This is a genomic window from Methylibium sp., assembly GCF_035762065.1.
GTDB lineage: Bacteria > Pseudomonadota > Gammaproteobacteria > Burkholderiales > Burkholderiaceae_C > Methylibium.
In genome coordinates this window covers 1-54,334 of record NZ_DASTPW010000027.1, presented here as the reverse complement: position 1 = coordinate 54,334, position 54,334 = coordinate 1, and the positions used below count along the sequence as shown (strand labels likewise).

56 protein-coding genes and 1 pseudogene (1 of these 57 cut by a window edge) are annotated in these 54,334 nt (G+C 71.5%); 44 read left to right on the top strand and 13 right to left on the bottom strand.

The window, feature by feature from the left end; all coding sequences use genetic code 11:
* Positions 1–652, top strand: the 3' end of a protein-coding gene (locus tag VFR90_RS07800; protein WP_326405543.1) for an indolepyruvate ferredoxin oxidoreductase family protein. Its footprint begins 2,915 nt before the window's first position; the window shows 652 of its 3,567 coding nt (coding positions 2,916–3,567); its start codon lies beyond the left edge, outside the window; it ends in the stop codon at positions 650–652.
* Between the two features lie 22 nt (positions 653–674).
* Here VFR90_RS07800 and VFR90_RS07795 read toward each other — a convergent pair whose 3' ends face one another.
* Entirely contained in the window at positions 675–1,763 is a 1,089-nt protein-coding gene (locus tag VFR90_RS07795) for a phospholipase A (RefSeq protein WP_326405542.1), read from the bottom strand.
* 192 nt (positions 1,764–1,955) lie between these two features.
* On the opposite strand from VFR90_RS07795, the gene VFR90_RS07790 reads away from it, so the two are divergent.
* From VFR90_RS07790 to VFR90_RS07775, 4 genes are all read left to right on the top strand, one after another.
* Positions 1,956–2,519 carry a cytochrome b gene (locus tag VFR90_RS07790; RefSeq protein ID WP_326405541.1) on the top strand — a complete coding sequence of 188 codons (564 nt, stop codon included), beginning with the start codon at positions 1,956–1,958 and terminating at the stop codon, positions 2,517–2,519.
* 46 nt (positions 2,520–2,565) lie between these two features.
* The gene (locus tag VFR90_RS07785) at positions 2,566–3,153 is read left to right on the top strand and encodes a YceI family protein (protein WP_326405553.1); all 588 of its coding nucleotides are present in this window, start codon (positions 2,566–2,568) and stop codon (positions 3,151–3,153) included.
* A 73-nt stretch (positions 3,154–3,226) separates the two neighbouring features.
* Complete coding sequence (locus VFR90_RS07780; RefSeq protein ID WP_326405540.1) at positions 3,227–3,793, top strand: YceI family protein; 567 nt, start codon at positions 3,227–3,229, stop codon at positions 3,791–3,793.
* Complete coding sequence (locus VFR90_RS07775; RefSeq protein ID WP_326405539.1) at positions 3,790–4,380, top strand: YceI family protein; 591 nt, start codon at positions 3,790–3,792, stop codon at positions 4,378–4,380. The genes VFR90_RS07780 and VFR90_RS07775 overlap by 4 nt, the downstream gene beginning before the upstream one ends.
* On the opposite strand, the gene VFR90_RS07770 is transcribed toward VFR90_RS07775, so the two are convergent.
* Positions 4,371–5,354 carry a 2-dehydropantoate 2-reductase gene (locus tag VFR90_RS07770; RefSeq protein ID WP_326405538.1) on the bottom strand — a complete coding sequence of 328 codons (984 nt, stop codon included), beginning with the start codon at positions 5,352–5,354 and terminating at the stop codon, positions 4,371–4,373. The genes VFR90_RS07775 and VFR90_RS07770 overlap by 10 nt on opposite strands.
* A gap of 197 nt (positions 5,355–5,551) precedes the next feature.
* Between VFR90_RS07770 and VFR90_RS07765 the strand changes: the two genes are divergently transcribed.
* From VFR90_RS07765 to VFR90_RS07725, 9 genes are all read left to right on the top strand, one after another.
* Positions 5,552–6,217 (top strand): TetR/AcrR family transcriptional regulator, encoded by a 666-nt coding sequence (locus VFR90_RS07765; protein WP_326405537.1) that lies wholly within the window; start codon positions 5,552–5,554, stop codon positions 6,215–6,217.
* Between the two features lie 36 nt (positions 6,218–6,253).
* Positions 6,254–8,044 carry an acyl-CoA dehydrogenase C-terminal domain-containing protein gene (locus VFR90_RS07760; protein ID WP_326405536.1) on the top strand — a complete coding sequence of 597 codons (1,791 nt, stop codon included), beginning with the start codon at positions 6,254–6,256 and terminating at the stop codon, positions 8,042–8,044.
* A 12-nt stretch (positions 8,045–8,056) separates the two neighbouring features.
* Complete coding sequence (locus VFR90_RS07755) at positions 8,057–8,497, top strand: DUF2147 domain-containing protein (RefSeq protein WP_326405535.1); 441 nt, start codon at positions 8,057–8,059, stop codon at positions 8,495–8,497.
* Positions 8,498–8,525: 28 nt separating this feature from the next.
* On the top strand, positions 8,526–10,910 hold the full coding sequence (locus VFR90_RS07750; RefSeq protein WP_326405534.1) for a 3-hydroxyacyl-CoA dehydrogenase/enoyl-CoA hydratase family protein: 2,385 nt from the start codon (positions 8,526–8,528) through the stop codon (positions 10,908–10,910).
* Between the two features lie 13 nt (positions 10,911–10,923).
* On the top strand, positions 10,924–12,123 hold the full coding sequence (locus tag VFR90_RS07745; RefSeq protein WP_326405533.1) for an acetyl-CoA C-acyltransferase: 1,200 nt from the start codon (positions 10,924–10,926) through the stop codon (positions 12,121–12,123).
* A gap of 29 nt (positions 12,124–12,152) precedes the next feature.
* Positions 12,153–13,055, top strand: a complete 903-nt coding sequence (locus VFR90_RS07740; protein ID WP_326405532.1) for an alpha/beta hydrolase family protein — start codon at positions 12,153–12,155, stop codon at positions 13,053–13,055.
* Positions 13,052–13,618 carry a DUF1569 domain-containing protein gene (locus tag VFR90_RS07735; protein ID WP_326405531.1) on the top strand — a complete coding sequence of 189 codons (567 nt, stop codon included), beginning with the start codon at positions 13,052–13,054 and terminating at the stop codon, positions 13,616–13,618. The genes VFR90_RS07740 and VFR90_RS07735 overlap by 4 nt, the downstream gene beginning before the upstream one ends.
* A gap of 16 nt (positions 13,619–13,634) precedes the next feature.
* Positions 13,635–14,396: an enoyl-CoA hydratase gene (locus tag VFR90_RS07730; RefSeq protein WP_326405530.1), complete on the top strand. Its 762-nt coding sequence runs from the start codon at positions 13,635–13,637 to the stop codon at positions 14,394–14,396.
* A 69-nt stretch (positions 14,397–14,465) separates the two neighbouring features.
* Positions 14,466–16,337 carry an ATP-binding cassette domain-containing protein gene (locus VFR90_RS07725; protein WP_326405529.1) on the top strand — a complete coding sequence of 624 codons (1,872 nt, stop codon included), beginning with the start codon at positions 14,466–14,468 and terminating at the stop codon, positions 16,335–16,337.
* Between the two features lie 237 nt (positions 16,338–16,574).
* Here the strand turns inward: VFR90_RS07725 and VFR90_RS07720 are convergent, their stop codons facing one another.
* Both VFR90_RS07720 and VFR90_RS07715 read right to left on the bottom strand, forming a co-directional pair.
* The gene (locus VFR90_RS07720) at positions 16,575–17,318 is read right to left on the bottom strand and encodes a hypothetical protein (RefSeq protein ID WP_326405528.1); all 744 of its coding nucleotides are present in this window, start codon (positions 17,316–17,318) and stop codon (positions 16,575–16,577) included.
* Between the two features lie 39 nt (positions 17,319–17,357).
* Positions 17,358–18,830, bottom strand: a complete 1,473-nt coding sequence (locus VFR90_RS07715) for an aminotransferase-like domain-containing protein (protein WP_326405527.1) — start codon at positions 18,828–18,830, stop codon at positions 17,358–17,360.
* Between the two features lie 105 nt (positions 18,831–18,935).
* Here VFR90_RS07715 and VFR90_RS07710 point away from each other — a divergent pair, with 105 nt between their 5' ends.
* From VFR90_RS07710 to VFR90_RS07695, 4 genes are read left to right on the top strand one after another with little or no spacing between them, the layout of a single operon-like run.
* Positions 18,936–19,883: a DMT family transporter gene (locus VFR90_RS07710; protein WP_326405526.1), complete on the top strand. Its 948-nt coding sequence runs from the start codon at positions 18,936–18,938 to the stop codon at positions 19,881–19,883.
* The gene (locus VFR90_RS07705; protein WP_326405525.1) at positions 19,880–20,626 is read left to right on the top strand and encodes an aspartate/glutamate racemase family protein; all 747 of its coding nucleotides are present in this window, start codon (positions 19,880–19,882) and stop codon (positions 20,624–20,626) included. Before VFR90_RS07710 ends, VFR90_RS07705 begins: the two co-directional genes overlap by 4 nt.
* Positions 20,623–21,828: an aminotransferase-like domain-containing protein gene (locus VFR90_RS07700; protein ID WP_326405524.1), complete on the top strand. Its 1,206-nt coding sequence runs from the start codon at positions 20,623–20,625 to the stop codon at positions 21,826–21,828. The genes VFR90_RS07705 and VFR90_RS07700 overlap by 4 nt, the downstream gene beginning before the upstream one ends.
* Complete coding sequence (locus VFR90_RS07695; protein ID WP_326405523.1) at positions 21,828–22,679, top strand: PhzF family protein; 852 nt, start codon at positions 21,828–21,830, stop codon at positions 22,677–22,679. Before VFR90_RS07700 ends, VFR90_RS07695 begins: the two co-directional genes overlap by 1 nt.
* Positions 22,680–22,762: 83 nt before the next feature.
* Here VFR90_RS07695 and VFR90_RS07690 read toward each other — a convergent pair whose 3' ends face one another.
* Complete coding sequence (locus VFR90_RS07690) at positions 22,763–23,839, bottom strand: serine endopeptidase (protein ID WP_326405522.1); 1,077 nt, start codon at positions 23,837–23,839, stop codon at positions 22,763–22,765.
* Between VFR90_RS07690 and VFR90_RS07685 the strand changes: the two are divergent.
* A pseudogene (locus VFR90_RS07685) lies at positions 23,838–24,614 on the top strand (GDSL-type esterase/lipase family protein); the annotation flags it as partial. The gene VFR90_RS07690 and the pseudogene VFR90_RS07685 overlap by 2 nt on opposite strands.
* Positions 24,615–24,681: 67 nt before the next feature.
* Here VFR90_RS07685 and opgC read toward each other — a convergent pair.
* The 3 genes from opgC to VFR90_RS07670 all read right to left on the bottom strand — a co-directional run bounded on the left by opgC (position 24,682) and on the right by VFR90_RS07670 (position 28,604).
* On the bottom strand, positions 24,682–25,986 hold the full coding sequence (gene opgC, locus VFR90_RS07680) for an OpgC domain-containing protein (protein ID WP_414676510.1): 1,305 nt from the start codon (positions 25,984–25,986) through the stop codon (positions 24,682–24,684).
* 99 nt (positions 25,987–26,085) lie between these two features.
* Complete coding sequence (locus tag VFR90_RS07675) at positions 26,086–27,789, bottom strand: long-chain-fatty-acid--CoA ligase (protein ID WP_326405520.1); 1,704 nt, start codon at positions 27,787–27,789, stop codon at positions 26,086–26,088.
* Between the two features lie 65 nt (positions 27,790–27,854).
* Entirely contained in the window at positions 27,855–28,604 is a 750-nt protein-coding gene (locus VFR90_RS07670) for a DUF8198 family protein (protein ID WP_326405519.1), read from the bottom strand.
* A 96-nt stretch (positions 28,605–28,700) separates the two neighbouring features.
* Here VFR90_RS07670 and VFR90_RS07665 point away from each other — a divergent pair, with 96 nt between their 5' ends.
* The 3 genes from VFR90_RS07665 to VFR90_RS07655 all read left to right on the top strand — a co-directional run bounded on the left by VFR90_RS07665 (position 28,701) and on the right by VFR90_RS07655 (position 31,871).
* A complete protein-coding gene (locus VFR90_RS07665) occupies positions 28,701–29,246 on the top strand; it encodes a hypothetical protein (RefSeq protein WP_326405518.1) in 546 nt (181 codons plus the stop codon).
* Positions 29,247–29,251: 5 nt separating this feature from the next.
* Complete coding sequence (locus VFR90_RS07660) at positions 29,252–30,868, top strand: GMC family oxidoreductase N-terminal domain-containing protein (protein ID WP_326405517.1); 1,617 nt, start codon at positions 29,252–29,254, stop codon at positions 30,866–30,868.
* Positions 30,869–30,953: 85 nt separating this feature from the next.
* Positions 30,954–31,871: an esterase/lipase family protein gene (locus VFR90_RS07655; RefSeq protein WP_326405516.1), complete on the top strand. Its 918-nt coding sequence runs from the start codon at positions 30,954–30,956 to the stop codon at positions 31,869–31,871.
* On the opposite strand, the gene VFR90_RS07650 is transcribed toward VFR90_RS07655, so the two are convergent.
* The 5 genes from VFR90_RS07650 to hemB form a co-directional block, all read right to left on the bottom strand.
* Positions 31,802–32,599 (bottom strand): hypothetical protein, encoded by a 798-nt coding sequence (locus VFR90_RS07650; RefSeq protein ID WP_326405515.1) that lies wholly within the window; start codon positions 32,597–32,599, stop codon positions 31,802–31,804. The genes VFR90_RS07655 and VFR90_RS07650 overlap by 70 nt on opposite strands.
* Positions 32,600–32,740: 141 nt before the next feature.
* Entirely contained in the window at positions 32,741–33,643 is a 903-nt protein-coding gene (gene phhA / locus VFR90_RS07645; RefSeq protein ID WP_326405514.1) for a phenylalanine 4-monooxygenase, read from the bottom strand.
* Positions 33,640–34,737, bottom strand: a complete 1,098-nt coding sequence (gene hppD / locus VFR90_RS07640) for a 4-hydroxyphenylpyruvate dioxygenase (protein ID WP_326405513.1) — start codon at positions 34,735–34,737, stop codon at positions 33,640–33,642. Before hppD ends, phhA begins: the two co-directional genes overlap by 4 nt.
* 46 nt (positions 34,738–34,783) lie before the next feature.
* On the bottom strand, positions 34,784–35,884 hold the full coding sequence (locus tag VFR90_RS07635; protein ID WP_326405512.1) for a magnesium transporter CorA family protein: 1,101 nt from the start codon (positions 35,882–35,884) through the stop codon (positions 34,784–34,786).
* On the bottom strand, positions 35,881–36,900 hold the full coding sequence (gene hemB / locus VFR90_RS07630) for a porphobilinogen synthase (protein ID WP_326405511.1): 1,020 nt from the start codon (positions 36,898–36,900) through the stop codon (positions 35,881–35,883). The genes VFR90_RS07635 and hemB overlap by 4 nt, the downstream gene beginning before the upstream one ends.
* A gap of 366 nt (positions 36,901–37,266) precedes the next feature.
* Here hemB and VFR90_RS07625 point away from each other — a divergent pair, with 366 nt between their 5' ends.
* From VFR90_RS07625 to VFR90_RS07520, 22 genes are all read left to right on the top strand, one after another.
* Positions 37,267–37,689: a CopD family protein gene (locus VFR90_RS07625; protein ID WP_326405510.1), complete on the top strand. Its 423-nt coding sequence runs from the start codon at positions 37,267–37,269 to the stop codon at positions 37,687–37,689.
* Positions 37,690–37,695: 6 nt separating this feature from the next.
* Positions 37,696–38,808 (top strand): VanZ family protein, encoded by a 1,113-nt coding sequence (locus VFR90_RS07620; protein ID WP_326405509.1) that lies wholly within the window; start codon positions 37,696–37,698, stop codon positions 38,806–38,808.
* A 13-nt stretch (positions 38,809–38,821) separates the two neighbouring features.
* Entirely contained in the window at positions 38,822–39,145 is a 324-nt protein-coding gene (locus tag VFR90_RS07615) for a (2Fe-2S) ferredoxin domain-containing protein (protein ID WP_326405508.1), read from the top strand.
* A 4-nt stretch (positions 39,146–39,149) separates the two neighbouring features.
* Positions 39,150–39,788, top strand: a complete 639-nt coding sequence (locus VFR90_RS07610; protein ID WP_326405507.1) for an alpha/beta hydrolase — start codon at positions 39,150–39,152, stop codon at positions 39,786–39,788.
* 79 nt (positions 39,789–39,867) lie between these two features.
* Entirely contained in the window at positions 39,868–41,022 is a 1,155-nt protein-coding gene (locus tag VFR90_RS07605; RefSeq protein ID WP_326405506.1) for a D-alanyl-D-alanine carboxypeptidase family protein, read from the top strand.
* An 8-nt stretch (positions 41,023–41,030) separates the two neighbouring features.
* Complete coding sequence (locus VFR90_RS07600; RefSeq protein ID WP_326405505.1) at positions 41,031–41,945, top strand: D-amino acid aminotransferase; 915 nt, start codon at positions 41,031–41,033, stop codon at positions 41,943–41,945.
* Between the two features lie 2 nt (positions 41,946–41,947).
* Positions 41,948–42,247 carry a YbeD family protein gene (locus tag VFR90_RS07595; RefSeq protein WP_326405504.1) on the top strand — a complete coding sequence of 100 codons (300 nt, stop codon included), beginning with the start codon at positions 41,948–41,950 and terminating at the stop codon, positions 42,245–42,247.
* A 19-nt stretch (positions 42,248–42,266) separates the two neighbouring features.
* Positions 42,267–42,971 (top strand): lipoyl(octanoyl) transferase LipB, encoded by a 705-nt coding sequence (gene lipB, locus VFR90_RS07590; protein WP_326405503.1) that lies wholly within the window; start codon positions 42,267–42,269, stop codon positions 42,969–42,971.
* Positions 42,961–43,941, top strand: a complete 981-nt coding sequence (gene lipA / locus VFR90_RS07585) for a lipoyl synthase (RefSeq protein WP_326405502.1) — start codon at positions 42,961–42,963, stop codon at positions 43,939–43,941. The genes lipB and lipA overlap by 11 nt, the downstream gene beginning before the upstream one ends.
* Before the next feature lie 32 nt (positions 43,942–43,973).
* Complete coding sequence (locus tag VFR90_RS07580) at positions 43,974–44,546, top strand: poly-gamma-glutamate hydrolase family protein (RefSeq protein ID WP_326405501.1); 573 nt, start codon at positions 43,974–43,976, stop codon at positions 44,544–44,546.
* 38 nt (positions 44,547–44,584) lie between these two features.
* A complete protein-coding gene (locus VFR90_RS07575; RefSeq protein WP_326405500.1) occupies positions 44,585–45,301 on the top strand; it encodes a hypothetical protein in 717 nt (238 codons plus the stop codon).
* A 194-nt stretch (positions 45,302–45,495) separates the two neighbouring features.
* Positions 45,496–46,845, top strand: a complete 1,350-nt coding sequence (locus VFR90_RS07570) for a PAS domain-containing sensor histidine kinase (RefSeq protein WP_326405499.1) — start codon at positions 45,496–45,498, stop codon at positions 46,843–46,845.
* Entirely contained in the window at positions 46,842–47,537 is a 696-nt protein-coding gene (locus VFR90_RS07565; protein WP_326405498.1) for a response regulator, read from the top strand. The genes VFR90_RS07570 and VFR90_RS07565 overlap by 4 nt, the downstream gene beginning before the upstream one ends.
* Before the next feature lie 164 nt (positions 47,538–47,701).
* The gene (locus tag VFR90_RS07560; RefSeq protein WP_326405497.1) at positions 47,702–48,226 is read left to right on the top strand and encodes a DUF4142 domain-containing protein; all 525 of its coding nucleotides are present in this window, start codon (positions 47,702–47,704) and stop codon (positions 48,224–48,226) included.
* Between the two features lie 187 nt (positions 48,227–48,413).
* Positions 48,414–49,763, top strand: coding sequence for a CmpA/NrtA family ABC transporter substrate-binding protein (locus tag VFR90_RS07555; protein ID WP_326405496.1), 1,350 nt, complete (start codon positions 48,414–48,416; stop codon positions 49,761–49,763).
* A gap of 7 nt (positions 49,764–49,770) precedes the next feature.
* Entirely contained in the window at positions 49,771–50,661 is an 891-nt protein-coding gene (gene ntrB, locus VFR90_RS07550; RefSeq protein WP_326405495.1) for a nitrate ABC transporter permease, read from the top strand.
* Positions 50,651–51,550, top strand: a complete 900-nt coding sequence (locus VFR90_RS07545; protein WP_326405494.1) for an ABC transporter ATP-binding protein — start codon at positions 50,651–50,653, stop codon at positions 51,548–51,550. The genes ntrB and VFR90_RS07545 overlap by 11 nt, the downstream gene beginning before the upstream one ends.
* A 28-nt stretch (positions 51,551–51,578) precedes the next feature.
* Positions 51,579–52,022: a cyanase gene (cynS, locus tag VFR90_RS07540; protein ID WP_326405493.1), complete on the top strand. Its 444-nt coding sequence runs from the start codon at positions 51,579–51,581 to the stop codon at positions 52,020–52,022.
* Between the two features lie 92 nt (positions 52,023–52,114).
* Entirely contained in the window at positions 52,115–52,609 is a 495-nt protein-coding gene (locus tag VFR90_RS07535) for a nuclear transport factor 2 family protein (RefSeq protein WP_326405492.1), read from the top strand.
* Between the two features lie 55 nt (positions 52,610–52,664).
* The gene (locus VFR90_RS07530) at positions 52,665–53,153 is read left to right on the top strand and encodes a hypothetical protein (protein WP_326405491.1); all 489 of its coding nucleotides are present in this window, start codon (positions 52,665–52,667) and stop codon (positions 53,151–53,153) included.
* A gap of 183 nt (positions 53,154–53,336) precedes the next feature.
* Positions 53,337–53,786, top strand: a complete 450-nt coding sequence (locus VFR90_RS07525; protein WP_326405490.1) for an Hsp20/alpha crystallin family protein — start codon at positions 53,337–53,339, stop codon at positions 53,784–53,786.
* Positions 53,787–53,840: 54 nt separating this feature from the next.
* On the top strand, positions 53,841–54,251 hold the full coding sequence (locus VFR90_RS07520) for an Hsp20/alpha crystallin family protein (RefSeq protein WP_414676509.1): 411 nt from the start codon (positions 53,841–53,843) through the stop codon (positions 54,249–54,251).
* The last annotated feature ends 83 nt before the right edge of the window (positions 54,252–54,334 follow it).

Below are 54,334 nucleotides of genomic sequence, written 5' to 3'. Positions count from 1 at the left end.
GAAGAAGCCCGCGCTCGCGGAGCTGGTCGCCAGGCGCGTCGAGTTCCTGAGCGCCTACCAGAACGCCGCCTACGCGCAGCGCTACGAGAGCTTCGTCGCGAAGGTGCGCGAGGCTGAAGCGCCGCTCGGCACGACGCGGCTCGCCGAGGCCGTCGCACGCTACCTGTTCAAGCTGATGGCCTACAAGGACGAGTACGAGGTCGCGCGCCTGCATGCCGACACCGGCTTCGCCGAGCGGCTGTGCGAGCAGTTCGACGGCGACGTGAAGCTGCACTACCACCTCGCGCCGCCGGGACTCGCGAGGAAGAACGAGCGCGGCGAGCCGGTCAAGCGCGAGTTCGGGCCGTGGATGCTCGGCGCCTTCGGCCTCCTCGCGAAGCTGCGCGGCCTGCGCGGCACGGCCTTCGATCCCTTCGGCCGCAGCGCCGAGCGCCGCGAGGAGCGCGCGCTGATCGACGAATACCGCGCGGCGATCGACGAGCTGCTGCCCAAGCTTGACGCGAGCCGGCTGGGGCTGGCGGTCGAGATCGCGAGCCTGCCGGAGGAGATCCGCGGCTACGGCCACGTGAAGGCCCGTCACTTGGCGGCGGCCCGGCCGAAGTGGGCGGCGCTGCGTGCGCGCTGGCGCGAACCGGCGGGCGCCGTGGCTTGAAGGCGGGGCCGCGCCGGCTCGCTCAGAACTCGAACAGCGACAGGCCCACGCCCAGGCTCGTCTGGCGGAAGTTGTAGTCGAGCAGCGTCTCGCCGTAGCCGCTGAACAGCTGCAGGTACCAGCGCAGCGCGCGCGGGTCGTCGGCGTTCACCGGGTAGCTCCAGTCGAGCTGCCACGAGCCGCGCTTGAAGTCCTTGAAGTTCGTGCGCCACTGCAGCGCCGCGGTGCCGTGGCCGCGGGTCCAGCCGAGCTGGAGCTCATGGCGGCCGCGGAAGCCGACGAGGTCGGGGTTGTCGTCGCTCGTCGGGTCTTCGCGAAAGCGCCGGTTGACGCGCCACTGCACCGACCAGTCGCCGCGCTCGAAGCCGGTGGCGAGGTAGAGCCGGTTCCAGCTGCGCGACAGCGGATCGGGCTGGCCGTTCGACTGGTGCGCGAGGCCGAGCGTGGCCATGCGCCAGCGCCAGTCGAAGGGCAGCAGCGTGCCGATCGATACCGGCACTGGCACGACATACATCGCCTCGGGCTCGTAGTCGGTCGAGCGGAAGGGCTTCGAGCCCTCGGAGTTGTAGAACTGCCAGAGCGACTGCTGGGTGTAGCCGAACCAGAGGTCGGCACCGGGCAGCCCGACGTCCTCGGCGACCTTGGTGCGCAACGAGAGCTGGAACTTGGCCTCGGTGTTCTGGTAGTCCTCGCCGAGCACGGTGACGCCGCGCGTGGGGCTCGACGGCGCCTGGTTCAGCCGCGACGTCCTGTGCACCGGCAGCACGAAGTTGGGCCGGTAGCCGGTGAAGTTGAAGATGCCGCGCTTGTCGGCCGCATCGAGCTCCCAGAACTTCGACAGGAAGCTGGGCCTCGCCGTGGCCGGCGCGGCGAGGCCGGTGCCGCTGGGTCCGTCGGCCGCCGGCAGCGCGACCACGTCGGGCGTGCGACCGGCAGCCGTCGGCGCGGCGGCGGGCGCGGGCCGGCCGGCGAGACGGTCGTAGCAGGCCAGGCGCAAGCCGTCGTCGCTGGTGGCGGCGCAGCTGGCGAGCGTGTCCGGCGGCGCGGAGATTGCGTCGGCCGGCGGCGCAGCGAGCGTCGCGGCGCTCGCGACCCACGGGGCGAGCAGCACACCGCACAGCAGTGGCGCGGCCGAGGAGCGAGCGTCGAAGCGACGTCGCGGGCGGGCGCGGCGGCGGCCAGGGAGTCGGGCGAGGTGCTGCAATTTCATCGCCCGATTTTGAAGAGTCGCGACAAACGCCGTGAATGCGAGGCCGCGCCGAACTCTTTAGAGTCCGGGCCTTCCAAGGCCCGACCTCCCCCGATGAACGCCTCGACCCCGTCCCGCTACAGCGGCACCGCGATCGCGCTGCACTGGCTGCTCGCGCTGATGATCCTGGGCAGCCTCGGCCTCGGCTACTACATGACCGGCCTGCCGTTCTCGCCCGAGCGGCTCAAGTTCTACAACTGGCACAAGTGGGCCGGCATCACGATCCTGGTGCTGTCGCTCGCGCGGCTCGCATGGCGGCTCACGCACCGCCCGCCGGCGCTGCCGGCCGCGGTCGAACGCTCGATGCCGGGCTGGCAGACGCGCGCCTACCACGCGACGCACTGGGCGATGTACGCGCTGTTTTTCGCGGTGCCGCTGGCCGGCTGGGCCTACAGCTCGATGGCGGGCTTCCCGATCGTGTGGTTCGGCGTGCTGCCGCTGCCCGACTTCGTGCCGGTGGACAAGGAGTTCGCGAAGGTCTTCAAGCCGGTGCATGCGGTCCTCGCGTACACCTTGCTCGCGCTGATCGTGCTGCACGTGGCGGCCGCGTTGAAGCATCACCTCGTCGATCGCGATGGCCTGCTCGTGCGCATGCGCCCGGGCCGGGTCTCGGCCTGAAGCTCGGCCGGCACCGCGCCGCCACCCTGGAGAACTGCGCATGAAGATGAATCGGGCCGGGTCGTTCGTCGCCGCCTTCTGCCTCGCGGCATCGCTCGCTCAGGCGCAGACGCCGGCTGCTCGCTCGACCCCCGCCGCGAAGCTGGTGCCCGAGCAAAGCGAGATCGGCTTCGTCAGCAGGCAGATGGGCGTGCCGGTCGAGGGCAGGTTCCGCAAGTTCGCGGCGAACGTCGTGTTCGACCCGAAGAAGCCCGAGGCCAGCTCCATCACCATCAACATCGACACCTCCAGCGCGACCATCGGCGACAAGGACACCGACGCCGAGATGCCGAAGGCGCCCTGGTTCGCGGTCGCGAAGTTCCCGACCGCGACCTTCGAGTCCAGCGCGATCAAGCCGGCCGGCGCCGGCAAGTTCGAGGTCGCCGGCAAGCTGTCGATCAAGGGCGTGTCGCAGAACATCGTCGTGCCGGTGGCACTGGCGCAGACGGGCACCACCAGCACGGCGACCGGCAGCTTCGCAATCAAGCGCAACGATTTCAAGATCGGCGAAGGCGAATGGGCCGACACCTCGATGGTCGCCAACGAGGTGCAGGTCAAGTTCAAGCTGACGCTGACGGGCATCGCCCCGCTGTGATGGCGCCTGCGTGGCGCCCGCGTTTTTTAACCCGCTCGGTCGCCGAGCTTCTTCCACGACAAGGTAACCCTCGATGAAATCAGCTTCGCTCGTCCTTGCCGCGCTTCTCGCCAGCGGCGCCGCCTCGGCGCAGACCGCCACCTACGCGATCGATCCCTCGCACACCTTCGTGACCTGGGAAGCGCTGCACTTCGGCACCTCGACCGCGCGCGGGCGCTTCGACAAGAAGGAAGGCACGGTGCAGTTCGACCGCGCCGGCAAGACCGGCAAGGTGGAGCTGACCATCGACACCGCCTCCGTCAGCACCGGCGTCGCGCCGTTCGACGCGCACTTGAAGAGCAAGGACTTCTTCAACGTGGCCGAGGCGCCGAGCGCCAAGTTCGTCAGCGACAAGTTCAGCTTCAGCGGCGACAAGGTCGCCGAGGTCAGCGGCACGCTGACCCTGCTCGGCAAGACCGGCCCGGTCACGCTGAAGGCGAGCAATTTCAATTGCTACAACAACCCGCGCCTGCAGCGCGAAGTCTGCGGCGGCGACTTCGAAACCACCATCCAGCGCAGCCAATGGGGCATGAGCTACGGCCTGCCGGGCATCCCCGACAACATCAAGCTGCTGGTTCAGGTCGAAGCGATCAAGCAATGACGCAACGGCGAGGCCGGCTCGCGCGGGCGACGCTCGCGGCGCTGCTCGGCCTCGCGGCCTTCGGCGCGCGGGCCGAGCCCGCGCGCTACACGCTGGATCCGGCGCACAGCTGGGTGCAGTTCGAGATCGTACATTTCGCGACTTCGACGATGCGCGGGCGCATCGGTCCGGTCGAGGGCACGGCGAGCCTGGACCGCGAGGCCCGGCGCGGCGAGCTCGGCGTGACGATCCCGGTGGGGAGCGTCAGCACCGGCTTCCCGCTGTTCGACACCCACCTGCGCGGCGCCGACCTGCTCGACGTCGCGACCCACCCGACCGCCTGGTTCGTCGCGCGCCAGTTCGCCTTCGAAGGCGACGCGCTGCGCTCGGTGCGCGGCGAGTTCACCTTCCGCGGCGTCAGCAGCGGCCTGACGCTCACGGCGCGGCGCTTCGGCTGCTACCTGCACCCGCGCCTGCAGCGCGAAGTCTGCGGCGGGGACTTCGAAGGCGAGCTCCAGCGCAGCGACTTCGGCCTGAGCTACGGGCTGCCGTTCGTCGCCGACAGGGTCGTGCTGAAGCTGCAGGTCGAAGCGATCCGTCAGGACTGAGCCGCCTCGGCGCGCGAGCGGTCGAGCAGGCTCGCGAGCCCGAGCAGCGCGTCCGTCCACGGCGTCGGCACGCCGACCCGCGCGCCGATCTCGCTGACCGCGCCAACCAGCGCGTCGAGCTCCAGCCGCCGGCCGGCCTGCAGGTCCTGCAGCATCGAGGTGCGGAAGGCGCCGAGCTGCTTCGTCACCTCGAGCCGCGCCTCGCCGCTCTGCGCGATCGGGCAGCCGATGCGCTCGCCGATCGCTGCGGCCTCGGCCATCGCGGCCAGGCTCAGGCGGCGCAGGCGAGGGTCGGCGACGATGCGGTCGGCGCTCGCCTGCGTCAGCGCCGAGATCGGATTGGTCGTCATGTTTCCCCACAGCTTGAACCAGATGGCGGTGCGCACGTCGTCGCTCGCCTCGGCTTCGAGCCCGGCCGCGCGCAGCAAGGTCACCACCTGCTCGACACGCTGGCTCGCACCGCCGCGCGGCTCGCCGACGATCAGGCGCCGGCCGAAGCCGTGCCGCACCCGGCCCGGCGCGTCGAGGCTGGCGCTCAGGTGCACGACCGCGCCGAGCACACGGTCGAGCGGCAGCGCGCGCGCGATGCGACCGCCGGGATCGACGCTCGCCAGCGGCGCTTCGTCGGGCGCGCCGGCCCGCGCGCTCAGCAGCCACCACGGCACGCCGTTCATCGCCGTCAGCACCACGGTGCGCACACCGAGCAGCGGCTGCAGGTCGAGCGCGGCTGCGGCCAACGCCTGCGCCTTCACTGCGACGATCACCAGCTCCTGTTCGCCGAGCGCGCGCGCGTCGTCGCTCGCCTCGAGCGCGACCTGCCGCTGCACGCCGGCTTCGTCGAGCCGCAGCCCGTCGCGGCGCAGCGCCGCGAGGGTCGCGCCGCGGCACAGCGCGACCACCGGTTGCCCGGCCGAACTCAGTTTCGCGGCCAGATAGCCGCCGACGGCTCCGAGCCCGACGATGCCGATGCGCATGGCTGCACTCCTCGCGCCGCGACGGCGGCACGGCTGGCGATGCTAGAAGCCGGCCGCCGCGGGTTAACCCGCGCAGGGCCTAGGCTCGTTTCCCTACAAAGCTCACGTTGCACAGGGGTCTTCCCGCCCGCGCCTTCTGCAAAAATAGAACGGTCGTTCGCTTCCGCGGACCGCGTTCCCTGCAAAGGACCTCTGCCGTGTCAGCCCGTGCCTCCACCGTCACCGCCGTCCCGTTCGACGCCACCGCGCCGGCGCGCCGGGGCGGCCAGGCCAAGGGCCAGCAGACCCGCGCCGCGATCCTCGAAGCCGCGCTCGGGCTGGCCTCGCAGATCGGCCTCGAAGGGCTTTCGATCGGCGCGCTGGCCGAGGTCACGCGCATGAGCAAGTCCGGCGTCTTCGCGCACTTCGGCTCGCGCGAGGAGCTGCAGATCTCGGTGATCCGCGAATACCACGCGCGCTTCGAGGACGAGGTTTTCTTCCCCGCGATGCGCGAGGCACGCGGCCTGCCGCGGCTGGCCGACATGTTCGAGCGCTGGCTCAAGCGGGTGTCGGTCGAGATCGACGCCGGCTGCATCTACATCAGCGGCGCGGTCGAGTTCGACGACCGGCCCGGACCGGTGCGCGATGCGCTCGTCGAGATGGTGCAGACCTGGCGCAACGCGCTTGAGCGCGCGATCGGCCTGGCGATCGAAGCCGGCCACCTGCGCGCCGAGACCGACCGCACGCAGATGCTGTTCGAGATCCACGGCCTCATCCTGGCGTTGCACCATGACGCGCGCTTCCTGCGCCATGCCGGCGCGATCGACTGCGCGCGGCGCGGTTTCGAGCGCGTGGTCGAGCAGCACCGGGCGCCGCGTGCCTGAGCCTTCCTTCTTTTCGTCTCACCCCACGGAGTCCGCATGCCGACCTACACCCCGCCGATCCGCGACATGCAGTTCGTGCTGCACGAGCTGCTGAACGCCACCGACGAGCTCAAGCAGATGCCCGCGCATGCCGAGGTCGATGCCGACACGATCAACGCGGTGCTCGAAGAGGGCGGCAAGTTCAACGCCGAGGTGCTGTTCCCGCTGAACCTTTCCGGCGATGCCGAGGGCTGCACGCTCGACAAGGCGACCCACAGCGTCACCACGCCCAGGGGCTTCAAGGAGGCGTATGCGAAGTACGTCGAAGGCGGCTGGCCGGCGCTGAGCTGCGACCCGGCCTACGGCGGCCAGGGCCTGCCGGTGGTGATCAACCAGTGCATGTTCGAGATGCTCAACAGCGCGAACCAGGCCTGGACCATGTACACCGGCCTGTCGCACGGCGCCTACGAATGCCTGAAGGCGCACGGCACGCCCGAGCAGCAGCAGATGTACCTGCCGAAGATCGTCAGCGGCACATGGACCGGCACCATGTGCCTGACCGAGCCGCACTGCGGCACCGACCTCGGCCTCCTGCGCACCAAGGCCGAGCCGCAGGCCGACGGCAGCTACAGGCTCACCGGCCAGAAGATCTTCATCAGCGCCGGCGAGCACGACTTCACCGAGAACATCGTCCACCTCGTGCTCGCGCGGCTGCCCGATGCGCCGGCGGGGTCGAAGGGCATCTCGCTGTTCGTCGTGCCGAAGTTCGTCGTCAAGGCCGACGGCACGCTGGGCAAGCGCAACCCGATCGTCTGCACCGGCCTCGAGCACAAGATGGGCATCCACGGGAACGCGACCGCGCAGCTGAGCCTCGACGGCGCGGTGGGCACCCTCGTCGGCCAGCCGCACAAGGGTCTGGCGGCGATGTTCGTGATGATGAACGCGGCGCGGCTGGGCGTCGGCAACCAGTCGCTTGGGCTGACCGAGGTGGCCTACCAGAACGCGGTCGCCTATGCGAAGGACCGCATCCAGATGCGCGCGCTCTCGGGCCCGAAGGCGCCCGACAAGCCGGCCGATCCGATCATCGTCCACCCCGACGTGCGCAAGATGCTGCTCACCGCGCGCGCCTACGCCGAAGGCGGCCGCGCGCTGGCGATCTACACCGCGCTGCTGATCGACCGCGAGCTGAGCCACGCCGACGAGGACGTGCGCAAGGCCGCGGCCGACGAGGTGGCGCTGCTCACGCCGATCATCAAGGCCTTCCTCACCGACAACGGCTGGCTCGCGACCAGCGCCTGCATGCAGGTCTACGGCGGCCACGGCTACATCCACGAGTGGGGCATGGAGCAGTACGTGCGCGACGCGCGCATCAACATGATCTACGAGGGCACGAACACCATCCAGAGCCTGGACCTGCTCGGCCGCAAGGTGCTGGGCGACAACGGCGCGAAGCTGAAGAAGTTCGGCAAGCGCATCGCCGAATTCGTCGAGGAGGAAGGCACGAACGAGGCGATGCAGGAGTTCGTCAACCCGCTCGCCGAGCTCGGCGACAAGGTGACCAAGCTGACCACCGAGCTCGGCATGAAGGCCTTCGGCAATGCCGACGAGGTGGGTGCCGCGGCGGTCGACTACCTGCGCATCGTCGGCCACCTGTGCTTCGCCTACCTCTTCGCGCGCATGGCGAAGATCGCGCTCGAAAAGCAGGACAGCGGCGATCCGTTCTACAAGGCCAAGCTCGCGACCGCCCGCTTCTACTTCGCGAAGCTGCTGCCCGAGACGGCCGGCCTGATCCGCAGCTGCCGCGCCGGCCTTGCGCCGCTGATGGCGATGGACGAAGCACTGTTCTGAAGGAGCCGCCGCATGAAGACCTTCACCGCCGCCGCGCTGCTCGCGCTGGCCTCGTTCGCCGCGCAGGCGCAATCCACGCCGGTCGGCCTGTGGAAGACGATCGACGACGAGACCAAGGCCGAGAAGTCGCTGGTGCGCATCAGCGAGTCGGGCGGCATCTTCAGCGGCCGCATCGAGAAGCTGCTCGATCCGGCCCGGGCCGGCGCGAAGTGCGACCAGTGCGAAGGCGAGCGCAAGGACATGCCGATCGCCGGGCTGCTGATCATCAAGAACGTCAAGAAGACCGAAGGCAAGGACAACCAGTGGGACGGCGGCGAGATCCTCGACCCGAACAACGGCAAGACCTACAAGCTGCGCCTGACCACCGCGGACGACGGCAGGAAGCTCGAGGTGCGCGGCTACGTCGGCGCGCCGCTGCTCGGCCGCACGCAGACCTGGATCCGCGTCGAGTGACGCGGATCGACGAACAAGGAGTGCATCGATGAGTCGTTTTCAAGTTCGCAAGGTGGCCGTGCTGGGCGCCGGCGTGATGGGCGCGCAGATCGCGGCCCACCTCGTCAACGTTCGCGTGCCGGTCGTGCTGTTCGACCTCGCTGCGAAGGAGGGCCCGAAGAGCGGCATCGCGCTGAAGGCCATCGACAACCTCAAGAAGCTCAAGCCCGCCCCGCTGGGCGTGGCCGAGGACGCAGCGCTGATCGTGCCTGCGAACTACGAAGAGCACCTCGACCTGCTGAAGGACTGCGACCTGGTGATCGAGGCGATCGCCGAGCGCATGGACTGGAAGCTGGATCTGTACAAGAAGATCGCGCCTTTCGTTTCGCCGAGCGCGATCGTCGCGAGCAACACCTCGGGGCTGTCGATCACGAAGTTGAGCGAGGCGCTGCCGCCGTCGATCCAGCCGCGCTTCTGCGGCATCCACTTCTTCAATCCGCCGCGCTACATGGTGCTGGTCGAGCTGATCGACACGCCCACCACCGAGGCGGCGGTGCTCGATCAACTGGAGAGCTTCGTCACCACCTTCCTCGGCAAGAGCGTGGTGCGCGCGAAGGACACGCCGAACTTCATCGCCAACCGCGTCGGCATCGCCGGCATGCTGGCGACGATGAAGGAGGCCGAGACCTTCGGCCTCGGCTACGACGTCGTCGACGACCTCACCGGCAAGAAGCTCGGCCGCGCCAGCAGCGGCACCTTCCGCACCGCGGACGTGGTCGGCCTCGACACGATGGCGCACGTCATCAAGACGCTGCAGGACAACCTCGCCGACGACCCGTTCTTCCCGAGCTACGCGACGCCGCCGGTGCTCGAGGGGCTGATCCAGGCCGGCGCGCTCGGCCAGAAGACGGGCGCCGGCTTCTTCAAGAAGGTCGGCAAGGACATCCTTCGGCTCGACCCGGCCAAGAAGGACTACGTACCCGCCGGCGCCAAGGCCGACGAGATCGTCGCCCGCATCCTCAAGAAGCCGCCGGCCGAGCGGCTCAAGCTGCTACGCGAATCGAGCAATCCGCAGGCGCAGTTCCTCTGGGCGATCCTGCGCGACGGCTTCCACTACGCCGCGGTGCACCTGGAAGCGATCGCCGAGACCGCTCGCGACGTCGACTTCGCGATGCGCTGGGGCTTCGGCGTGCAGCAAGGGCCCTTCGAGCTGTGGCAGGCCGCCGGCTGGCAGCAGGTGGCCGAGTGGGTCAAGGCCGACATCGACGCCGGCAAGGCGCTTTCGAAGGCGCCGCTGCCCGAGTGGGTGTTCGACGGCCGCACCGGCGTCCACACGGCCGAAGGCTCGTGGTCGCCGGCCAAGAAGAGCTACGTGCCGCGCAGCGGACTCGAGGTCTACAGACGGCAGCTCTTCCCCGAGACGGTGTTCGGCGCCGCGCAGCTCGAGCCGCTGAAGGCCGGCACCGAGCTGTTCAAGAACGAAGAGGTCCGCGTCTGGACGCTCGACGGCGAGGTCGTGATCGCGTCGATCACCGCGAAGCTGCACCTGATCAGCCCGACGGTGACCGAAGGCCTGCTCAAGGCCGTCGAGATCGCCGAGGACAAGTACAAGGGCCTGGTGATCTGGTCGCCCGACGACGTCTTCTCGGCCGGCGCGAACCTCGAAGCGCTGATGCCGGTGTTCATGACAAGCGGCGCCAAGGGCATCGCGCCGGAAGAGAAGAAGCTGCAGGACGCGATGCTGCGCATCCGCTATGCAGGCGTGCCGGTGGTCAGCGCGATCCGCGGCATGGCGCTCGGCGGCGGCTGCGAGCTCGCGATCTACAGCGCGCGCCGCGTCGCCGCGATGGAGAGCTACATCGGCCTCGTCGAGGTGGGCGTCGGGCTGATCCCCGGTGCGGGCGGCCTGACCTACATCGCGCGTCGTGCGGCCGAGATGGCCGGCGCCGGCAACGCGAATGCCGACATCCTGAAGTTCGCGACCGAGGGCTTCACCAGCGCGGCGATGGCGAAGGTGGGCACCAGCGCGATCGAAAGCCGCAAGCTCGGCTACCTGATCGACGGCGACGTGATCGTGGCGCACAAGGACGAGCTGCTGCACGTCGCCACCCAGCAGGCCAGGGCGATGTTCGAGTCGGGCTGGCGGCCGCCGCTCAAGCGCCCTTTCCCGGTGGCCGGCCGCAGCGGCATCGCAACCATCAAGGGCCAGCTCGCGAACATGCGCGACGGCGGCTTCATCAGCGCGCACGACTTCCACATCTCCGCGCTGATCGCCGAAGTGATCTGCGGCGGCGAAGTCGATGCCGGCTCGCTGGTCAGCGAGGAGTACCTGATGGCGATCGAGCGCAAGCACTTCTGCGCGCTGCTCGAACACCCGAAGTCGCAGGAGCGAATCATGGGGATGCTGCAGACCGGCAAGCCCGTGCGGAACTGATCGGAGCGATGACATGAGCAAGCAAGTTCAAGACGCCTACATCGTCGCCGCCACCCGCACGCCCATCGGCAAGAGCGGCCGCGGCTATTTCAAGAACACCCGCCCCGACGACCTGCTGGTCGCCGCGATCCAGAGCGCGCTGAGGCAGACGCCCGGGCTCGATCCGAAGTCGATCGAGGACGCGATCGTCGGCTGCTCCTTCCCCGAGGGCGAGCAGGGCATGAACATGGCGCGCGCCGCGGTCGTGCTCGCGGGCCTGCCGCATTCGGTCGGCGGGGTCACGGTGAATCGCTTCTGCGCGTCGGGCCTCTCCGCGGTGCAGATGGCCGCGGACCGCATCCGCGTCGGCGAGGCCGACGTGATGATCGCGGCCGGCGCGGAGTCGATGAGCATGGTGCCGATGGGCGGCAACAAGCCCTCGTTCAACCCGGCCGTGTTCGCGCGCGACGAGAACGTCGGCATCGCCTACGGCATGGGCCTGACGGCCGAGAAGGTCGCCGCGCAATGGAAGGTGAGCCGCGAGGCGCAGGACGCCTTCGCGCTCGAGTCGCATCGGCGCGCGATCGCGGCGATCGACTCGGGCGAGTTCGACCAGGAGATCACGCCGATCGAGGTGATCGACCGCTTCCCCGATCTCGCGACCGGCGAAGTCGGCACGCGCACCCGCACCGTCAGCGTCGACGAAGGCCCGCGGCGCGACACCTCGCTCGAAGGGCTCGCGAAGCTCAAGCCGGTGTTCGCGGCCAAGGGTTCGGTCACCGCGGGCAACAGCTCGCAGACGAGCGACGGCGCCGGCGCGCTGATCCTCGTCTCCGAGCGCGCGCTCAAGCAGTTCGACCTGAAGCCGCTGGCGCGCTTCGTCAGCTTCGCGATTAAGGGCGTGCCGCCGGAGATCATGGGCATCGGCCCGATCGAGGCGATCCCGGCCGCGCTGAAGCTCGCCGGCCTGACGCTCGACCAGATGGACTGGATCGAACTCAACGAGGCCTTCGCCGCGCAGGCGCTCGCGGTGATCGACACCGTCGGCCTCGACCGCAGCAAGGTCAACCCCCTCGGCGGCGCGATCGCACGCGGCCACCCGCTCGGCGCGACCGGCGCGATCCGCTCGGCCACCGTGATCCATGCGCTGCAACGCAAGCAGCTGAAGTACGGCATGGTGACGATGTGTGTCGGCATGGGCCAGGGCGCGGCGGGGATCTTCGAGCGGGTCTGAGCCGGCCGCCTGCCTTCGCGAAGCGTCGCATGCAGCCCATCCGCATCGACATCGAGGGCGCGGCGGCCGTGTCGGCCACCTGGTTCGAGGCGCAGGTCCCGGCCGAGGGCTCGCGCATCGGGCGGGAGCGGGCGGTGGTCGTCGTCGCGCCGGCGCTCTCGACGCCGCAGGCCTTCTACGCCGGCTTCTGCCGCTGGCTCGCCGCGCAGGGGCACGACGTGCTGAGCTTCGACTACCGCGGCATCGAGTCCGGCAGTGCCGCGCAGGCGCGCGCCAGCGGCATCGACATGGAAACCTGGCTGCGCGTGGACGTCTCCGTCGCGATCGACGAGGCGCGCCGGCGCGCCGGCGGAAGGCCGCTGCTGTACGTCGGCCACAGCCTGGGCGGCATGGCGCTGGGGGCGACGCCCGGCGCCGCGCGCGTCGATCGCGCGATCACGATCGCCAGCGGCAGCGGCTATCCCGGCCTGAACCCGCGCAGCGGCCGGCAGCTGTGGCTGCTCGGGCGCGTCGCGATGCCCCTCTACACGCGGCTGTTCGGCTACTTCCCGGGCGCGCCGATCCGCAAGGTGGGCAACCTGCCGCGCGGCGTGGCGCTGCAGTGGTCGGGCTGGCTGCGGCGGCGCGGCTACTGGTTCGACGATCCGGCCTACGACATGCGCGAGCGCTTCGCCTCGGTGCGCTGCCCGCTGCTGGCGCTGAGCTTCTCCGACGACAAGGCGATCCAGCAGCCGGCGGTCGATGACCTGCATGCGCGCTACGTCGCCACCACGGTGCGGCGCGTGCATCTCGCGCCGGCCCAGGCCGGCCTCGCGAGGATCGGCCACATGGGCTTCTTCCGGCGTGACGCGGCGGCACTGTGGCCGGCCGCGCTGCGCTGGCTCGAGGCGGGTGAATGGCGGCTCGAAACGCCGGCCGCCGCCACGCCATGAGCACGCCGTCCGCCAAGCCTGCGCTGCCGGCGCGCCGGCACGTCCTGCGCGCGACGCTCGCGCTCGCCGGCCCGCTGGCGCTCGCCGCCTGCGCCCCGGCCCGCGTCGAAGGCTTCGGCACCTGGGCGGAGGCGCGCAACGCGGTCGCAGCGCTCGCCCGGCCGGGCGCGCGCTGGCAAAGCGGCGGCGCGTGGAACCTGAGCGCCTCGCTGCAGCATCTGGCGCAGAGCATCGAGGGCTCGCTGGCCGGTTATCCGCGGATGAAGCCGGCGTGGTTCGTCGCGACGCTCGGCGCCGCGGCGCATGCGCTGTTCGATGCGCGCGGCGCGATGGCGCATCCGCTCGACGAGCCGATCCCCGGCGCGCCCGCGCTCGACGCCTCGCTGCCCGCCGACGCCGCCGTGCTGCGGCTGCTGCGCGCGATGGACGCCTTCGAGGCCCACACCGGCACGCTCGCGCCGCACTTCGCCTACGGCGCGCTCGACAAGCCCGCCTACCAGCGCGCGCACCAGATGCACCTCGCCGCGCACTGGACGCAGTTCGCCGAGACCCGCCACGCTTGATCACCAGGAGCACCGCATGAGCATCAGGACCGCCACGCTGAACGGCATCGCGACGATCGAGATCGCGCGGCCCGAGAAGAAGAACGCGATCACGGTCGCGATGTACCAGGCGATGTGCGACGCGCTGCTCGACGCGCAGCTCGACCCGAAGGTGCGCGCGGTGCTGATCACCGGGCAGCCGGGCATCTTCACCTCGGGCAACGACCTCGAGGACTTCATGCAGCGCCCGGCGCAGAACACCGAGTCGCCGGTGTTCAAGTTCATGCAGGCGCTGCTGCAATGCGACCGGCCGGTCGTCGCCGCGGTCACCGGCGCGGCCATCGGCATCGGCACCACGATGCTGCTGCACTGCGACCTCGTCTACGTCGCCGACGACGCGCGGCTCGCGATGCCCTTCACCAGCCTGGGGCTGGTCGCCGAGTTCGCCTCCAGCCTGGTCGTGCCGCAACTGATGGGCCGGCACAAGGCCGCCGAGAAGCTGCTGCTCGGCGACCCGATGAGCGGCGCCGAGGCGGTCGAGCTCGGCCTCGCGAACGCGGTGCTGCCGGCCAGCGAGGTGGTGGCGCACGCGCGCCGCATGGCCGAGCGCTTCAACACGCTGCCGCCGGCCGCGGTGCGCGAGACCAAGCGCCTGATGAGCCGGCCGGCACGCGAGGCCCTGACCGCGCAGATCGCCGCCGAGGCCGAGGTCTTCGGCAAGGCGCTGCGCGGCGACGAAGCGCGCGAGGCCTTCGCCGCGTTCTTCGAAAAGCGCAAGCCGGACTTCACCAAGTTCTGAGGCGCCGCACGGCCGGGCGCGCGTTCGGCAGGCGGCAAGGCATCGAGCACCGGCCGCGACAATCGGTCGATGTCCCTGCTCACGCTGCAAAACGCCCACCTCGCCTTCGGCCACGTCGCGCTGCTCGACGGCGCGGAGTTCTCCCTCGAAGCCGGCGAGCGCGTCGGCCTGATCGGCCGCAACGGCACGGGCAAGTCCTCGCTGCTGCGCATCGTCGCCGGGCGCGAGAAGCCCGACGACGGCGAGCTGCGCGTGCAGAAGGGCGCGCGCATCGCGCTGGTCGAGCAGGAGCCGCAGCTCGATGCCGACGCCACCGTGTTCGACGCGGTGAGCGTCGGCGTTGCCGAGGTCAAGGAACTCCGCGAACGCTTCGAACGCCACGACACCGCCGACGACCTCGACGCGATCCAGACGCGCATCGAAGCGCTCGACGGCTGGACCTGGGAGCAGCGCGTCACCGAGACGCTCGAACGGCTCGCCCTGGACGGTGCCGCGCGGGTCGGCGCGCTTTCGGGCGGCACGAAGAAGCGGATCGCGCTGGCGCAGGCGCTGGTCGCCGCGCCCGAGGTGCTGCTGCTCGACGAGCCGACCAACCACCTCGACCTCGACGCGATCCGCTGGCTCGAGGGCCTGCTGCGCGACTTCAAGGGCAGCGTGCTGCTGATCACCCACGACCGCGCCTTCCTCGATGCCGTCGCGACGCGCATCGTCGAGCTCGACCGCGGCGTGCTGCGCAGCTACCCCGGCAACTTCGCCGCCTACGAGACGACGAAGGCGCGCGAACTGGCCGACGAGGCGCTCGCCTTCGCGCGCCAGGACAAGCTGCTCGCGCAGGAGGAGGTGTGGATCCGCCAGGGCGTCGAGGCACGGCGCACGCGGGCGGTCGCGCGCATCAAGCGGCTCGACGTGCTGCGCGCCGAGCGGGCCGCGCGGCGCGATCGGGTCGGGCGCGTGGCGCTGGAGGTGGATGCCGGCGCGCGCAGCGGCAAGATCGTCGCGGAGCTCGAGGGCGTCTCGAAGTCCTTCGGCAGCACGTGCGTCGTGCGCGACTTCTCCGCGACCGTCCTGCGCGGCGACAAGCTCGGCCTGATCGGCCCGAACGGTGCCGGCAAGACGACGCTGCTGAAGCTGATCCTCGGCGAGCTGGCACCCGACGCCGGCACCGCGCGCGTCGGCAGCAAGCTCAGCGTCGCCTACTTCGACCAGATGCGCGAGGCGCTCGACCTCGAGGCGACGCTGGCCGACACCATCAGCCCCGGCAGCGAATGGGTCGAGGTGGCCGGCGCTCGGAAGCACGTGATGAGCTACCTCGGCGACTTCCTGTTCGCACCGGCGCGCGCGAACTCGCCGGTCAAGAGCCTCTCCGGCGGCGAACGCAACCGGCTGCTGCTGGCGCGGCTGTTCGCGAAGCCGGCCAACGTGCTGGTGCTCGACGAGCCGACCAACGACCTCGACATCGACACGCTGGAGCTGCTGGAGGAACTGCTCGCGAACTACCCGGGCACCGTCTTCCTCGTCAGCCACGACCGGCGCTTCCTCGACGCGGTCGTGACCAGCACCCTGGTGTTCGAAGGCGACGGCCGCTGGCGCGAGTACGAAGGCGGGGTCGAGGACTGGCTGATCCAGTCGGCACGCGCGCGCGCGGCACGCGCCGAAGCGCCGGCCGCGGCGAAGAAGCCGGCCGCCCCCGGCGCCACGCCGGCTGGGGCCGCGGGCAAGCCCGGCAAGCTCAGCTTCAAGGAACAGCGCGAGCTCGACGAGCTGCCGGCGCGCATCGAGGCGCTCGAAGCCGAGCAAGCGCGGCTGACGACGGCATTGGCCGATCCGGCGCTCTACGCCGACGGCGGTGCCGGCGCTGCGGACTTGCAGCGGCGCTGGACGCATATCGACGCCGAGGTGCGTGCGGCGATGGAGCGCTGGGAAGCGCTCGCCGCCCGGTGAGAAGCCGCTCCGCCCCATGGCCGGTCGGCCAGACGGCGATCCTGGCCGCCCGGCGCGACGTTCAGCCGAAGGGACTCACCACCTGCCTTCTTCCTGCGCGTTGTAGGCGCCCATGAACGGGTTGTAGTCCAGGTTGTTCTGATCGATGCGGTACTGCTCGCGCCAGCCGGCACGACCGGCCGGGTGGACGACCGCACTCGCGCAGCGGGTCGAGCGGTTCGTCGAGCCGAGGCGGGCTCAGCGGCGGCCGAGCGCTGCGAACCACGAATCGCGCTTGGCCGACGGATGCGTGCGGCTGACGATCAGCCCGGCCTGCAGGTACAGCCCGTTGAGCAGCCGCGCGCCCCGCTCCCTGCTCATGCCCGGCCAGTGCGCGAGCGTGCGCAGCGAGACCTTCTCCTGCCGCAGGCGCATCACCGAGGCCGCGAGCGCGCCGCTGAGCTCGGTCGGCACGTCGAGGTCGGAGGCGACGCGGTAGACCGCGGCGCCGGCGAGCTCGGGCAGCAGCTCGCGGCGCGGGCCATGCAGCGCCATGTGCCACAGCAGCGGGCCAAGCGGATGGCAGTGCTCGGGCGCGGCGCTCATCTCGCGCTCGCGCGCGCCGGGCGCGTGCAGCAGCGCGCGCTCGACCTGCAGCAGCTGGACGCTGTCGAAGCGGGTGGCGTAGAGCGTCTCGATCGGCAGCGGCGTGTGGAACAGCCGCTCGCGCGGGAAGACGGTGATCGGCAGCACGTGGCCGTCGCGGTCGAGGTGCAGCGCCATGTCGTGCGCATGGCGCAGGCAGGCGGCCAGCACCTCCAGCACTTCGCAGCCGGCGCCCGCGTGCTCGAAGCGCTGCAGGTCGGCCATCAGCGAAGGGCTCAGCGCGCTGAAGCGCGAGTTGTTCTCGCCGGTGGCGATGGCGCTGTCGTTCATCGCCCGGCGGAAGGCGCTGACGCGCCACAGCTCGGGCATTCCCATCGGGACGGTGGGCTCGTTCATGTCGAAAACCAATATATCGGTGCGTCGTGACGAGGCGTATCAAGCCGACCCCGGGATCGCGGGGGCCTCCGGCTCGGGCGCGACACGCAGGTTGGGCCGTTGCGACAGCTCGGCCCGCCGGGTAGCGAGCGCTCGCCAGAAAGCCGGATCGAGCGAGGTCGCGACATTCACGCGCATCAGCCCGCTGGGCCGGTGCGACGCGTGGAAGAGCGAGCCGGGCGCGGTGAGCCAGCCGTCGTCGAGCAACAGCTGGGCCAGGCGGTCGGTGTCGGTGTGGGTTTCGATCCAGGCAAACAGGCCGTGCGCCGGCGTCGCGGGCGTGCAGCCGTGCTCGGTGGCGAGCGCGAGGCAACGCGAACTCGCGGTGGCCAGCCGCGCGCGCACGCGCTCGGCATGGCGGCGCAGCGCGCCCTGTTCCAGGCAGGCGGCGACGGCCTGCTCGGTGATCGCCGGGGTGGTGAGCGAGGTCAGCAGCTTCACGTCGACGATGCGCGCGACCAGCGCCTTCGGCGCCGCAACGTAGCCGACGCGCCAGGCCGGCGCCAGGATCTTCGAGAAGCCGGAGATGTAGATCGTGCGCTGCAGGCCGTCGAGCGCGGCCATCCGCGGCGCATGCGGCACCGCGAGCCAGGCGTAGGTGTCGTCCTCGACGATGTGGAAGTCCTGCGCCTGCGCGAGCGTCAGCAGCCGGTGCGCCTGGCCGAGCGTCAGCGAATGCCCGGTCGGGTTGTGCAGCACCGAGGTGGTGACGTACAGCCGCGGCCGGTGCTCGGCGACGAGCTGCTGCATCGCCGTGAAGTCGACGCCGCCGGCTCCGCGCGGCACCGGCAGGATCCGCATGCCCAGCCGCGCGAGCCGCGCGAATTCGACCGCCCAGCCCGGGTCGTCCACGAGCACCGCGTCGCCGGGTGCGAGCAGCGCGCGCGAGACGATGTCGAGCGCCTGCGTCGCGCCCAGCGTGGTGACGATCTGCTGCGGCTCGGCCTGCACGCCGACGTCGGCGAGGCGCGGCACCAGCGCGTGGCGCAGACGCTCGTCGCCGGCCGGGTCGCCGTAGTGGAGCGCGTGCGAGGCGAGCCGGTCGGCCTGCGCGACGCGGCGCAGCGCGCCGGCGAGCAGCGGCAGGTCGAGCCAGTCGGCCGGCAAGGTGCCCGAGCCCGGCGCGGCGCGGCTGCCCGGCGCCTGGAACATGCTGCGGATCAGCGCGGTCGCGTCGACCGGCGCGGCCAGCCGCGGCCCGCCCTCGCCCGCCTCGCCGAGCGGGCTGCGCGCAAGCGGCGCCGGCTGCGCGCGCACGAAGAAGCCGCGCTGGCGGCGCGCCTCGATCAGGCCTTGCGCGAGCAGCTGGTCGTAGGCGGCGACCACCGTGTGCGGGCTGACGCCGTGGCGCTGCGCGCAGTCGCGCACCGACGGCAGCCGCGCGCCGGGCGCGAGCAGCCGCGCGTGGATGCGCTCGGCGAAGCGTTGGGCAAGCTGCTCGGTCAGCGTGGTGCCGGCGGCGCGGGTCAGCATGGATCGGGGGCGTCGCGGTGTATCGAGATTCGGGGCAGTACAGATCGGCGTTTGCGCCGGCTGTCTGTGGCGGCAGTGTATGGGTGCGGCCCCTAGAGTCGGCCGATGGAACCGCCCGCCGTGCCTTCGACCTCGCGCCGTTTCGCGCACGGGTCCGACGAAACCCGCGGCCTGTGGCTCGGCTTCGTCGGCGTCGCGGTGTTCGCGCTGACGACGCCGATGACGCGGCTCGCGGTGGGCCCGGCCGAGGCGCCGCAGTTCACGCCGGCCTTCGTGACCGCCGGGCGCGCCGCGGTCGCCGGGCTGCTGGCGCTGCTGTGGCTGTGGCGGCGCGGCGCGCTGCGGCGCCCGCCGCTCGAGCACGCGCGCGCGCTGGCGCTGGCCGCGGCCGGGAACATCGTCGTCTGGCCGCTGTGCCTGGCGTTCGCGGTGCGCGAGGTGCAGGCGGTGCATGCCGCGGTCGTCACCGGCGTGCTGCCGCTCGCGACCGCGGCGGTCGCGGCCTTCGTGCTGCGCCAGCGGGCGTCGGCGGGCTTCTGGCTGTGTGCGCTGCTCGGCTGCGCACTGGTGCTCGGCTACGCGGCGCTGCAAGGCGGCGGGCGCTGGGTGCCGGCCGACGGCTGGCTGCTGATCGCGGTGCTGGGCGCGGCGGTCGGCTATGTCTACGGCGCGCGGGTGTCGGGCTCGATCGCGCCGGAGGAGGTGATCGGCTGGGTGCTGGTCGGCGCGCTGCCCTTGACGCTGCCCGCGGCCCTCTGGGCCGCACAGCCGGTCGACTTCGCGGCGGTCGCGCCAAGCGCGTGGTTCGGCTTCGCCTACGTGTCGCTCGCCTCGATGTGGCTCGGCTTCTTCGCCTGGTACCGCGCGCTCGCCCTCGGCGGCACGCTGCGGGTGAGCCAGGTGCAGCTGCTGCAACCCTTCATCACGCTGCTGGCCGCGGTGCCGCTGCTCGGTGAAACGCTGGATGCGGCGACGCTCGGCTTCGCGCTCGCGGTGATCGCGACGGTGTTCGTTGGCAAGCGCATGCCGGTGGCCGCGAAGGAGCCGCGATGAGAACGCTGGGCCTGCTGGGCGGCATGAGCTGGGAATCGACGCTCGTGTACTACCGCGCGATCAACCAAGGCATCGCCCGCCGCGCCGGCGGCCTGCACAGCGCGCCGCTGCTGGTGCACAGCTTCGACTTCGAACGCATCGCCGCGCTGCAGCGCGACAGCGCCTGGGACGCGGCCGCCGGGCTGCTCGGGCAGGCGGCGCTCGGCCTGAGGGCCTGCGGCGCCGAAGGCCTGCTGATCGCGACCAACACCATGCACAAGCTGGCGCCCCAGGTGCAGGCGGCCTGCGGCCTGCCGCTGCTGCACATCGCCGACGCGGTGGGGGCGGCAGTGCGCGAAGCCGGGCTCGAGCGGGTCGGGCTGCTCGGCACGCGCTTCACGATGGAGCAGCCCTTCCTGCGCGAACACCTGCGCCGGCACCACGGCCTGGAGACGCTGATACCCGCCGCGGCCGACCGCGCCGAGGTGCACCGGGTCATCTTCGAGGAGCTGTGCCGCGGCGTCGTCGGCGCCGCATCGCGCCGCTTCTACCTCGAAGCGATCGACCGGCTGGCCGCGGCCGGCGCGCAGGGCGTGGTGCTCGGCTGCACCGAGATCGGCCTGCTGCTCGACCCGGCCGACCTGCCGCTGCCCGCGTTCGACAGCACGCTGCTGCATGCGCGGCAGGCGATCGACTGGATCCTTCCGCCGCCGGCGACAGCCGGCCTCGACGACGCACCTGCCCTGATGGGAGACGCACGATGACCTGGACCCTGGCCGCACGCAGTGCGCGGATGAACCCTTCGGTGATCCGCGAGATCCTGAAGCTGACCGAACGCCCCGGCGTGCTGTCGATGGCCGGCGGCCTGCCGTCGCCCGACGGCTTCCCGGTCGAGGCGCTGCGCGAGGCGAGCGAGCGCGTGCTGCGCGAAGCCCCGCGCGAGGCGCTGCAGTACGCGGCGAGCGAGGGCTACGGGCCGCTGCGCGAATGGATCGCCGCCCGGCTCGGCGCGCGCGGCCTGCAGGTCGATGCCGCGCGGGTGCTCGTCACCAGCGGCTCGCAGCAGGGGCTCGACCTGCTCGGCAAGCTGCTGCTCGACGCGGGCAGCACGGTCGCGGTCGAGGCGCCGAGCTACCTCGGCGCGCTGCAGGCCTTCGCGCCGGCCGAGCCGCGTTTCGTCGCGCTCGAAGGCGACGACGAAGGCCCGCGCCCCGAAGCGATCGCCGCGCTGGCCGACGCGCCCGAGCCGGCCCGCTTCGCGTACCTGCTGCCCAACTTCCAGAACCCGACCGGCCGCTTGATGGGCGCCGAACGGCGCGCCGCGCTGGTGCGCGCGGCGCAGGCGGCGCGGCTGCCGCTGGTCGAGGACGACCCCTACGGCGAACTGTGGTTCGACGCGGCGCCGCCGGCGTCGATCAGTTCGCTGTGGCCCGAAGGCAGCGTCTACCTCGGCTCGTTCTCGAAGATCCTCGCGCCGGGCCTGCGGCTCGGCTACGTCGTTGCGCCGAGCGCGCTGATGCCGAAGCTGCTGCAGGCCAAGCAGGCGGCCGACCTGCACACCTCGGGCTTCGTGCAGCGCATCGCCTTCGAGGCGGTGAAGGACGGCCTGCTCGAGCGCCACCTGCCCGCGGTGCGCCAGCGCTATGCGGCCCAGCGCGACGCGATGGCCGCGGCGCTGCAGCGCCACCTGCCGCCCGGCTGCGCCTGGCAGACGCCGCGCGGCGGCATGTTCTTCTGGCTGCGGCTGCCGGCGGGGCTCGATGCGATGGCGCTGCTGCCGCGCGCGGTCGAGGCCGGCGTCGCCTTCGTGCCGGGCGCGCCCTTCTTCGCCGGCGAGCCGGGCGAAGCGGAGCGCCGCTGCCTGCGGCTGAGCTTCGTCACGCTGGCGCCGGCGCGCATCGAGGAAGGCGTCGCCGCGCTCGGCCGCGTGCTGCACGAGGCGATCGCCTTGCCGAGGGCCGCGTGATGGCCGTCGCCACGCCCGGCACGGCGCACCGCTTCGCGCAGGTCGACGTGTTCACCGAGCACGTGCTGCTCGGCAACGCGCTCGCGGTCGTCTTCGACGCCGACGGCCTGAGCGAGCAGCGCATGCAGGCGATCGCGCGCTGGACCAACCTCTCCGAGACCTGCTTCCTGCTGGCGCCGACCGACGCCCGCGCCGATTACCGGGTGCGCATCTTCACGCCCGACCGCGAGCTGCCGTTTGCCGGCCACCCGACGCTCGGCAGCTGCCACGCCTGGCTCGAAGCCGGCGGCCGGCCGCGCGGCGCTGAAGTGATCCAGCAATGCGGCGTCGGCCTCGTGCGGGTGCGCCGCGATGGCAAGCGGCTTGCGTTCGCCGCACCACCGCTCAAGCGCAGCGGCGAAGCTGATGCGGCGACGCGGGCCCACGTTGCCCGCGGGTTGCGCGTCGACGAGTCGGAGCTCGTCGCCGTGCAGTGGGTCGACAACGGGCCGGGCTGGGTCGCCGCGCTGCTGCGCGATGCGCAGGCGGTGCTGGCGATCGAGCCCGACTACGCGGCGATGCGGCCGCTGGAAATCGGCGTCGTCGGCGCCCACGCCCAAGTCAGCGAGTGCGCGTTCGAAGTGCGCGCCTTCATCCCGGGCCTCGGCTCGCCGGAAGACCCGGTCACCGGCAGCCTCAACGCCGGCCTCGCGCAGTGGCTGATCGGCGCCGGCCTTGCACCGCCGCGCTATGTCGCGAGCCAGGGCACGCGGCTTGGGCGGGCGGGCCGGGTCCACGTCGAACGCCTCGGCGACGACGTTTGGGTCGGCGGGCACGCGGTGACCTGCGTGCGGGGCGAGGCGAGGTTCTGAGGGCGGCTGCGACGAAGCGCAGGCTGCTGCGCCCCGCACGCCGGGCGCGCCTTGCCGCCGGCCGCCGTGCGCGCGGCGGCTGCTCAGGCCGGCGCCGTCTGGCCCGCGCCCACCCCACAGCTCGGGCAGTAGTGGAAGAAGGCGTTCTTCCGCGTCGCGCAGGCACCGCAGCGGTCGAACAGCTTCAGGCCGCAGTGCACGCAGAAGTTGGACGCGGGCAGTTCGCCCGTTTTGGCCGATGACGGCGCCGAGCCGACGATCGCGCGTTCGCAGCCCGGGCACACGCCGGCCTGCATCTGCTTGAGCGCCTGCTCGTAGCCGAGCGAGCGGCGCCGTTCGGCTTCGCTCTGTGCCGCGACCTGCTGGCGCTTCGCGAGGTAGCGCCGCATCGCCTGGATCACGTAGTGGCCGACGACCGCGGTGAGCGCGATGCCCACCGCGTAGCGCACGTAGCCGCCGTAGCTCGGCAGGTAGGGCACCAGCTCGAAGAAGAAGGTGAAGGCCGCGAAGATCACGAAGCCGCGCGCCAGCGGCCAGTAGTCGCTCCTGCGCTTCTTCGCCCACAGCCAGCCTGCGATGCCGAGCAGCGGCAACGTGAGCGCGAGCCGTGCGCCGAAGACGCGCAGCTCCTGCACGAACAGCGCGCGTTCGTAGGCCGGCGTCGCCGCACGCAGCAGTTCCGCTTCGGCGTCGCGCTGGCGCTGCAGCGATTGCGAAGCGTCGAGCATGAGCCGGTCGAGCCGCTCGACGCCCTCCTGCGCCTCGCGCTCGGCGGCCTTGAGCCGATCGAGATCGCGCGCGCGGCCGATCACCTCCGGGTCCTGCTTCGGATCGGTGGTCGCGGTGCGGGTCGCGAGCCAGTTCTCGTGGGCCTGGCGCGCCGATTCATAGGCGTTGCCGGCGGCGGTGGCGGCGAGCTGGGCCTGGGCGCGGCGGTCGTTGGTGTCGCGCTGGCGCTTTTCGAGCGCGTCCATCTCGTCGCGGGCGGCCTTCAGCGCCGCGGCGTCGGCGAACTGCTCGACGCCGAGCGTCGATTCGAGCCGCGGCAGGTCTTCGACGAGCTTGCCGCCCAGCCCGATCAGGAAGCCGGCGAACACGAAGCTCACCAGCCACATCACGAAAGCGAACAGCTTCTCGGGCACGCGCAGGCTCTTGAACATGTCCAGTCCTCCTCGATCGGGGCGCCATTGTTCGCGGCCACCGCACGCGGCCCGCGCAGGGAACCGTTCTTGCCGCGAAGAAACCCACGCCTTCGCTTCTTCTTCCCTGCCCTGCCAAGGAGGCCACTTGCGTCGACCGACCCCCGCCCGAGCCCGCAGCCGCGCCTGGATCGCCGCCGGCCTGTGCTGCGCCGCGACCGCCTCGATGGCGCAGCCGCAGGCCGCGCCGGCGTCGAAGCCGAAACCGAAGGCGAGCCGGCCCGAGCCGGCGCTGCCGGCGCGCTGGCGCGAAAGCTTCGAGGCCTTCGACGCCGCCGATCGCGCCGCCGCCCCGAAGCCCGGCGGCGTGCTGTTCGTCGGCAGCTCGTCGATCCGGCTGTGGAACGACCTGGAGCAGCAGTTCGAGGATCCGGTCGCGGTGGTCAAGCGCGGCTTCGGCGGCTCGCGCCTGCAGGACACCACCGACCATCTGCGCCGCCTGGTGCTGCCCTACAAGCCGCGCGTGGTGGTGGTCTACGCGGGCGACAACGACCTGGCCGAAGGCCGCTCGCCCCAGCAGGTGTTCAAGAGCTTCGAGGACTTCGTCGAGGGCGTGCACGCGGAACTTCCGGCCACGCGCATCGCCTTCGTGTCGATCAAGCCGAGCCCGCTGCGCCTCGCGCTGATGCGCAGCGCCGAGGAGACGAACGCGCGCATCGCGGCGTTCTGCCGCAACGATCCGCGGCTCGACTACATCAACGTCTGGTCACCGATGCTGGGCAACGACGGCCGCCCGCGCGAGGAGCTCTTCCTGCCCGACCGGCTGCACCTGAACGCGCAGGGCTATGCGCTGTGGAAGTCCGTCATCGCAAGGCATCTGATCGAGCGGGCGGAGCCGGCCGCGGCGGCGGCCCTGGAGACCTCGGGTCGGCCGCTGACGCCGCCGAGCGCGACGACGCCCGAGCCCGCACCCCCGGACCCGGATCGCTGAGCGGCTGCGAGCGCTGGCGCCAGCGCTCGCGCCCGCGTTCGCGCAGCGCGGCGGTGCGCCGGTCGAGCCAGCCGCTGACCCACGCCACGCCGTAGAGCGCCGCGAAGCACGCCGCAAGCAGTGCGGTGTCCACCGCCCAGGGCCGCTGGTCGCGCGTGTCGCCGTTCCACGCCAGCAGCAGCATCGCGAGGACCAGGTGCGCGACGAACACCGGCAGCGAGGCCGCGCCCAGCGTCTCCAGCGCGCGCAGGCGCGGCAGCCGGCGCGTGAGCCAGGGCGCGAAGTGGATCGCCAGCAGCATCAGCGCGAAGAAGTCGATCACGCGCAGCGGCCCGAGGCGCCACTTGTCGAACAGCATGTTGAGGCCCGCGTCGTCGCCGAACGGCGTCTGGCCGACCGCGTGGCGCCAGACGAATCCCATCGCCCCGACGACGATCGCCACGCGCACCGCCCAGGGCGGGAAGGTGATGGGCGGCGCGTCCTTGGCCGACTGCTGCGAGCCCAGCCACAGCCCCATCAGCCAGAGGAACTGCCAGGCGAGCAGGTCGAAGGAGCCGACCTGCTCGAAGGGCACCGGCAGACCGGTCGCCGCGACGACGGCTTCGTGGATCGCGCGCGTCAGGCCGAACTGCGCGCCGAGCCACAGCGCGACGCTCGCGCCGAGGATCGCGCGCCAGCCGTGCTGCAGCCCGTGCAGCAGCACGAGCGGGCTCACCAGCATGAAGACGATGTACATCGGCAGGATGTCCATCAGCGGCGGGTTGTGCAGCAGCAGCAGGCTCGCGGCGACCGCGGTGAGCGGCTCGCGCAGGTAGAAGTCGATCATCCCGAGCAGCGCTTTCTGGTCGTTCACCACGCCCAGCAGCGCCACCCCGGTGAACAGCAGCAACAGCAGCGCGGCCTGGATCGCGTAGAGCTTCAGCGCGCGCTTGAGGAATGCGCCGCGCATCAAGCCGTCGCTGCCCTCGCCGGCGCCGCGGCTTCGATCGCGCGCATGCTTCGCGGTGTAGACCAGCCCGGCCATCACGCCCGACAACATCACGAAGCCCTCGGCCGCCGAGACGAAGCCGAAGGGCTGACCGAGCGGATCGGAAAAGCGCGTTGGCAGATGGGTGACGGTCATCAGCACGAGCATCAGCCCGCGCAAGGCGTCCAGTTCCCACAGCCGCTGGCTCATCCGCCGAGTCTGGCGAACGCGCCGCGCGGCGCGCACCGGCCGCCGCGCCCGCGGCGTGTCGGACGATGCCGCGCCGCGGCGGCGCAGGCCGGCGGCGCGCTACTTCGCGCCGCGCAGCTCGCGGCGCAGGATCTTGCCGACGTTGGTCTTCGGCAGGTCGTCGCGGAACTCGATGTACTTCGGCCGCTTGTAGCCGGTGAAGTTGTGCTTGCAGTAGTCGGCGAGGTCTTCCTCGGCGAGCACCGAGTCGGGCTTCTTCACGACGAAGAGCTTGACCGCCTCGCCCGACTTCGCGTCCGCCACGCCGACCGCCGCGCACTCGAGCACGCCGGGGTGAAGGTTCACCACCTGCTCGATCTCGTTCGGGTACACGTTGAAGCCGCTGACGAGGATCATGTCCTTCTTGCGGTCGACGATGCGGATGCAGCCGCGCTCGTCCATCACGCCGACGTCGCCGCTCTTGAACCAGCCGTCGCTGGTCATCACGTTCGCCGTCTCGTCGGGGCGCTGCCAGTAGCCGGCCATCACCTGCGGGCCGCGGATGCAGATCTCGCCGGGCTCGCCGAACGGCTGCTCGCGGCCTTCGTCGTCGCGGATCGAGACTTCGGTCGAGGGGATCGGCATGCCGATCGTGCCGCTGAACTCGGTGAGGTCGAGCCGGTTGCTCGTGACCACCGGCGAGGTTTCGGAAAGGCCGTAGCCCTCGACCATCGGGCAGCCGGTCAGCTTGAACCAGGCCTGCGCGGTCGACTGCTGGCAGGCCATGCCGCCGCCGTTGGAGACGACCAGCTCGCTGAAGTCGAGCCGGCGGAAATCGACGTCCTGGATCAGCGCGTTGAACAGCGTGTTGACCGCCGGGAACATGTGCAGCCGGTGCTTGGCCAAGGCCTTGACCATGCCGGGCAGGTCGCGCGGGTTCGGGATCAGCAGCAGCTTCGAGCCGAAGCGCGCGCCCATCAGGTAGCAGATCGTCAGCGCGAAGATGTGATAGAGCGGCAACGCGCACACGACGGTGAGCTGCCGCTCGGTGCCCACCTTTTCGAGCGTCGGCCGGAACCATGCTTCGCTTTGCAGCAGGTTCGCGACGACGTTGCGATGCAGGAGCATCGCGCCCTTGGACACGCCGGTCGTGCCGCCGGTGTATTGCAGGAAGGCGACCGCGTCGGGGCCGACCGGCGTGCGCGCGAGCGTCATCCGCGTGCCCTCGGCGATTGCCATGTTGAAGCGCGTGACCGTGCGGCCGGCGTCCAGCGGCAGGCGGAACTCGGGCACCAGCTTCTTCACGTGGCGCACGACGAAGTTGACGAGCTGGCCCTTCCAGAAGCCGAGCTGGTCGCCCATCGACGCGAGCACGACGTGCCGCACCGGCGTGCGGGCGATCACCTCCTCAAGCGTGTGCGCGAAGTTCTCGAGGATCACGATGGCCTCGGCGCCCGAGTCCTTCAGCTGGTGCTCCAGCTCGCGCGGCGTGTACAGCGGGTTGACGTTGACGACCGCGTAGCCCGCGCGCAGCACCGCGGCGATCGCGACCATGTACTGCGGCAGGTTCGGCATCATCAAGGCGACCCGCGCGCCCGGTGCGAGCCCCTTGTGCTGCAGCCAGGCACCGAGGGACGCCGAAAGTTCGTCGAGCTGCCGGAAGCTGATCGAGGCGTCCATGCAGACGGCCGCGGTGCGCTGCGCATGCGTGCGGAAGGCCTCTTCGAGGAGGTCGACGAGCGAGCCGTAGGCGCCGACGTTCACCTCGGCCGGCACGCCGGGCGGGTAATGCGCGAGCCAGGGTTTGCGAACCTGCATGTCCATCGACGTCTCCATCACGAGCCGTCGATCTTGCGAGCGCCGCGGCGTCGGCGGCTAGCGGAATTGCCCTAGCCGCCCTGGGGCAAGCCGGCCGCCACCGTCGCCTGCGCCACGCCCGCATCGAACAGCCGGTCGAGCAGCGTGCGCTCGCGCGCTTCGATGCGCTGCATGAATTCGCCCGCGCCGCCCATCGCGCGAAAGGTGTCGAGCCCGCGTTCGAGGAAGGACTGCAGTTCGCTCAGGCCCGCGGCGCGTGCCGGGCCGCGCATCAGCTTCAGGCTCGCGACCAGCATGGGCGCGCGCGTGATGCGGTCGAGCGCGTGGCCGACGTCCATCACCAGCGCGATCTGGCGCTCGCGATCCGCGCGGCGGCCGACCGCGCGCCACGCGGCGACGTAGCCGTCCGCATCGAGGCCGTCGGCGGGCAGCGCGAGCGCCATCGCGGTGTCGAGCTCTTCCGACAGCGCATGCAGCTCGGCCAGCGTCGCGACCGTGTCGACGATGCCCTGCGGGAACAGCCGCACCAGCGCCGGCACGATCCGGGCGAACTGGGCGTCGCGGCGCGTGAAGTCCTCGGGCCCGTAGAGCTCGTCGAGGAAGAAGCGCGCGGCGTCGCGGTAGCGCGCGCTCTGGAGCAGGTCGGCATGCGTCGCCTCGAAGCGCGCCTGCTGGAAGGCCTTGACCGGCGGGACGCGCGCCGCGAGCCGGGCGTCGCCGGCGCGCCGGGTGCGTTCGGCCTCGACGATCGCGAGGCTGCGCAGGATCGCCGCGGCATCGGCCGGCGTCTTGCGCGTGGCGCTTCGCGGACTCGTCGTCATGGCGCGTGAAGGATGCCGCTTGGGGGTTTGCGAGAAGCCCGAATAGAGCCGGCGCCCGAGGCGAAGGCCGCGGGAATGATGCAACACTGATCCGTGATGAAGAGCTTGTCGTCGAGCCGAAGCGAGCCGCGCGATCCCTCGCGCCGGCGCTGGCTCGTCGCCGGCGGTGCCGGCGCACTGCTGCTCGCGGCCGGTGGCGGCGCGGCCTGGCTGTGGCGGCCCGGCTGGCGCGACGGGCAGCTGACCGCGAGCGGCCGCACGGTGTTTCGCGCCGTCGCGCGCGCGGTGCTCGAAGGCAGCCTGCCGCCCGAAGGGCCGGCGCAGGAGGCGGCGCTCGAGCGCCATCTCGACCGGCTCGCGCTCACCATCGCCGGCTTCCCCGCCGCCACGCGCGCCGAGATCGCGCAGCTGCTCGGCATCCTGTCGATCGCGCCCGGTCGGCGATGGCTGGCCGGCCTCGCGATCGACTGGCCGCAGGCGAGCACGGTCGCCATCGACCAGGCCTTGCGCGGCATGCGGTTCGCCGAGCAGCCGCTGAAGCAGCAGGCCTACCACGCGCTGCGCGACCTGAACAACGCGGCCTGGTACGCGCAGCCAGAGCACTGGGCGGCGCTCGGCTATCCGGGGCCGGTGGCGGTCTGAGCGCGATGGCGCAGGTCGATCCGTTTCGCGAGGGCCTCGCGCGGGGCTGGAAGGTCCACGGCGGCCGGCACGCCGGAGCGCAGCCGCTGCCGTCGAAAGTGAGCTGCGATGTCGCGATCGTCGGCAGCGGCGCGGGCGCGGGCATCACGGCCGAGCTGCTCGCGCGTGCCGGGCTCGACGTGCTGATGATCGAAGAGGGGCCGCTGAAGACCAGCAGCGACTTCCGCCAGCTCGAGAGCGAGGCCTATCCGCAGCTCTACCAGGAAAGCGCCGGCCGCAAGACGGCCGACAAGGCCATCACGATCCTGCAAGGCCGCTGCGTCGGCGGCTCGACCACGGTCAACTGGACCAGCTCGTTTCGCACGCCCGACGACACGCTCGCGTTCTGGCAGCAGCGCTTCGGCCTGGCCGACTACGCGCCCGACGCGCTGTCGCCATGGTTCCTGCAGGCCGAGCGGCGCCTGGGCATCGGCCCGTGGCTGGCGCCGCCGAACGAGAACAACGATCTGCTCAAGCGCGGCGCCAACCGGCTCGGCATCTCGGCCGCGGCGATCGCGCGCAACGTCAAGGGCTGCTGGAACCTCGGCTCGTGCGGGCTGGGCTGCCCGACGAACGCGAAGCAGTCGATGCTGGTCACGACGATCCCGGCGGCGCTCGATGCCGGGGCGCGCCTCTTCGTCGAGACGCGCGCGCTGGCCTTCGAGCGCAGCGGCGAACGCATCGACCGGCTCGACTGCGCGCCGCTCGGTGCCGACGGCGAAGCCGGCGCGAGCTTCAGCGTGGTGGCGAAGCACTACGTCGTCGCCGGCGGCGCGATCAATTCGCCGGCGCTGCTGCTGCGCTCGAACGCGCCGGATCCGTTCAAGCGCCTCGGCGCCCGCACCTTCCTCCATCCGGTCGTGCTGAGCGCCGCGGTGTTCGACCAGCCCGTCGAAGGCTGGACCGGCGCGCCGCAGACCATCTACAGCGACCACTTCCTCGGCGTCGATCCGATCGACGGGCCGCTCGGCTTCAAGCTCGAAGCGCCGCCGATCCATCCGGTGATCTTCTCGACGACGATCGCCGGCTACGGCATCGAGCAGTCGCAACTGCTCCAGTCCTTCCCCAACCTGCACGGCCTGCTGGCGCTGATGCGCGATGGCTTCCACCCGCAGTCGCAAGGCGGCCAGGTGCGGCTGCGCGGCGACGGCTCGGCGCTGCTCGACTACCCGCTGACGCCGGTGGTGATGGACGCGGCCCGCCGCGCGCTGCTCGCGATGGCCGAGATCCAGTTCGCCGCCGGCGCGCGCCGCGTGCTCACCGGCCACGAACTGGCGCGGCCCTGGCATTCGTGGGCCGAGGCGAAGGCGCAGATCGCGGCGCTGCCGATGGTCCCGCTGAAGACGCGCGTGGTCAGCGCGCACGTGATGGGCGGCTGCGGCCTCGCGGGCGATCCGAAGCAGGGCGTGGTGCGGCCCGACGGCCGCCACTGGCAGCTCGACAACCTCTCGGTGCACGACGGCTCGATCTTCCCGACCAGCATCGGCGCGAATCCGCAGCTGTCGATCTACGGCATCGTCAACCGGCTCGCGAGCGGTCTGGCCAAGGGCCTCGGCGCGACGCCGCCGGCGCTGGCCGGATGAGCGCGGCTTCGTCACGCGCGCGCCGCGCCCGCGGCGGCGTCCGGCCGGGCGCGGCGCGCGCCGCGGTTTCGCTCGCCCGCGCCTGATGCTCGCGAAGCTGTTGCGCGCGGCGCTGGTTGCGCTGGTCTTCTGGGCCTCGGTCGGCTTCGCGGTGTGCGCCTCGCTGGGCCGGCCGGGGCTCGGTGCGCTGGTCGCGGCGCTGGTGCTGTGCGGGCCGATGCTGGTGCTCGGCTTCGAGTTCCTGGTGCTGCTCGCGGTGCGGCGCGGCGACGCCTCGACGCCCGCCACCGGCTTCGAGCTGCTGCGCGCCTGGGTCGGCGAATGCGGCTGGTCCGCGCGCGTGTTCTGGTGGCAGCAACCGTTTCGCTCGCGCCGCTGGCCCGACCGCCTCGGGCCGCCCGGGCGGCGCGGCATCGTCTTCGTCCACGGCTACGTGTGCAATCGCGGCTTCTGGAACCCGTGGCTCGCGCGCTGCCACGCCGAGGCGCGGCCCTTCGTCGCGGTGAACCTCGAGCCGGTGTTTGCCGACATCGAGGCCTATGTGCCGGCGCTCGAGGCCGCCATCGCGGCGATGCAGCAGGCGACCGGGCTTGCGCCGGTGGTCGTCGCGCACAGCATGGGCGGGCTGGTGCTGCGCGCCTGGCGCTGCGCGACGCCCGATTCCGACCAGCGGGCGCACCGCTTCGTCACCATCGGCACGCCGCACCAGGGCACCTGGATCGCGCGCTGGAGCCGCACGCCGAACGCCCGCGCGATGCGCCGCGGCAGCGACTGGCTGGGCGGCCTGCTCGCGCGCGAGACCGAAGGCAAGACAGCCGGCCGCAGCTGCTTCTGGGGCCATGCCGACAACATCGTGATGCCGCCGAGCACCGCCATCTGGCCCGGAGCCGTTGCCCACCACCTGCGCGCGACCGCGCACGTGGCGATGGCGTTTCAGCCGGAGGTGTTCGCCGAGGTGTTCGGCGCGCTCGACGAGCCGGCGCCCACCGCGCGCAGCGGCTGACGGCCGAGCAGCCGCCAGCCGAGCCAGCCGAGCGTTCCGGCGACCAGCCAGCGCGCCGCGCTCGCGCCGTCGATCCCCCCGCCCGACGCGGCCAGCACCTCGGCGTCGAAACCTGCGAGCAGCTTGCTCGCCAGGTAGCCGCCGAGCGCGAGCAGCCAGTCGCCGCCGGCGAGGCCCCGGCTCGACAGCCCCCAGACGCCCAGCGGCAGCAGCAGCAGGGGCAGCGCCTCGAGCCAGAGCAGCAGGCGCGCGTCCGGCTGGCCGTGGAGCGCCTGCGCGGCGAAGCCGATCAGCGCCGCCGCCGGGCCGGCCAGCAGCGCCAGCAACATCGGGCGCGGCGCGATCCAGCGCGGCCCGAGCCGCTCGGCCAGAAAGATCAGCGCCACCAGCGCGCAGGCGCTGCCGGCCGCCATCCGGGCGAGACGCCCGCCGAGCTCGGTGGCGGCCGCACCGTCGAACAGCGCGAGCACCGCGGCGAGCGCGGCGATGCGGAAGAAGTTGCGCCAGGCCTGGCGCCACGGGCGCCGACGCAGCTGGTCGCTGCGCGCCGCCGCCCAGCCGGCCGCCAGGATCACCAGCAGCGCCGAGCCGTTGTGCAGAGTGCTCCAGGCCGGCGCCGCCGACGGGCGCAGCGCCACCGGCCCCAGCGCCAGAAGACCGAGTCCGCTGGCCAGCAAGCTTGCCGCCAGCACGGCCAGCACGCATCGGGCGGACAGCTGGGGCGACATCGGTAGGGGGTCGGCAAGACTGGAGTGCATCCGGTCGAGTCTCGGCGGCACCCCTCCGCCCGGGCATCCACCCTGGGTGGGAGGCGGCAGGGGAAGGGAAAACTCGGGCCGGGCCGAGGCGGCGCTTCGGGCCCGGCCGGCTCAGGTCGCCGGGGCGAACCGGCGGTCGCCGGGCAGCGCGGCGTCGGCTTCCAGCGTCGGCAGCTGCTGCAGCTTCGCGTAGATCGGCGTGAAGTCGGGCGCGGTCGCGTCGAACAGGTGCTGGAAGCTGTCGATCACGAAGTAGCTGGCTTGGTAGGCATCGATGCGGTAGAGCGTGCGCATCACCCGCTCGACGTCAAGCGCGATGCGCTGCGGCCTCGGGTCGGCGACCGCGTGGCGCAGCTCGCCGGCGCTCGACAGGATGCCGGCGCCGTAGGCGCGCACGCCGCGCGGCGAGTTCACCAGGCCGAACTCGATCGTGTACCAGTAAAGCCGCGCGAGCAGCGGGCAGGCGCCGAGCCGGCTCGCCTTCAGCCCGCCGAGGCCGTAGGCCTGCATGTGGTCGGCGAACACCGGGTCGAACAGCAGCGGCACGTGGCCGAACAGGTCGTGGAAGACGTCGGGCTCGACGACGTAGTCGAACTCCTCGGGCTTGCGGATCCAGTCGGTGACCGGGAACTTGCGCGCGGCCAGCAGCGCGAAGAAGGCTTTCTCGGGGATCAGCCCCGGCACGCCGACGATCTGCCAGCCGGTCGCCTTTGCGAGCCGTTCGGAGACGGCCTCGAAGCGCGGGATGCGGTCCGGCGCGCCGAGCTTGTCGACGGCAGCGATGAACTCGTCGCAGGCCAGCCCCGGCAGCTGCTGCAGCTGGCGCGCGTGCAGGCGCCGGTAGGTGTCGTGGTCGGCCTCGGTGTAGGCGGCCCAGTCCTGGGCGCAGGTGTAGTCGGCCGCGGCGCGGGCGTAGTCGCCGCGCGGCGCCCGGTCGCCCTGGCCGTAGACGACCGGGGCCACCCCTTGGTTGACCGCGCGGTCGAGGCCGTCGCGAGCTTCGGCGGTCGTCATGGCGTGCCGAGCACGCCGCGGCGCATCTGGTCGAGCTCGATGCTTTCGAACAGCGCCTTGAAGTTGCCTTCGCCGAAGCCCTGGTCGCCCTTGCGCTGGATGAACTCGAAGAAGATCGGCCCGAGCTGGTTCTCGGAAAAGATCTGCAGCAGCAGGGCGCCGGCCTTGCCGTCCACGAGGATCCTGCGCTCGCGCAGCGCGGCGACGTTCTCGCCGTGCCCCGGGATGCGCTTGTCGATCAGCTCGTAGTAGGTGTCCACCGTGTCGAGCAGCTTCACGCCCTGGGTCCGCAGCGCATCGACGGTGGCGGGCAGGTCGGTCGAGGCCAGCGCGATGTGCTGGATGCCTTCGCCGCGGTAGCGCTCCAGGTACTCCTGGATCTGGCCGGCCTTCTCGTTGCCCTCTTCGTTGATCGGGATGCGGATCTTTCCGCAGGGGCTGGTCATCGCCTTGCTCTTCACGCCGGTGACCTGCCCTTCGATGTCGAAATAGCGGATCTCGCGAAAGCCGAACAGCCGCTCGTAGAACTCGGCCCATTCGGCCATGCGGCCGCGGTAGACGTTGTGCGTCAGGTGGTCGATCGCGGTGAGGCCGTGGCCGGGCGGGTTCAGCTCCGCGCCGGCTCGCAGCGGCTCGAAGTCGACGTCGTAGAAGCCGATGTTGCCCAGCTCGCCCGGCGCCGCGCCGCCCTTGCCGCGCCAGCGATCGACGAAGTAGATGAGGCTATCGCCGATGCCCTTGATCGCCGGGATGTTCAGCTCGCCCGGCCCCGCGACGCCCGCATAGCCCCAGGCGCCGAGCGACAGCGCGCGTTCGTAGGCGTGGCGCGCGTCCTGCACGCGGAAGGCGATCGCGCAGATCGACGGCCCGTGAAGACGGGCAAACCGCTGGGCGAACGAGTCGGGCTCGGCATTGACGATGAAATTGATCTCGCCCTGCCGGTACAGCAGCACGTCCTTGTGGCGGTGGCGCGCGATCGGCGTGAAGCCCATGCGCTCGAACAGCGCGCCCATCGCGGCCGGGTCGGGCGCGGCGTACTCGATGAACTCGAAGCCGTCGGTGCCCATGGGGTTGTCCCAGGCGGTGAAGCTCATGGATCGCCTCCTCGTGCGTGGCGTGTCGGGTCGATGAGGGAGGCGCTCAGCGCTGCTGCTCGAGGTAGCGCTTGCGCCGGAAGTACACCACCAGCCCGACCGCGACCGCGAGCATGCCGCCGCTGGCGATCCAGACGCCGGAGCCGCTGTGGATCAGGGGCAGGAAGTCGAAGTTCATGCCGAAGAAGCCGGTGATCAGGTTCAGCGGCATGAACACCGCGGTGATCACCGTCAGCGTGCGCATGATGTCGTTCATGCGGTGGCTCTGCGCCGAGAAGTGCATCTGCACCGCGCTCTCGGCTGAGTTCTCGAGCCGGCGCACGTGGCTCAGCACGCGCTCGATGTGCTCGAGCACGTCGCGCGACCGCACGCGCAGCAGCTCGCGCTCGCGGCGCGCGGCCTTGTCGCCTTCGTCGGGCCACTCGTCGAGCGCGTCGATCCACTCGACGATCGCGCTGCGCTGGTCCTCGCAGGTGTCCTCCAGCATGTGCAGCGCGTTGCGCGCGTCGAGCAGCGTCTGCCAGTCGCGAAAGCGCCCGCCGGGGCGGAACAGCTCCTGCTGCAGATGGCCGAGCTGGCGCGTCAGCAGGCGGCGCAGCTCGAGGTAGCTGTCGACCATGTGGTTGACCATGCGCAGCATCAGATCGGCCGGGCTTGTGGGCAGCCGCACGCCGACGCTGCGCGCCTCGTGGCCCTGCGTGGCGGCCAGCAGGCGCTGCGCGAAGTGGTCGCGCACCTGGCAGTCGGTCGGGTGGATGGTCAGCAGCACGCGGTCGAAGATCGCGAAGCCGACCGGGCTGGTGTCGATCGCCTCGAGCGCCCGCTTGGCGCCGAGCAGCGTGCCGTGCTCGTCGTCGACGAAGAGCTTGCCGCTGCCGCTGCCCGCAGCGAGGCGCCGGAACACCATCAGGTCGTACCACGAGGTGTAGTCGAAGTGCGAGGGCAGCTGGTTGTTGAGCAGGTCGGCCACATGCAGATCGACGAGCTGCCCACCCGTCCAGCGCTGCAGCGCGGCCTGCACCTGGGCCGCGCCGACCTCGAACTCGCGCCGCGCGCTGCCGACCCAGAGGTAGCCGGTGGCCGGCAGGCGTTCGGGCAGGCCGTCGAGCTGGGTGAACTGGTCGGCCTGGACGTGGAAGACCTTCATGAGCCCGCGTTGAGCCTGCGCGCCGCCTCGAGCGCGAAATAGCTCAGCACGCCGTCGGCTCCGGCCCGCTTGAACGCGAGCAGCGACTCCATCATCACGGCGTCGCCGTCGAGCCAGCCGTTCGCGGCGGCGGCCTTCAGCATCGCGTACTCGCCGCTGACCTGGTAGGCGAAGGTCGGCATGCGGAACTCGTCCTTCACGCGCCGGACGATGTCGAGGTAGGGCATGCCGGGCTTGACCATCACCATGTCGGCGCCTTCGGCGATGTCCATCGCCACCTCGCGCAGCGCTTCGTCGCCGTTGCCCGGATCCATCTGATAGACCTTCTTGTCGGCGCGGCCGAGGTTGCCGGCGGAGCCGACCGCGTCGCGGAACGGGCCGTAGAAGGCGCTCGCGTACTTGGCGCTGTAGGCCATGATCCGCGTGTGGATGAAGCGGCGCGCTTCCAGCGCCTGCCGGATCGCGCCGATGCGCCCGTCCATCATGTCGCTGGGTGCGACGATGTCCACGCCGGCCTCGGCCTGCACCAGCGCCTGCGCGGTGAGCACCGCGACCGTCTCGTCGTTGAGGATGTAGCCGGTGGCGTCGAGCAGGCCGTCCTGGCCGTGCGAGGTGAAGGGGTCGAGCGCCACGTCGGTCAGCACGCCGAGTTCGGGAAAGCGCCTCTTCAGTTCGCGCACGACGGTGGGCACGAGGCCTTCGGGGTTGGTCGCCTCGCGGCCGTCCTCGGACTTCTTCGCCGCGTCAATCACCGGAAACAGCGCGATCACCGGCACGCGCTCCTTCACGCAGGCTTCGGCCACCGGCAGCAGCCGGTCGAGGCTCAGGCGCTGCACGCCGGGCATCGAGGCGACGTGGTGCGCCTGGTCGCGGCCGTCGAGCACGAAGACCGGCAGGATCAGATCGGCCGGGCTCAGCCGGTGCTCGCGCACCAGGTCGCGGGTGTAGGCGTCGCGGCGCAGGCGGCGCGCACGGGTGGCGGGAAAGCGCTGGGCGAAGTGGCGGGCCTGGCTCACGGGCGGACCTTCTTTCGTAGGCGGCGGGCTGCGCCGATCCGCCTGCCCTCGCGGTCTGCGCGCGGTGCGGGCCGGCGAAGCGTCAGGAGGGGAAGCTCGGGTTCGGGCGCGTCACCGGGGTGTCGGTGGCAGCGAAAAGCCGCTGCTAGACTCGCCGGCGGATGATATGCCGCAAGGCTGTCGTCCCCTGCTTTTCCTCCCTGAGCAGGAGCCTGCCGCGTGACAGCGAACAGGCTTTGCGGCCCCGGCGTCACGCCGGGGCTTTTTTCTTTCGGGCCGCCGCCGCAAGGCTCGACGTCGCGCGGCGACACGAGCCTCGTTGCAACGGCTCCGGGGCGCTGTCATGCCGGTCCAGATAATCGGCCGATGCTCTGGGTCAAAGCTTTCCACATCGTCTTCGTCGCGAGCGGTTTCGCGGGCCTGTTCTACCTACCGCGGATCTTCGTGAACCTCGCGCTCGTGCCGCCCGACAGCCCGGCCGAACGCGCGCGCCTGCTGCTCATGGCGCGCAAGCTCAACCGCTTCACGCACGGGCTGCTCGGCATCGCGGTGCTGCTCGGGGTGTGGCTGTGGCTCGGCTGGGGCATCGGCCGCGGTGCCGGCTGGATGCACGCGAAGCTGGCACTGGTGGTGGCGGCCTTCGGCTACCACCTGTGGTGCGGGCGGCTGCTGCGCGCCTTCGAGCAGGGCGCGACGCCGCACTCGCACCGCTGGTTCCGGCTGTTCAACGAGACCTCGGTGCTGCTGTTCACGGCGATCGTGGTGCTGGTCGTCGTCAAGCCTTTCTGACCCGCCGTGGCCGCCGCCACGCGCCACCGCAGCTCGGCCTGGCCGCTGGCCTGGGCATGGGTCGGGCTGATCGTCTACGCGAGCCTGCACCCCTTTTCCGGCTGGCAGTGGCCCGAAGCGGTGCCGGTCGAGTGGCTGCGGCTGCCGATCCCGCAGCCGCGCGGGGTCGGCCGCTTCGATCTGTTCGGCAACGTGCTGGCCTACATGCCGCTGGGCGCGCTGGTGTGCGCCGGCATGCTGCGCGGCGGGCGCAGGCGCTGGGCGGCGGTCGCGACCGCGCTGGCCTTCGGCGCCGCGCTGAGCCACGTGCTGGAGACGCTGCAGCACCTGCTGCCGCTGCGGGTGCCGTCGATCATCGACTGGGCGCTGAACACGGCCGGCGCGGCGCTCGGCGCCTCGGTTTCGCTGGCGATCCACGCGGCCGGCGGCCTGGAGGGCTGGCAGCGCTGGCGCGAGCGCTGGCTCGACCGGCCCAGCGCCGCCGGCATCGCGCTGCTGCTGCTATGGCCGATCGGGCTGCTGTTCCCGCCGCCGTTGCCGTTCGGACTCGGGCAGGTGCTGGGCCGGCTGCGCGTGCTCGCCGACGCGGCGCTCGAAGGCACCGCGTGGGACGGCTGGCTGCGCCCGCCGCCGCTCGACGCGACCCCGCTGGCGCCCGGCGTCGAGCTGCTCGGCATCGCCGCCGGCCTGCTGGCGCCGAGCCTGCTGGCCTACAGCATGGCGCCGCCGGGCGGCCGGCGCATCGTGCTGGTGGCCGGCGCGCTGGCGCTCGGGCTCGGCGCGGCCACGCTCTCGACCGCGTTGAACTTCGGCCCCGATCACGCCTTCGCCTGGCTGACGCCGCCGGTGCTGCCGGCCGTGGGCCTGGCCGCCGGCATCGCGGTGCTGTGCGCGTGGTTGCCCGCGCGCAGCGCGGCGGCGCTGGCGCTGATGGCCACCACGGCGATGCTGGCGGTTGTCCACCATGCGCCCGCCGACAGCTACTTCGCCGCGAGCCTGCAGGCCTGGGAGCAGGGCCGCTTCATCCGCTTCCACGGCGTCGCGCAATGGGTCGGCTGGGTGTGGCCCTGGGCCGCGCTCGCCTACCTGCTTGCTCGCCTGATGCGAAGGACCGCCTGAGACAATCGCGCGCATGAGCTATTACGAGCGCCACATCTTCTTCTGCCTCAACCAGCGCGACGGCGAAGCCGCCTGCGCCGACCACGACGCCGAAGGCGGCTTCGCCCACTGCAAGAAGCGCGCGAAGCAGCTCGGCCTGATGGGCCCCGGCAAGCTGCGCGTCAACAAGGCCGGCTGCCTCGACCGCTGCGCCGGCGGGCCGGTCGCGGTGGTCTACCCGGAGGGCACCTGGTACACCTTCGTGGACAAGCACGACGTCGACGAGATCGTCGAGTCGCACCTGGTGCGCGGCGAGGTGGTCGAGCGACTGGTGCTGCCGCCCGACATCGGCCGCTGAGCGCATGAACGCGCAGACGCAGCACCTGCAGCTTTCCGGTCCGGCCGGCGCGATCGAGGCGGCACTCGACGAGCCCGCCGCCACGCCGAGCGCCGTGCTGGTCGTGTGCCATCCGCATCCGCAGCACGGCGGCACGCTGGACAACAAGGTCGTGCAGACGATCGCCCGGGCCGGCTTGCAGAACGGCTGGCGCAGCCTGCGCTTCAACTTCCGCGGCGTCGGCCGATCGGAAGGCAGCTGGGACGCCGGCCGCGGCGAGATCGACGATGCGCTGGCGGTCGTCGCCGCGCAGCGCGGCGCGGATCTGCCGCTGGTGCTGGCCGGGTTCTCGTTCGGCGGTTTCGTCGCGGCCTCGGTCGCGCAGCGGCTCGCCGGCGCGGCGCCGGCGCAGCGGCTCGCGCTCGTCGCGCCTTCGACGCAGAAGCAGACGGTGCCCGACCTGCCCGAAGCCCTGCGCGCGGAAACCTTCGTCGTCCACGGCAGCGACGACGAAGTCGTGCCCTGCGCCGCGACGCTCGCCTGGGCCGCCGCGCAGGATCTGCCCGTCACCGTGCTGCCGTCGAGCGGCCACTTCTTCCACGGCAAGCTCGCGCTGCTCAAAACGCTGTTGCTGCGCGCCTGGAGCCAGCCGCTGGCCGGCTGAGCACCGCTTGCCTCTTTGTTGCGAACCTTCGCGCGGCCGGCTTGTCCATCGCCGCGCCCGAACGATCTTTCCCATCCCGATGAACCGACTGCTCGCTTCGATCCTCGCCCTCGCCGTGACGACGGCCGCCACGCTCGCGCACGCCCAGGCCCCGCAGCCGCCCGAGGTGGCGGCGCGCTCCTACCTCGTCTTCGACGTGACGACCGGCCAGACGCTGGCCGCGCGCGAGCCCGACCTGCCGGTCGAGCCCGCGTCGCTGACCAAGCTGATGACCGCCTACCTCGTGTTCCAGGCGCTGAAGGAGAAGAAGCTGACGCTCGACCAGACGCTGCCCGTCAGCGAACGCGCCTGGCGCACCGGCATGACCGGCGCGTCGCGCAGCTTCCTGCCGCTGGGCAGCCAGGTGAAGGTCGACGACCTGCTCAAGGGCGTCATCGTTCAGAGCGGCAACGACGCGACGGTGGTGCTCGCCGAAGGCGTCTCCGGCAGCGTCGAACAGTTCGTCGCCGCGATGAACCGCCAGGCGCAGGCTTTCGGCCTGAAGGCCACCTCGTTCAAGAACCCCGAAGGCCTGACCGCGCCCGGCCACACCAGCACCGCGCGCGAGATCGGCGTGATCGCGACCCGGCTGATCCGCGACTTCCCCGAGTACCTGCCGTACTACTCGATCCGCGAGTTCACCTTCAACAAGATCAAGCAGCCCAACCGCAACCTGCTGCTCTACCGCGACCCGACGGTCGACGGCCTGAAGACCGGCTACACCGACGCCGCCGGCTACTGCCTCGTCACCACCGCCAAGCGCAGCTTCCCGAACGGCGAGCGCCGGCTGCTGACGGTGGTGCTCGGCGCCGCGTCGATGGAAGGCCGCGCGGCCGAAAGCCAGAAGCTGCTGAACTGGGGCTACACCGCCTTCGACGCGGTCAAGCTCTACGAGGCCAACCAGGCGGTCGCGACCCCCGAGGTCTGGAAGGGCAAGTCGCGCACCGCCAAGCTCGGCAGCGCGCAGGCGGTGATGGCCTCGGTGCCGCGCGGCGAGGGCGACAAGCTCAAGACCGAGATCACCCGCACCGACCCGCTGGTCGCGCCGCTCGCCAAGGGCCAGGTGGTCGGCACGATCAAGCTCAGCGCCGGCAATGCCGCCGTCGCCGAGCTGCCGCTGACGGTGCTGGAGAACGTCGAGCAGGCCGGCCTGCTCGGCCGCGCCTGGGACTCGCTGCGCTTGTGGATCAAGTGAGGCCGCCGATGAACACGCTGACCCCCGCGGCGCTGCCTGCGGCCACCGCCGACACGCTGTGCTTCCTGAACGGCGAGTACAGCCGGCTCGGCGAGGCGAAGGTCAGCGTGCTCGACCGCGGCTTCATCTTCGGCGACGGCGTCTACGAGGTCGTGCCGGTCTACGCGCGGCGGCTGTTCCGCTTCGACGAGCACCTCGCCCGGCTCGAGCGCAGCCTGGCGAAGGTGCGCGTGCCCCAGCCCCTGCAGCGCGAGCAATGGCTCGAGATCATCCGCAAGCTGGTCGCCGCGCAGCATGCGCAAAGCGGCGCCGACGACCAGCTCGTCTACCTTCAGATCACCCGCGGCGTCGCGCCGCGCGACCACGTGATGCCCGCGCATCCTCAGCCCACCGTGTTCGTCACCGCGACGCCGATGAAGCCGGCCACGCCCGAGCAGCGCCACGCCGGCGTCGCCTGTGTCACCGCGCGCGACTTCCGCTGGGAACGCGGCGACATCAAGGCGGTGAGCCTGCTCGGCGCGGTGCTCGCGCGCCAGCTCTCAGCCGACCACGGCGCGGCCGAAACCATCATGTTCCGCGACGGCCACCTCACCGAGGCCGCGGCGTCGAACGTGTGGATCGTCAAGGAAGGCGCGCTGCTCGGGGCGCCGAAGAGCGAACACGTGCTGGAAGGCATCCGCTTCGAGCTGCTGCGCGAGCTGTGCGAGGACATCGGCATCCCCTACAGCCTGCGGCCGATCACCGAAGACGAGGTGCGCACGGCCGACGAGGTGCTGCTCAGCTCGGCGACCAAGGAGGTGCTGCCGGTCACCCGCATCGACGGCGAGGAGGTCGGCCACGGCGCGCTGCGCGGCAAGCCCGGGCCGGTGTATGCGCGGCTGCACGAGGCCTACCAGCGGGCCAAGCTCGAACAATCCATCTGACGATGAGCACGGACGCGATCCCCGAGGACGGCACGCCGCTCGAGCGCGCGAGCCTGATCGACTACCCGAGCGCCTTTCCGATCAAGGTGATGGGCGCGCAGGCCGAGGGCTTCGAGGCGGCGGTGGTCGAGGTCGCCCGGCGCTTCGACCCGGCGTTCGACCCTGCGACGATCGAACGGCGCCCCAGCAAGGCCGGCAACTACCTCGGCCTGACGCTGACCGTCACCGCCACCAGCCGCGGGCAGCTCGACGAGCTGTACCGCGCGCTGAGCTCGCACCCGATGGTGAAGGTGGTCTTGTAGTCACCGCGCGGCGGGTTCGATGCAGATCCGGTCGCTCGGCCTCGTCCCCTACGAGCCCACCTTCGCCGCGATGCGCGCCTTCACCGAGGCGCGCGATGCCGGCACGCCCGACGAGCTCTGGCTCTGCGAGCACGAACCCGTTTTCACGCAGGGCATCGCCGGGCGCGCCGAGCATGTGCACTTCGATCCGCACGAGGCCGGCGGCATCCCCGTCGTGCAGAGCAACCGTGGCGGCCAGGTCACTTACCACGGGCCCGGACAGGTGGTCGCCTATCCACTGGTCGATCTCCAGCGGCTCGGCCTCCACGTCAAGGAGTACGTGTTCCGGCTCGAGGCGGCGGTGCTGCGCACGCTGGCCCACTTCGGCGTCACCGGCCATCGCGTCGCCGGCGCGCCGGGCATCTACCTGCGCCTCGACGACCCGTTCGACCACGCGGCGCTCGTCGGCCCCGCCGACCCGCGCGACCCCTGGCGCGGCCTGGGCAAGGTCGCCGCGCTCGGCATCAAGGTCAGCCGGCACCGCGCGTACCACGGCGTCGCGCTGAACGTCGCGATGGACCTGAGCCCCTTCGCGCGCATCAACCCCTGCGGCTACGCCGGCCTCGCGACGGTGGATTTGCGGACAATCGGCGTTGCCGCGAGTGAGGCCGACGTGGCCAGCGTGCTGGCCGCCCGGCTGCAAGCGCAACTCGCTCCCCGAAAGACCGACCCCGATGGCCGCTGACACGCCCCTCGCCGCGCCCTACGACGCCTCCGCCAAGCAGAAGTCGCAGGCCAAGACCTCGCGCATCCCGATCAAGGTGATCCCCGCCGGCGAGGTGCTGAAGAAGCCCGACTGGATCCGGGTCAAGGCCGGCAGCCCGAGCACCCGCTTCTACGAGATCAAGCAGATCCTGCGCGAGCACAAGCTGCACACGGTGTGCGAGGAAGCCTCGTGCCCGAACATCGGCGAGTGCTTCGGCAAGGGCACGGCCACCTTCATGATCATGGGCGACAAGTGCACCCGCCGCTGCCCGTTCTGCGACGTGGGCCACGGCCGTCCCGACCCGCTCGATGCCGACGAGCCGGCGAACCTCGCCAAGACGATCGCGGCGCTGAAGCTCAAGTACGTGGTGATCACCAGCGTCGACCGCGACGACCTGCGCGACGGCGGCGCCGCCCACTTCGTCGAGTGCATCCGCCAGACGCGCGCGCTGTCGCCTGCGACGCAGATCGAGGTGCTGGTGCCCGACTTCCGCGGCCGCGACGATCGCGCGCTCGAAATCCTCAAGGCCGCGCCGCCCGACGTGATGAACCACAACCTCGAGACCGTGCCGCGCCTGTACAAGGAAGCGCGCCCGGGCAGCGACTACGCCTTCAGCCTGAACCTGCTGAAGAAGTTCAAGGCCCTGCACCCGACGGTGCCGACCAAGAGCGGCCTGATGCTCGGCCTCGGCGAGACCGACGAGGAGATCCTCACGGTGATGCGCGACATGCGCGCGCACGGCATCGACATGCTCACACTCGGCCAGTACCTCGCGCCCAGCGGCCACCACCTGCCGGTGCGGCGCTACGTGCATCCGGACACCTTCGCGATGTTCGAGCGCGAAGCGCAGGCGATGGGCTTCAGCCATGCCGCCGTCGGCGCGATGGTGCGCAGCAGCTACCACGCGGACCAGCAGGCGCACGCGGCGGGCTTGACGGCCGGCGCCTGAGCGCCACGGCCCGACGCGAGCACGGCGCGCCGATGGCCGAGCCGCGCAGCTTCGCCGACATCGCCGCGCGCTTTCGGCGCGGCAGCGACTACGAGATCCTCGTCCGGCCGCTGCACGCCTCCACGGTGGCGATCGTGGCGCCGCACGGCGGCGGCATCGAACGCGCCACCTCGGCCGTCGCCCGGGCGATCGCCGGCGAGGACTTCAACCTCTACCTGTTCGAAGGCCGGCTGACCGCGGACAACCACGCGCGGCTGCACCTCACCAGCCACCGCTTCGACGAGCCCGAGGCGCTCGCGCTCGTCGCGCGCTGCGACCGCATCGTGACGATCCACGGCTACAACGCGCAGCCCGTCGAGCCGGACCCGGGCGTGATCGTCGGCGGGCTCGACGACGCCTTGAAGGCCGAGCTCGCCGGTGCGCTGCGCGAAGCCGGCATCGAGGCCGTCACCGACGGCCTGCGCTTCCAGGCGCTCGATCCGCACAACATCTGCAACCGCGGCCGCCGGCGCATCGGCGTGCAGCTCGAGCTGAGCGGGCGCCTGCGTGGCGGCCCGCTGCAGCCGAGCCTCGTCGCGGCGGTGCGCGGGGTGCTCGGCCGCTGAGCCGTGTCGAAGCCGCGGCGCGCGCTTAAGCTGTGGCGATGCGTCTCTTTCGATCGTCGCGCGGCGTGGTCGCCGCATGCCTCGCCGGCCTTGCGTCGGCCGCGTTCGCGCAGCAGCCGCCCGGCGGCGGCGAACGGCTGCCGCAGCGCAACCTGCTGGTCGAGCTGCGCCAGACCGACGGATCGTCGGGCGACGGCAACGTGGGCGGCATCCGCTCCGGCAGCGTGACGATCGGCCCCAACGGCGAGGTCCGCCCGCGCGCCGACGTGACCATCGGCTCGACGAGCCAGACCCGCGGCGCCGACAGCACGCAGATGCTGCGCGTGCTCAACGGCGGCCAGGGCTTGCTCTCGACCGGCGTGAGCCAGCCCGTGACCTGGTACGCGCCGGTGTGGACGCCGCAGGGCCAGGGCGTGGTCGGGACGACCGGCCTGGTCGACGTGGGCCGGCGCGTGGCCGTGCGGCCGCGCTGGCCGGGCGGCGTGGCGCCGGTCACGGTGGAGATCCGCAGCGAAGCCAGCGCGATGGCCGGCGGCGGCAGCGGTTCGCGCTACGGCCTCGACGGCAGGCCGCTGCCCGAAGGCAGCACCGAGACCGCCGGGCTGCTGACCACGCTGCAGCTGCCGCTGGGCGAGTGGGTCACCGTCGCAGGCACCGAGCAAAGCGCGCAGCGCAGCGACAGCGGCACGGTCTATCGCAGCGAATCGCGCACGCAGTCGCGCTCGCTGCTGCAGATGCGCGTCAGCGCGCCCTGAGCGAAGCGCCGTCCCGCGCTCTCGCTCGCGGTGCTCTCGCGCTGCAGCAATGTCACCAAAGTCGGGCGGTGCCGCGCGTGCCGCGCGGCGGCGGTGCATGCGGGCGCGGGTGCGCGCCGGTGCGGGCGTCGCCGGTGGGCGGGCCTTGCCGGCACGGTCGTTGCACGCAAGCCGGCTGTCTTCGCGCCGAACCCATGTCCACCGAGCCGGCTCCTCCGATCCCTGCGCCGTTCGACGCCGGTCTCGCCGCCGCGAGCCTGCAGGGGCTGTGGAAGGAGCGCAGCGCGCTGCTGATCGAATCGACCGGCGAGGGCCTGTTCGGCGTGGACATGCAGGGCCGCTGCATCTTCGTCAACCGCGCCGGCGCGCAGATGCTCGGCTACCGCGCCGAGGAGGTGCTGCAGCGGAACATGCACGAGCTGATCCACCACTCGCACCCCGACGGCCGGCCGTACCCCGAAGCCGAGTGCCCGATATTCGCGGCCTTCCGCGAAGGCCGGCCCTGCCGCATCGACGACGAGGTGCTGTGGCGCAAGGACGGCAGCTCGTTCGCGGCCGAGTACTCGTCGCACCCGATCGTCGAGGCCACGCCCGAGGGGCCGGTGACGATCGGCGCGGTCGCGAGCTTCGTCGACATCTCGCGGCGCAAGCAGACCGAGCTGCTGCTCAAGCGGATGAACGCGCAGCTGACGCAGAGCAACGAGGAGCTCGAACGCCGCGTCGCCGCGCGCACCGCCGAGCTCTCCGGCGCGCTCGCCCAGCTGCGCGAACTGGCGGCGTACTCCGAGTCGGTGCGCGAGACCGAGCGCACCCGCATCGCGCGCGAGATCCACGACGAGCTCGGCTCGCTGCTCGTGGCCTTGAAGATGGACGTCGGCTGGCTCGGCAAGCGGCTCGACGGGCGCACGGACCTGCAATGCAAGTGCCACGGCATGGGAAGCACGATCGATCGCGCGGTCGGCAACCTCGGCCGGATCATCACCGACCTGCGGCCGAGCATCCTCGACCATCAAGGCCTGTGGGCCGCGCTCGAATGGCAGGCGCAGGAGTTCGTGGAGGCGAGCGAGCTGCGCGCCGACGTGCAGTTCCACGTCGCCACCGGTGTCGAGCCGCCGAGCGCGGCGCACGGCGGCGAAGGCGGCGAGCGCTGGGCCATCGCGGTGTTCCGCATCTTCCAGGAGATGCTGTCGAACGTGGCGCGGCACGCGCAGGCGCGCTCGGTGTGGATCCGGCTCTACGTCGAAGGCCCGCCGCGCGGCGTGCTGCACCTGGAAGTGCGCGACGACGGCATCGGCGCCGCCCGCGAGGCGCTGATGCACCCGAAGAGTTACGGCGTGCTCGGCATGCGCGAGCGCGCGGCCCACTTCGGCGGGCGCATCACGATCGAGACGGCGCCGCAGCAGGGCACCGTCGTGCGGCTCGTGATGCCGCTGCCCGAAGGCGGCGCGGACGGGGGCAGCGCGATCACCGCGGCGCGCGTCGCGGCGCTCGCGCGCGCGGCCTCGATGGCACCGGCCGCCGCCGGCCGCGGGGGTGTCGCGTGATCCGCGTGCTCGTCTGCGACGACCACCAGATCGTGCGCCAGGGCCTCCGGCAGATGCTGGCGGACGCCAACGACGGCGCCAGTGCCGCCGGCGGCGAAGGCATCGCCGTCGCGGCCGAGGCCGACCGCGGCGCCGAGGCGGTGCGGCTGGTGCGCGCGCTGCATGCGCAGAAGACGCCGATCGACGTGGTGCTGATGGACATCGCGATGCCGCAGCGCGACGGGCTCGACGTGCTCAAGCAGCTGAAGGGCGAGTTCCCGAAGCTTGCAGTGCTGATGCTCAGCACCTTCCCGGACAAGCAGTACGCGGTGCGCTGCCTCAAGCTCGGCGCGGCCGGCTACCTGAACAAGAGCGCGGACAGCGAGCAGATGAGCGCGGCGATCCGCAAGGTCGCCGCCGGCGGTCTGTTCATCACGCCGGTGGTCGCCGAGCAGCTGGCCGGCGCCCTCAGCGTCAAGGCGCTCGGCAAGGCGGGCGACGAAGCGGCGCCGCACGAGCGCCTGTCGCACCGCGAATACCAGGTGCTGCGCCTGCTGGCCGCCGGCCGCAGCGTCGGCGAGATCGCCGAGCAGCTGTCGCTGGCGTCGAACACGATCAGCACCTACCGCGCGCGCATCCTGGAGAAGACCGGCGCGCGCAACGACGTCGAGCTCGCGCTCTACGCGGTGCGGCAGGAACTGCAGCCGCTGTAGCCGGAAACGTCGCGGGCCGTCCCGGCGCGACGCGGCGCCATTGCACGTGCCCGGCGAGCGCCCGCCGGTGCCCGGCACGATGCCTGCCGGTACGGGGGCCACGGCACGCTCGCTGTCGCTTCGGCTCCGGCGACCCGCGCACCACCCCCCGCATGGAGAACCTCATGAACCGCCACCCCCTGCTCAAGCTGCTGCTCGCCGCCTCGCTGCTGGCGTCCACCACCGCCTTCGCGCAAACGCTGGCCCGCGCCGACGCCGACTTCATGAAGGAGGCCGACCATGCGAACCGCACCGAGATCGAAGCCAGCGGCCTGGCCCTGAAGAGCGCCAGCAGCGAAAAGGTGAAGGCCTTCGCCAAGCAGATGAGCAGCGACCACTCGAAGGTCGGCGACGAGCTCAAGACGCTGGCCGAGAAGAAGGGCGTGGCGCTGCCTGGCGAGCCGTCGCTCGCGCAGCAGGCCAAGATCAAGCTGCTCGCCGCGATGAAAGGCGAGCGCTTCGACCGCCAGTACGCCGAGATCGTCGGCGTCACCGCGCACGAGGACACGATCAAGCTGTTCCGCAAGGCCGCGGCCGAAGCGAGCGACCCGGACGTGAAGGCCTTCGCGCGCAAGACGCTGCCGCAACTCGAGCACCACCTGAAGAGCGCGTCGACGTTGAAGCAGGCGGTCGCCAGCACCGACAAGTGACGCGGCCGCGGCCTGCGAGCCGCGGTCCGCCCTGCCGCTCCGTGGCGGCGCGCGGCCTCGCCGAGGCTGCGCGTGCCGCCGGGCCGCGGCGGCTGTAGGGCCAGCCCTACATGGGAATCGCAGGCGCCGGGATGGCGCCGCGCCCGGGCGCTGCCGAGACTGCGGCAGCACGCCCGAGGAGCACGCGATGAGCTCGAACCCTTACGACGCCGACCGCCCGCTGATGTTGAGGTGCGCCTGCGGCGCCGACCATCCGCCTTCGCAGCATGCGAGCACCGAGGAGGCCTCGCGCGGCTTCATCGAGGCTTCGCTGGTCAAGGCGCTGTTCCCGCAGGAGCCGCTGCGGCGGGCCTTCATGAAGGCCGTCGGCGCGAACACCGCGCGCGCGGCGATCGCTTCGCTGCTGCCGCTTTCCGCGCTCGAGGCGATCGCGCAGGAGAAGAAGCCGCTCGAGAAGAAGGACCTGAAGCTCGGCTTCATCGCGATCACCTGCGCGACGCCTTTGATCATGGCGGACCCGCTGGGCTTCTACAAAAAGGAAGGCCTCAACGTCCAGCTCAACAAGACCGCCGGATGGGCGCTGATCCGCGACAAGATGATCAACAAGGAGCACGACGCCTCCCATTTCCTGAGCCCGATGCCGCTGGCGATCAGCATGGGCCTGGGCTCGACGCAGACGCCGATGCGGGTCGCGACGATCCAGAACGTCAACGGCCAGGCGATCACGCTGGCGGCCAAGCACAAGGAGCGGCGCGATCCGAAGGGCTGGAAGGGCTTCAAGTTTGCGGTGCCCTTCGAGTACTCGATGCACAACTTCCTGCTGCGCTACTACCTGGCGGAGCACGGCATCAACCCCGACACCGACGTGCAGATCCGGGTGACGCCGCCGCCGGAGATGGTTGCGAACCTGCGCGCCGGCAACATCGACGGCTTCCTCGGGCCGGACCCCTTCAACCAGCGCGCGGTCTACGACGAGGTCGGCTTCATCCACCTGCTGAGCAAAGAGATCTGGGACGGCCACCCCTGCTGCGCCTTCGGCGTGAGCGAGGCCTTCATCCAGCAGAACCCGAACACCTTCGCGGCGCTGTACCGCTCGGTGCTGACGGCCGCGCGGATGGCGCGCGACCCGGCCAACCGCGAGCTGATCGCGAAGGTGATCTCACCCACCGCCTACCTGAACCAGCCCGAGACCGTGGTCGCGCAGGTGCTGACCGGCAAGTTCGCCGATGGCCTGGGCGGCGTGAAGAACGTCCCCGCGCGCGCCGACTTCGACCCGGTGCCCTGGCAGAGCATGGCCGTGTGGATGCTCACGCAGATGAAGCGCTGGGGCTACGTGAAGGGCGACGTGGATTACCGGCAGATCGCCGAGCAGGTGTTCCTGCTGACCGACGCGCGCAAGTTCATGGGCGAGCTCGGCCAGAGGGCGCCGGCGGCGAGCGCTGGCTATCCGAAATTCAAGGTGATGGGCCGCGAGTTCGACCCGGCGAAGGCCGACGAGTACGCGAAGAGCTTCGCGATCAGCCGCAGCGCCGCCTGAGCCCGCGATGAAGTCGCTCGACATGAAGGCCGCGCTCGTCTCGGCGCTGCTGCTCTTCGTGCTGCTCGCCGCCTGGCAGCTCGCGACGCTTCCGCGATCGGCGGCGCCCGTGGCCGCCGCCGCGCCGCTGACCGCCGAGCAGATCGAATACCTGAAACTGATGGGCAAGCCGGTGCCCGCGGCCGACGGCGGCGAAACGGCCGGCACGCGCAAGAGCGACGGCTTCCCGTCGCCGGCGCAGGTCGGCAGCGCCTTCGTCGCCAACCTGTCCCAGCCGTTCTACGACAACGGCCCGAACGACAAGGGCATCGGCCTGCAGCTCGGCGCCTCGCTCGCGCGCGTGGCGGCCGGCTACCTGCTCGCGATGGCGGTCGCGATCCCGCTCGGCTTCGCCATCGGCATGAGCCCGCTGCTGCACCGCGCGCTCGACCCGTTCATCCAGGTGCTGAAGCCGATCTCGCCGCTGGCCTGGATGCCGCTCGCGCTCTACACGATCAAGGACTCGTCGATCAGCGGCGTGTTCGTGATCTTCATCTGCTCGGTCTGGCCGATGCTGATCAACACCGCCTTCGGCGTCGCGAGCGTGCGCCGGGAATGGCTGAACGTCGCGAAGACGCTCGAGGTGCGGCCGCTTCGGCGCGCGTTCGAGGTGATCCTGCCGGCGGCCGCGCCGACCATCCTGACGGGCATGCGCATCAGCATGGGGATCGCGTGGCTCGTGATCGTCGCGGCCGAGATGCTGGTCGGCGGCACCGGCATCGGCTACTTCGTCTGGAACGAGTGGAACAACCTCTCGCTGACCAACGTGATCTTCGCGATCGGCGTGATCGGCATCGTGGGCATGCTGCTCGACGCGGCGTTCGCGCGCGCGCAGAAGGCGGTGACGTATGCCGACTGACTTCCTTGCGGTCGAGGGCCTGGCGAAGACCTACCCCGGCTGCGCCGAGCCGGTGTTCGACGAGGTCAACTTCGGCATCGCGAAGGGCGAGTTCGTGTGCATCGTCGGCCACAGCGGCTGCGGCAAGACGACGATCCTCAACGTGCTCGCCGGGCTGGAGCAGCAAAGCGCCGGCCACGTGTTCATGGACCGGCGCGAAGTGGCCGGCCCGAGCCTGGAGCGCGGCGTGGTGTTCCAGGGCCATGCGCTGATGCCCTGGCTCACCGTGCGCCGCAACATCGCGTTCGCGGTGCGCAGCAAGTGGCCCGACTGGAACGGCGCGCAGGTCGATGCGCACGTCGAGAAATACGTGGCGATGGTCGGCCTGAGCGCCGCGATCGACAAGAAGCCGCAGGCGCTTTCCGGCGGCATGAAGCAGCGGGTCGGCATCGCGCGGGCCTTCGCGATCGAGCCGAAGATGCTGCTGCTCGACGAGCCCTTCGGCGCGCTCGACGCGCTGACGCGCGGAACCATCCAGGACGAGCTGCTGCGCATCTGCGCCGAGACGCAGCAGACCGTCTTCATGATCACGCACGACGTCGACGAAGCGATCCTGCTGGCCGACAAGATCCTGCTGATGAGCAACGGCCCGCGCGCGCGCGTCGCGGAGATCGTGCGCAACACGATGCCGCGCTCCGGCGAACAAGCGCGCCAGCGCGCCACGCTGCACCACGACCCGCAGTACTACCGCATCCGCAACCACCTGGTCGACTTCCTCGTCGCGCGCTCGAAGGCCCTCGCGCACGGCAAGGGCCCGGCGCATCCGCCGGTGGTCGAGCCGGGGCTCGTGCCCGCCGAGCCCGCGCAGCCCGTGCCGACCGTCACGCCCAACCTGCATCGCGTCGCCTGACGCGACCCCACCCTTGAAGGAGCACCTGATGAGCCGACTCGACGTCACCGAAAAGATCATCGCGACCAAGGTCGCCCGGGGCCTGAAGTGGTCCGACATCGCCGCGAAGGTCGGCCAGAGCAAGGAGTGGACGACGGCCGCCTGCCTGGGCCAGATGACGCTCACCGCGGAGCAGGCCGGCGTGGTGTCGGAGCTCTTCGGGCTCTCCGACGACGAGAGGAAGTGGCTGATGGTCGTGCCCTACAAGGGGAGCCTTCCGACCAGCGTGCCGACCGATCCTCTGATTTATCGCTTCTACGAGCTCGTGAGCGTCTACGGCACGACCTTCAAGGAACTGATCCACGAGGAGTTCGGCGACGGGATCATGAGCGCGATCGACTTCAGGATGGACCTGCAGCGCGAGGCGGATCCGAAGGGCGACCGGGTCAGCATCACGATGAGCGGCAAGTTCCTCCCCTACAAGACGTACTGACCGTCTGCGGCGCCGTTCGAGCGAACGCGGCTCGTTGAGCCGCCTCCGCTCAACGGCGGGGCCGCTGGGATGCATCGCCTCGCGGCGACGCGATGTCCGTGCTGCGGGAGATGGTGATGACCGAAGCTCGACCGCCCGTGCCGCCGTTCGCGGTGGAGTCGGCGACCAAGAAGGTGCGCGGTGCGGAGGACGCCTGGAACACGCGCGACCCCGACGTGTGCGTGCGCGTCTACACCGAGGACACGCGCTGGCGCAACCGCGCCGAGTTTCCGGTCGGGCGCGAGGCGGTGCGCGCCTTCCTCGCGCGCAAGTGGGCGCGCGAACTCGACTACCGCCTCATCAAGGAGCTGTGGTGCACCGCGGGCGACGTGATCGCGGTGCGCTTCGCCTACGAATGGCACGACGACTCGGGCCACTGGTACCGCAGCCACGGCAACGAGAACTGGCGCTTCGACGCGGCGGGGCTGATGACGCACCGCCACGCGAGCATCAACGACCAGCCGATCCGGCAGGCCGAGCGCAAGTTCTTGTGGCCGCTCGGCCGGCGGCCCGACGATCACCCGGGCTTGAGCGAACTTGGGCTGTAGGGCCGCGCCGCCGGGTCCGTCCGTGGCACACGCCGCCGCGGCATCATCGGCCGCGATGAGCCCACGCCGCCTGCCTTGCGATCCGCGTCGCCGCGACGCGCTGGCGGCCCTGCTCGCCCTCGCCTGCGCGCCCGCGGCCCGGGCCGCGCGGCAGCGGGTGGACGACGACGGCCTGCGGCTCGGGCTCGACCTGCCGAGCGACTGGATACCGATCCCGCGTGCCGAGATCGTCGAAGCCGGCGAACGCGCCCGCGCCGCCGGCGCCGACAGCGCATGGACGGTGCGCGCGGCGTGGCAGCGGGTGCCGCACCAGCGCTGGTTCACGCTGCCGCACCTGCTGCTGGAGAGCCGGCCTTCGGCGCAAGCGCCGGCGACCCGGCCCGCGCGCGGCGCGCACGAGCTCGGCCGCGCCGGCGCGCGCAGCGTGCACAGGCATCGCGCGAGCTGGTCGCAGCCGGGGCTCGAGCTGCAGCTCACGCTGCTGGCGTGGGACGACGAGCGCGAGCTTTTCGACGCGATCGTCGCGTCGTTGGAGACCGGCTGAAGCCGGCACGCGCGACGGGGCGCGGGGGCGACGCCACCGCCTCGAACCCGCTGACGATGCGAGCGCCGGCGCGGATTTCAAGGCTCTTGAAACGCACCGCGCGGCGCCTATCTCCTGCGGCATGAGGCTCCGGCGCCACGCGATCCGCCGGGTTCGAAACACCGACCTTCGTCAGGAGTTGCCATGCTCTACCGATCCTTCTTCGACCGCGACGTGTTCCGTGAACTCGACCGCCTGCAAAGCGACATCCAGCAGGCGCTCGGCGCGATGCCCAGCATCCGCGGCGGCACCCGCGGCTTTCCCGCACTCAACCTCGGCACGACCCCGCGCTCGGTCGAGCTGGTGGTCTTCGCGCCCGGGCTCGACCCCGGCAAGATTGACCTGCAGATCGACCGCGGCGTGCTCACCATCGCCGGCGAGCGCAGCGTCGAGCGCCCGGCCGCGGGTTCGCAGGACGAGGCCCGGCGCAGCGTCCACATCGACGAGCGCTTCGCCGGCCGCTTCCGCCGCGTGGTGAGCCTGCCCGACGACGTCGATGCGTCGAACGTCAAGGCCGACTACCGCGACGGCGTGCTGCACATCAGCATCGCCCGCCAGGAAGCCGCGCAGCCGCGGCGCATCGAGGTGCATTGACGCCCGCGCCGCCCGCCCCAACGACGCTAGTCCCGAGGAATCAAGGAGTTCGACATGAGTGAAGCTCTTGCCACCCGCAACGCCACGGTGCCCGCGCACCCGAGCACGCCGCAGACCGCCGCTCAGGAGCAGACGGCCGCGATGCGCCCGCCGGTCGACGTGATCGAGGACGCATCGGGCATCACGCTCGTCGCCGACCTGCCCGGCGTGCCGAAGGACGCGGTGCAGGTGCGTGTCGAGGCCGACACGCTGACCATCGAAGGCGAAGTCCGCATCGCGATGCCGGCCGAGCTGAAGCCGAGCCACCTCGAGCTGGAGCTGCCGCGCTTTCGCCGCAGCTTCACGCTGAGCAAGGAGCTCGACGCTTCGAAGATCAGCGCCGAGAGCCAGCACGGCGTGCTGAAGCTGCGCATCCCGAAGGCGGCCCACGCGCAGCCGCGCAGGATCGACGTCAACGTGGTCTGACCGATCGCGCCCGCCAGCAGCGGCCCGCGGCGCCGGCATGGGCGCTGCGCGCGATCGGCGTGGTCGTGCCGCTGTGGCGCGAG

What these genes read in the sequence shown, in the direction of transcription:
- phhA (WP_326405514.1), bottom strand. Translation starts at nt 33,643, where the DNA reads ATGACGACCGCCGAAGCTCGCGACGGCCTCGACCGCGCGGTCAACCAA.
- lipB (WP_326405503.1), top strand. Translation starts at nt 42,267, where the DNA reads ATGCAGATCCGGTCGCTCGGCCTCGTCCCCTACGAGCCCACCTTCGCC.
- VFR90_RS07770 (WP_326405538.1), bottom strand. Translation starts at nt 5,354, where the DNA reads ATGCGCATCGGCATCGTCGGGCTCGGAGCCGTCGGCGGCTATCTGGCC.
- VFR90_RS07775 (WP_326405539.1), top strand. Translation starts at nt 3,790, where the DNA reads ATGACGCAACGGCGAGGCCGGCTCGCGCGGGCGACGCTCGCGGCGCTG.
- VFR90_RS07695 (WP_326405523.1), top strand. Translation starts at nt 21,828, where the DNA reads ATGGCCGTCGCCACGCCCGGCACGGCGCACCGCTTCGCGCAGGTCGAC.
- VFR90_RS07605 (WP_326405506.1), top strand. Translation starts at nt 39,868, where the DNA reads ATGAACCGACTGCTCGCTTCGATCCTCGCCCTCGCCGTGACGACGGCC.
- VFR90_RS07535 (WP_326405492.1), top strand. Translation starts at nt 52,115, where the DNA reads ATGTCCGTGCTGCGGGAGATGGTGATGACCGAAGCTCGACCGCCCGTG.
- VFR90_RS07745 (WP_326405533.1), top strand. Translation starts at nt 10,924, where the DNA reads ATGAGCAAGCAAGTTCAAGACGCCTACATCGTCGCCGCCACCCGCACG.
- VFR90_RS07580 (WP_326405501.1), top strand. Translation starts at nt 43,974, where the DNA reads ATGGCCGAGCCGCGCAGCTTCGCCGACATCGCCGCGCGCTTTCGGCGC.
- VFR90_RS07670 (WP_326405519.1), bottom strand. Translation starts at nt 28,604, where the DNA reads ATGACGACGAGTCCGCGAAGCGCCACGCGCAAGACGCCGGCCGATGCC.
- hppD (WP_326405513.1), bottom strand. Translation starts at nt 34,737, where the DNA reads ATGAGCTTCACCGCCTGGGACAACCCCATGGGCACCGACGGCTTCGAG.
- VFR90_RS07600 (WP_326405505.1), top strand. Translation starts at nt 41,031, where the DNA reads ATGAACACGCTGACCCCCGCGGCGCTGCCTGCGGCCACCGCCGACACG.
- VFR90_RS07720 (WP_326405528.1), bottom strand. Translation starts at nt 17,318, where the DNA reads ATGAACGAGCCCACCGTCCCGATGGGAATGCCCGAGCTGTGGCGCGTC.
- lipA (WP_326405502.1), top strand. Translation starts at nt 42,961, where the DNA reads ATGGCCGCTGACACGCCCCTCGCCGCGCCCTACGACGCCTCCGCCAAG.
- VFR90_RS07750 (WP_326405534.1), top strand. Translation starts at nt 8,526, where the DNA reads ATGAGTCGTTTTCAAGTTCGCAAGGTGGCCGTGCTGGGCGCCGGCGTG.
- VFR90_RS07660 (WP_326405517.1), top strand. Translation starts at nt 29,252, where the DNA reads ATGGCGCAGGTCGATCCGTTTCGCGAGGGCCTCGCGCGGGGCTGGAAG.
- VFR90_RS07555 (WP_326405496.1), top strand. Translation starts at nt 48,414, where the DNA reads ATGAGCTCGAACCCTTACGACGCCGACCGCCCGCTGATGTTGAGGTGC.
- VFR90_RS07675 (WP_326405520.1), bottom strand. Translation starts at nt 27,789, where the DNA reads ATGGACATGCAGGTTCGCAAACCCTGGCTCGCGCATTACCCGCCCGGC.
- VFR90_RS07635 (WP_326405512.1), bottom strand. Translation starts at nt 35,884, where the DNA reads ATGAAGGTCTTCCACGTCCAGGCCGACCAGTTCACCCAGCTCGACGGC.
- VFR90_RS07655 (WP_326405516.1), top strand. Translation starts at nt 30,954, where the DNA reads ATGCTCGCGAAGCTGTTGCGCGCGGCGCTGGTTGCGCTGGTCTTCTGG.
- VFR90_RS07610 (WP_326405507.1), top strand. Translation starts at nt 39,150, where the DNA reads ATGAACGCGCAGACGCAGCACCTGCAGCTTTCCGGTCCGGCCGGCGCG.
- VFR90_RS07735 (WP_326405531.1), top strand. Translation starts at nt 13,052, where the DNA reads ATGAGCACGCCGTCCGCCAAGCCTGCGCTGCCGGCGCGCCGGCACGTC.
- opgC (WP_414676510.1), bottom strand. Translation starts at nt 25,986, where the DNA reads ATGAGCCAGCGGCTGTGGGAACTGGACGCCTTGCGCGGGCTGATGCTC.
- VFR90_RS07615 (WP_326405508.1), top strand. Translation starts at nt 38,822, where the DNA reads ATGAGCTATTACGAGCGCCACATCTTCTTCTGCCTCAACCAGCGCGAC.
- VFR90_RS07560 (WP_326405497.1), top strand. Translation starts at nt 47,702, where the DNA reads ATGAACCGCCACCCCCTGCTCAAGCTGCTGCTCGCCGCCTCGCTGCTG.
- VFR90_RS07700 (WP_326405524.1), top strand. Translation starts at nt 20,623, where the DNA reads ATGACCTGGACCCTGGCCGCACGCAGTGCGCGGATGAACCCTTCGGTG.
- VFR90_RS07710 (WP_326405526.1), top strand. Translation starts at nt 18,936, where the DNA reads ATGGAACCGCCCGCCGTGCCTTCGACCTCGCGCCGTTTCGCGCACGGG.
- VFR90_RS07715 (WP_326405527.1), bottom strand. Translation starts at nt 18,830, where the DNA reads ATGCTGACCCGCGCCGCCGGCACCACGCTGACCGAGCAGCTTGCCCAA.
- VFR90_RS07545 (WP_326405494.1), top strand. Translation starts at nt 50,651, where the DNA reads ATGCCGACTGACTTCCTTGCGGTCGAGGGCCTGGCGAAGACCTACCCC.
- VFR90_RS07525 (WP_326405490.1), top strand. Translation starts at nt 53,337, where the DNA reads ATGCTCTACCGATCCTTCTTCGACCGCGACGTGTTCCGTGAACTCGAC.
- ntrB (WP_326405495.1), top strand. Translation starts at nt 49,771, where the DNA reads ATGAAGTCGCTCGACATGAAGGCCGCGCTCGTCTCGGCGCTGCTGCTC.
- VFR90_RS07785 (WP_326405553.1), top strand. Translation starts at nt 2,566, where the DNA reads ATGAATCGGGCCGGGTCGTTCGTCGCCGCCTTCTGCCTCGCGGCATCG.
- VFR90_RS07650 (WP_326405515.1), bottom strand. Translation starts at nt 32,599, where the DNA reads ATGTCGCCCCAGCTGTCCGCCCGATGCGTGCTGGCCGTGCTGGCGGCA.
- VFR90_RS07595 (WP_326405504.1), top strand. Translation starts at nt 41,948, where the DNA reads ATGAGCACGGACGCGATCCCCGAGGACGGCACGCCGCTCGAGCGCGCG.
- cynS (WP_326405493.1), top strand. Translation starts at nt 51,579, where the DNA reads ATGAGCCGACTCGACGTCACCGAAAAGATCATCGCGACCAAGGTCGCC.
- VFR90_RS07665 (WP_326405518.1), top strand. Translation starts at nt 28,701, where the DNA reads ATGAAGAGCTTGTCGTCGAGCCGAAGCGAGCCGCGCGATCCCTCGCGC.
- VFR90_RS07780 (WP_326405540.1), top strand. Translation starts at nt 3,227, where the DNA reads ATGAAATCAGCTTCGCTCGTCCTTGCCGCGCTTCTCGCCAGCGGCGCC.
- VFR90_RS07755 (WP_326405535.1), top strand. Translation starts at nt 8,057, where the DNA reads ATGAAGACCTTCACCGCCGCCGCGCTGCTCGCGCTGGCCTCGTTCGCC.
- VFR90_RS07625 (WP_326405510.1), top strand. Translation starts at nt 37,267, where the DNA reads ATGCTCTGGGTCAAAGCTTTCCACATCGTCTTCGTCGCGAGCGGTTTC.
- VFR90_RS07530 (WP_326405491.1), top strand. Translation starts at nt 52,665, where the DNA reads ATGAGCCCACGCCGCCTGCCTTGCGATCCGCGTCGCCGCGACGCGCTG.
- VFR90_RS07740 (WP_326405532.1), top strand. Translation starts at nt 12,153, where the DNA reads ATGCAGCCCATCCGCATCGACATCGAGGGCGCGGCGGCCGTGTCGGCC.
- VFR90_RS07690 (WP_326405522.1), bottom strand. Translation starts at nt 23,839, where the DNA reads ATGTTCAAGAGCCTGCGCGTGCCCGAGAAGCTGTTCGCTTTCGTGATG.
- VFR90_RS07790 (WP_326405541.1), top strand. Translation starts at nt 1,956, where the DNA reads ATGAACGCCTCGACCCCGTCCCGCTACAGCGGCACCGCGATCGCGCTG.
- VFR90_RS07760 (WP_326405536.1), top strand. Translation starts at nt 6,254, where the DNA reads ATGCCGACCTACACCCCGCCGATCCGCGACATGCAGTTCGTGCTGCAC.
- VFR90_RS07575 (WP_326405500.1), top strand. Translation starts at nt 44,585, where the DNA reads ATGCGTCTCTTTCGATCGTCGCGCGGCGTGGTCGCCGCATGCCTCGCC.
- VFR90_RS07705 (WP_326405525.1), top strand. Translation starts at nt 19,880, where the DNA reads ATGAGAACGCTGGGCCTGCTGGGCGGCATGAGCTGGGAATCGACGCTC.
- VFR90_RS07520 (WP_414676509.1), top strand. Translation starts at nt 53,841, where the DNA reads ATGAGTGAAGCTCTTGCCACCCGCAACGCCACGGTGCCCGCGCACCCG.
- VFR90_RS07725 (WP_326405529.1), top strand. Translation starts at nt 14,466, where the DNA reads ATGTCCCTGCTCACGCTGCAAAACGCCCACCTCGCCTTCGGCCACGTC.
- VFR90_RS07730 (WP_326405530.1), top strand. Translation starts at nt 13,635, where the DNA reads ATGAGCATCAGGACCGCCACGCTGAACGGCATCGCGACGATCGAGATC.
- VFR90_RS07570 (WP_326405499.1), top strand. Translation starts at nt 45,496, where the DNA reads ATGTCCACCGAGCCGGCTCCTCCGATCCCTGCGCCGTTCGACGCCGGT.